Raw genomic sequence first — 57,671 nt, 5'->3', positions numbered from 1 at the left:
GGCGTCCGCCCGCTGGAAGGGCTGCTCCCGCCGGAGGAGATTCGGGCGCTGTGCGATCGCGTGCGTTCGCTCGGCGGACACGTGAGCGAGAAGTCCAATCCGGACGGTTCGACGAGTCCGTACGAGATGAACATCACGTATTTTTCCGCACTGGGCCCGACGGATGCGAGCGAGAAGCCGGGGCTGCATGTCAAACGGTTCCTGTGCTCGCAGACGATCGCGCTGGCGCTGCGGGGCGTTCCCGCGGCGTACATTCATTCGCTGACGGCGACGCAGAACGACTACGCCAACGTCGAGCAGCTCGGGTATCCGCGCGCGATCAATCGGCACAAGTGGGACCGCGCATCGCTGGAGGCGCGGCTGGCGGAAAAGTCGACGGCGACGCACGAGGTGTTCACAGAGTACCGCCGGCTTCTGAAGGTGCGGGCGAAGCAGGCGGCGCTGGGGCCGGATGTGCCGCAGCATGTGCTGGATCTGGGCCCGCGCGTGTTCGCCGTGCAGAGGACGACGCCGGACGGGGCGCAGTCGCTCTTGTCGATCAGCAACCTGACGGGCAAGCGGATGACGGTGGATCTCCCGGCCGACAGCCCGAAGTATGCAGATGACCTGCTCGACGATCGCAAGGGGCCCATCAAGCTCGATCCCGTGACGCTCGCGCCGTATCAGACGCGCTGGCTCACCACGTAACGCTCACTTCCCCGCTCGCCTGATCGTTACAGGCATCACAGACCGATCAGCTTCACGCGCCCGGCGAAAATCTTCGCCGGGCTTTTTGTTGGGGCGTCGGTTGAATCTTACGTTCGGTGTGTCGTTCGCGCGTCGCGGGCTCAGCCGGCGATGGCGCGGGAACACGAGAACAACCGGCGGCGGAACAGGATGGGTTCCATCGCCAGCGAGAGTGATTCATGTCCTTCAGCTATCGCGGATTTCTGTCGGCCGGCGGTCGCAAACGTTCCCGTCGGGCCCAGCGCGCCCGCAAGCGTGCGGCGACGCGCGCCAGAGGTCGCCTCAATCTCGAAACGCTCGAGCAGCGGCTCCTTTTGACCGTGCTCGTGCCGGGGCTGGAACTTGATCCGGTCGTTGACCCGGCCGTCGATCCGATCGTGATGGACGCGACGATCGATCCGTCGCAGGCGAATCCTGAGCTGGATGTGACGGAGATTCCGGACCTGACCATCGCGCTGGACGCAGCGACGATCGCCGAGCTCAATTCGTACACGCCGCTGGCCGCGCTGTCCGACACGTTCGCCCTGCACTCCAACGCCGGCGCGAGCAAGAAGGTCTACCTCGACTTCACCGGCTACGTCACCAGCGGCACCATCTGGAACTCGACGTTCACCGGCGGAGCGAACATCGTCACCGCGGCGTATGACATCGATGGCAACGCCAGCGCGTTCTCCGACACCGAGCTGTCGCGCATTCAGTACATCTGGCAGCGCGTCGCGGAGGACTACCTGCCGTTCGACGTGGACATCACCACCGAAGACCCCGGCGCCGCGGCGCTCACCAAGAGCGGCGGGTCCGACACCGATTGGGGCATTCGCGTCGTCATCGGCGGCTCGAGCACCGATTGGTACGGGTCGGCCGGTGGCGTGGCGTACGTGGGCTCGTTCAACTGGAACTCCGACACGCCGGCGTTCGTGTTCACCGCGCAGCTCGGCAACGGTCACGAAAAGTACACCGCCGAAGCGATCAGCCACGAAGTCGGCCACACGCTCGGGCTCAGTCACGACGGCAACGCCTCGACCGGCTACTACGCCGGCCAGGGCTCGGGCACGACCGGCTGGGCGCCGATCATGGGCGTCGGCTACTACCAGAACCTCACGCAATGGTCCAAGGGCGAATACGCCGGGGCCAACAATACGCAGGACGATCTGGCGATCATCAGCTCGCAGAACGGCTTCGGCTACCGCGCCGATGACTACGGCAACACGAATGCCGCCGCGGCGGCGCTGGCGACGCCTTCGTCAACCACCGTGGCGGGCGTCGGCATCATCGAACGCACCACCGATGTCGATGTTTTCAGCTTCACCACCGGCGCCGGCTCCGTCAGTCTGAACATCAATCCCGCCGACCGCGGCGCGAACCTGGACATCCTCGCCGAACTCTACGATTCGTCCGGCAATCTCATCACGTCGTCCAATCCTTCGACCTTGCTGTCCGCTTCGATCAACTCGACCCTCGCCGCCGGAACGTATTACCTGCACATCAGCGGCGTCGGCAACGGCGACCCCGCCACGACCGGCTATTCCGACTACGCGAGTCTGGGTCAGTATTCGATCAGCGGAACCATCGTCGCCCCCGATCAGCCCCCGACCCCCACCACGCCGTCGATCACGATCAGCGACGCCACCGTCAATGAAAACGCCGGCACCGCGAGCTTCACCGTCTCGCTCTCCGCCGCCTCCGCTCAGTCGATCAGCGTCGATCTCGCCACCGCTGACAACACCGCGACGGCGGGCTCCGACTACACCGCCAAGTCGCAGACGCTGACCTTCGCCGCTGGTGAAATCAGCAAGACGTTCACCGTCGCCATCACCAATGACTCCCTCGTCGAGCCGACCGAATCGTTCTTCGTGAACCTCACCAACGTCAGCGGTGCGACGATCGCCGACAATCAGGCCGTGGGCACGATCCTGGACAACGACATCGCGCTGTTGGGCGTCAACGACGTGACCGTCAACGAAGCCGACGGCACGGCGACGTTCACGCTCTCGCTCACCAACGCGTCGGCGACGGCGATCAGCGTCAACGTCGCCACCGCCAACGGCACCGCGCTCGCCGGCTCCGACTACACCGCCAAGTCGCAGACCGTCACCTTCGCCGCCGGTCAAACCACGCAGACCTTCACGGTCGCGATTCTCAACGACAGCACGGTCGAGTCGACCGAGACGTTCCTCGTCAATCTGTCGAGCGCGAGCGGGGCGACGATCGCGGACGGACAGGGCGTGGGCACGATCATTGATGACGATGTGATGCCCACGCCGGCGCTTTCGATCAGCGATGCGTCGGTCAACGAGAGCGCCGGCACCGCGACGTTCACGCTCTCGCTCTCCAACGCGTCGAGTTCCGCCGTCAGCGTCCTTGTCGCCACCGCTGACGACACCGCGCTCGCCGGCTCCGACTACACCGCCAAGTCGCAGACCATCACCTTCGCCGCCGGCGAAACCACCAAGACCTTCACGGTCGCCATCACCAATGACACGCTGGTCGAATCAACCGAGACGTTCTTTGTGAACCTCTCGAACGTGTCGGGCGCGACGCTGGCGGACGCTCAGGCCGTCGGCCGCATCGTCGACAATGACATCGCGCTGGTGAGCATCGGCGACGCCGTCGTCAACGAAGGCGACGGCACCGCGACGTTCACGCTCTCGCTCACCAATGCGTCGGCGACGGCGATCAGCGTCAACGTCGCCACCGCCAACGGCACCGCGCTGGCCGGTTCCGACTACACCGCCAAGTCGCAGACCGTCACCTTCGCCGCCGGTCAAACCACGCAGACGTTCACCGTCGCGATTCTCAACGACAGCACGGTCGAATCGACCGAGACGTTCCTCGTCAATCTGTCAGGCGCGAGCGGCGCGACAATCGCCGATGGACAAGGCGTAGGCACGATTCACGATGACGATGTGGCCCCGGTCATCACGCCCGCATTTTCCATCAACGACACCACCGTCAACGAAACCGACGGCACCGCGACGTTCACCGTCTCGCTTTCGCAGGCGATGGACCACACCGTCAGCGTCGTCGCCGGCCTGGCCAGCGGCACGGCCGTCGGACGCTACGACTTCAACGGCCGGGCCGCCACGCTGACCTTCGCCGCCGGGCAGACCACCGCGACCTACTCCGTGTCCATCATCAACGACAACCTCGTCGAATCCGACGAAGTCTTCTACGTCAACCTGTCGCGCGCGTCGGCGGGCGTGGACATCAGCGATGGGCAGGGCGTGTGCACGATCGTCAGCGAAGACGTGCCCCCGCCCGCCATCAGCATCAACGACATCTCCGTCAACGAAAGCGACGGCACCGCGACGTTCACCCTCTCGCTCGACAAGGCGTCCGATCAGACCGTGACGGTCGTCGCCGGCCTCGCCAACGGGACCGCCCGGGGTCGCTACGACTTCAACGGCCGGGGGGAGCGGATCACTTTCGAAGCCGGTCAGACCACCGCGACGTACACCGTGACGATCGTCGACGATTCGATCTACGAGGGCGACGAGACGTTCAGCGTCGTGCTCAGCCGCGCGACGAACGCCACGATCGCCGACAACCGCGGCGTGTGCACCATCGTCGACAACGAAACGCCCCCGCCCGCCATCAGCATCAACGACGTCTCCGTCAACGAAAACGACGGCACCGCGACGTTCACCCTCTCGCTTGACAAGGCGTCCGATCAGACCGTGACGGTCGTCGCCGGCCTCGCCAACGGCACGGCACGCGGGCGCTACGATTTCAACGGCCGCGCGGAGCGGATTACGTTTGAAGCCGGTCAGACCACCGCGACATACACCGTGTCGATCATCGACGACGCGATCTACGAAGGCGACGAGACGTTCAGCGTGATGCTCTCGCGTGCGACGAACGCCACGATCGCCAGCAATGTCGGTCACGGCACGATCGTCGAGAACGAAACCCCGCCGCCGATGATCAGCATCAACGATGTCTCCGTCAACGAAGACGCGGGCACGGCGACGTTCACGATCTCGCTCGACAAGGCGTCGGATCAGTCCGTGAGCGTCATCGCCGGCCTCGCCAACGGGACGGCCCGCGGGCGCTACGACTTTACCGGCGCGACGCAGCGGATCACCTTCGACCCCGGTCAGACGACCAGGACGTACACGGTGTCGATCGTCAACGATCACGTGCTCGAATCGGACGAGACGTTCCGCGTCGTGCTTTCGCGGGCGATCAACTCGGAGATCGCGCGTTCGCAGGGCATCGGCACGATCGTCGACGACGAGGTGCCCCCGCCACGCGTGAGCATCGCCGGGACGACGGTCAGCGAGTCGGACGGCACGGCGATGTTCGAGTTGACGCTCGACAAGCCGTCGGACGAAGTGGTGCAGGCGGTGGTGGGGCTGGCGAACGGGACCGCCCGCGGACGCTATGACTTTGCCGGCGCGACGCAGGTCATCACCTTCGAGCCGGGCGAGACGAGCAAGATGTTCAGCGTGTCGATCGTCGATGACAACACGGTGGAGAACACCGAGACGTTCCGCGCGGGGATTGCCCGGACAACCAATGCGATGCGCGGCGACGACTACGTCGCGCTGGGCACGATCATTGACGACGACGCCCCCGCCGGCGCAGACGCGTTCGGCATCGCGTCGGCGAAGGCGATGGCGCAGATGCGGATTCAGGCGGCCCTGATGCAGGCGGACGCTTTCGCCGCCGGCCCGGCAAGCAGTTGGCTCAATCCCGGCGACTTCACCGATTCGCACGACCCGATCGACGCCCTGCTCAAGTCCCCGGCGGCGTGAGGGCGTCGGGTTTGACCCGATGGCCGGTCGGGCTGGGGCGTGATACGCTTTGGGTATGATTTCGTTCATCGTTCCCGCGCACAATGAGGAAGCGCTTCTGGGCGAGACGCTGTCGCACATTCAGGCGGCGGCCTGCGCGCTGGGCGAGCTGTACGAGTTGATCGTCGTTGACGACGACTCGACGGACCGTACGGCTTCGATCGCGGCGGAACAGGGAGCGCGCGTCGTGTCGGTCAAGCTGCGTCACATCGCGGCGGTGCGGAACGCCGGGGCGAAGGAAGCGCGGGGCGAACTGCTGTTTTTCATCGACGCTGACACGCAGATATCGCCGCGGACGCTCGCGGCGGCGTGGCGCAGCACGCAGGCGGGTTCGACGGCGGGCGGGGCGCTGGTGGAGATGACGCCGCCGATTCCATTTTCGGGTCGGATCGCGCTGACGCTCTGGAACACGATTTCGAGGACGCTGCGTTTCGCCGCCGGTTGCTTCGTGTTCGTGAAGCGCGAGGCGTTCGAGGCGGTGGGCGGGTTCAACGCCGAGTTCTTCGCGGCCGAGGAAATCGCCTTGAGCGTCGCGCTGCACCGGTGCGGCCCGTTCACGATCCTGCCCCACCATGTCCGCACCAGCGCCCGCAAACTTCAGACGCACACCGCCGGCATGCATCTGCGCACGATGGCGCTTTCCATCCTGACGCTCGGCCGCTCACTTCGCAAGCGCGAAGGGCTCGATATCTGGTACGGCCAGCAGCGGGTCAACGAAACGAAGGTCGGCGACCCCGAATCGAAGTAACGGCGATCAGTGACGCAACTGACTTTTAAGCAGCGCCTCCAGGTCCGTGTGCTTGAACTGGAAGCCGAGGTTCATGAGCTTGCGCGGGACGGCCCGGGTGCTGGCGAGCAGGACTTCCTCGGCCATCTGCGAGCCGAAGATCATCTTCGCAACGAAACCCGGCAGCGGGAAAATCGTCGGGCGACCCAGAGCGGCGCCGAGCGCCTTGGTGAGCTGTTTGTTCGTCACGGGATCGGGCGCACAGACATTGATGGGCCCGGCGACGGCGCTGCTGTTGAGCGAAAGCTCGATGACGCGCACGGCGTCTTCGAGACTGACCCAGGGGATGTACTGCTTGCCGGACCCGACGGTGCCGCCGACGCCGAACTCGAAGGGCTTGAGCATTTTCTTGATGGCGCCGCCGTCGGGCGAGATCACCGCGCCGAAGCGCAGGTACACGACGCGCACGCCGCGCTGCACCGCCGGCAGCGTCGCCGCCTCCCACTGTTTGCACACATCGGCCAGAAAACCCTTGCCCGGCGGCGACTGCTCGGTCAGCTCCTCGTCCCCGCGATTGCCGTAGAACCCGACCGCGGAGGCGCACACGAGCACCTTCGGCGGATCGGGCGCCTGCGCGATGGCATCGCAGAGCGTCTTGGTGCCCATCACCCGGCTGAGCCGAATGCTGTCCATCTTCGCTTTCGTCCACCGCCCGCTGGCGATGTTGTCGCCGGCCAGATGCACGACCGCGTCGAGCCCGTTGAGCTTCTTGCCCTGGATCGTGCCCTCGGTCGGGAGCCAGTGAATGGTGAAGGTTTCGCTGGTGGCGCTGGTGGGTTTGCGGAGGAGGCGCAGGATCGTGTGATGTCCTTCGCCTTCGCGAAGACTCTGCACGAGCGCCGAGCCGAGCAGCCCGTTGGATCCGCTGATCGCGATCTTCATGAACAATCCCTCTGATCGAACCGGTCTATGTTAGTCGAATTTCACGGGGGATCACAATCGGGGCGTCCGCGGTTCAGTCCGCTTCGCGTTCGATCGTGACTTCGTCGCCGACGCTCACGCCGAGCATGGCGGCGGCGTCGCCGTGGTGGATGCTGATTTCGATTCGGCCGGTCGATCCGATGATCGCCAGCAGTTCGCCGTGCGGGACGGCGGCGTAGCTGGATTGAAGGCCGCGAATCGAATGGCGCGCGATGTGCAGGCGCGGCCGGCGGGGCACGTCCGCGGCTCTCAGGTTCGTGATGATGTTGCCGAAACGGTCGATGTGAATCACTTGACCCGTGCGCCGCCCATGCGGGCCGAGGCCCGGCTCAATGCGCGGCAGATGAATCCATTCATCCGTCGCCGGTCCCAGCGCCTCAAGCCGCAATCCCGCCGCGATCGACGCCGCACACGGCGCGAAGATGTCGCGCCCGTGAAATGTCTGACTGATCGGCTCGAGCATCAGCGTTTCGTTCTCCACGCTCACGACCCGCTTCACCTCGCCTTCGTCAAACACATTCGACAGAAGCCCGTTGTCGGGCGCGATGAAGAATTGATCGTCGACCTCGGCGGCGATGATCCGCCGGTCCGTGCCGACGCCGGGATCGACGACGGCGCAGTGCACCGTGCCGGCCGGATAGTAGCGCCACGCCGCGGCGAGCAGGTAGCCGGCCTGCGGGATGTTGCCCTGCGGCAGATCGTGAGTGAGATCGATGATCGTCGCGGCGGGGCAGCGCGTGAGGATGACGCCTTTCATGATGCCGACGTAGACGTCGGACAGGCCGAAGTCGGTGAGCAGGGTGATGATCGGTGCGGTGGTCATGCGGCGTTCAATACGCGTTGTGCTTGCGGACGCTGATCGTTTCGAGCGAGACGGCGGCGAGGAGTTTGGCGATGCGTTTCGACGCCCGGCCGTCGCCGTAGGGATGCTTGAGCTTGTCGAGGTCGAGCTTCATGGCCCGCTTGATCGCCCGGCGGACTTCCTTCTCGCCGTAGTCGCAGTCGATGACGTTCCGCGGGCGTTCGCGTCCGCCTTGGCGCGGGCCGATGTTGACGACGGGCGTTTTGAGGACGGCCGCCTCGATGAGACCGGCCGAGGAGTTGCCTGCGAGCACGCGCGCCCCGGCGAGCATCGACAACCAGCGGTCGCGCGCCATGTGATCGACGGCATTGGGCGGCAGGGCGGCGACGATGCCCGCGCTGCCGGGGTCGGTGTTGGGACCCATCACGAGGCGATGAAACCCCTCCGTCGCCGCGAGCGTCTGTCGCATCCAGCGGCGCTCTTTCGCATCGTCCGCGCCAATTGGGTGCTGAAGAACGATGATTTGCGGCGCATCCTTCGCCGGCTTGACGCGGTTGAGTCCGTCGGCGGCGGGCGAGCCGGTGAAGTACACATGCTGCTCGCCCATCTTCAAAAGCCGCTTGCGGCTGAGCGCCGACGCGGCGAAGTGCATATGCGCGAGCTTGCTGATCGCATGGCGCATCGCCTCGTCCGCTACGCCCTCCGCCCGATCGCCGCCGTGAATATGCGCTACGCGAAACCCGCCGACGCTCGCCGCGCTCGCCGCCGCGAACGGCTCGATGCGGTCGCCGAGCACGAGCACGAAGTCGGGCTTGAGCTTGTCGAACGCCCTGGCGAATCCCGCCACGCCGCGCGACAAGGCAAGCGCGTCAGCAAGTCGTCCCGTCTTGCCGCGCTGCTGCATCGGGATGCGCGCCGCGACCTTGAACTTCACATCGCGCTCCGTGCCCGTCACGAGATGCGCCCCGGCGACGAGGACGCGCAGCGAAAGATCGGAGCGATCGGCGATCGCGCGCATGACAGGCGCGAGCAGGCCGTATTCAGCCCGCGAACCCGTGACGACGGCGATGGTGCGGCGATTGCTCAAGCGACGTCCCGCTGGGTGATGTCACCATCATCGCAGCGGTTCTGGCTCGATTCAAGGTCGCTTTCGTGAAGCAGGGCGTTGGCGCGGACGGCCTTGAGCAGCGGGCGGCCGACGACGGCGCTGAGCTGCGCGGCGGGAATGCCCGTGCCGGGGCGCTTGACGGTCAGGTCGGCGCGCGTGAGCACATGACCGGCGGGCAGATCGCGGACGACGCAGACGCTCTGCCGGCTGACCTTACGAACTTCGCGCTCCGGCTCGCTGATGTGATACGGATCGCCGGCGAGCATCCGCTCCGCGGCGCGGATGCGCCGAATGTAATCGCGAAGCTGATCGGGATCGAAGCTCGCGGCATGATCGGGGCCCGCGGCGGCGGTGTCGTACGTCAGATGTTTTTCGATGACGGTCGCGCCCTGCGCGACGGCGAGCATGCCGGTGCTCGGGTCGTCGGTGTGATCGGAATAGCCGACGGGCCGGCCGAACGTCGCCGCCAGCGCGCCGATGCGGCGGAGATTGGCGTGCTCGGGCGGCGTCGGGTACGCGCTGACGCAGTGCAGCAGCGTCAGCGGATGCTTGGCGCACCGCAGCAGCGTCGGCGTCAGCTCGTCGAACCCGCACGTTCCCGTCGAAAGAATCAGCGGCTTGCGAAGCGTGAGCATCGCCTCGATGAGCGGCAGATTCACCGCGTCGGGCGAAGCGATCTTCACGGCATCGACGTCGAGCCGGCGCATCGCCGACAGCAGCTCGATGGAAAAGCACGTCACGATGAAACCAAGGCCCATGCGCCGACAGGCAGCCCGGACCTGAAGCATGTCATCGACACTAAGCTGAAGCCGGGCGAGCATCTCGTGCGGGTCGTGCGCGCTGGCGCGCTGATACGCCGCGAGCATCGCTTCGCTGCTCAAGAGCAGCTTGGCGTCGAACAGTTGCAGCTTGACGGCGTCGGCCCCGGCATTCTTGGCCGCGGCGGTGAGCTGAAGCGCCCGCTCGACGGAGCCGTCGTGATTGACGCCCAACTCGGCGATGACATAAGCGCGCTGACCGGCCCCGATGGCGCGCTCGGCGATGTGCATCGGCGGGAAGGTCCGCGGCGTGACCGCCTCGCCGCGCTGGGCGCTTTGGAGCGTCGCGCGCGCGATCGCCAGATCGCGCGGGGTGTCCACGTCGATCACCGCCGCTTCGTCCGTCACGATCGCGCGACGGTCCGTACCCAAAAAAGCATGCGGCTGACCGGGGATGACGTTCATCAGCGCGGCGCGCCGCACGGCGATGATCCCGCCGTTGAGCATGAACACCGGCGGAAGGTCCTGCCGACGGTAGATCTGATTTTCCTGATACGCGATCAGCTCATCGTGCTGCTCGCCGACAAGCTGGCGCATCCATAACGGATGCGTCTTGCCCACGCGATACACCGACTGCACGCTGTCGCAGCCGGTCTTTTGCAGCTTGTCGATTGACGCGTCAATGAGGTCAAGCGGGCGCACGGGGATGTTGGCGTAGAGAATGACGATCTGTTCGTAGCGCGCGTGCTCCGCTTCCTCGATCGTGGTCAGCGCGTGACGCGCGGCGTCGTCGATGGTCGCGGTATCGTGGGCGAGTTCAGCGGGCCGGCCGACGACGATGGCGCCCCGTCGATGGGCGATCTTCGCGGCGACGGCGTCGTCGGTGCTCACCACGATGCGATCGAGGCGGCGGGCGGCGAAGGCGTGGTCGAGCGTGTACTCGATCATCGGGCGACCGACGAGATCGATGACGTTCTTGGACGGCAGACCTTTAGACCCGGCCCGCGCGAGAATGATGCACAGTGTCTTGGTCATAGATGATGCGTCGCTCACGGCCGATGCCATTCGCGGCAGCCGGCGCACTGGGGCGTTTGCCGGTAGCAGCCGTCGGCGTGGGCCTGTCGCAGTTGCGTGTGCGCTTTCCATTGTTCGTCGAGCCGGCCGGGCGTCCCGCCGCGCCAGTCCTGATCGCACAGCGCCAGCGATCCGTCGCTGTGAATCGTCATGCGGCGCGCGAGCTGGCGGCAGGTCACGCGCTTCGGCGGCGACATGTCGAGCACCGCCAGGTCCGGCATCAGTCCCCCGCCGGTCGTCGGCGCTTCGATCACCGCATGCCCGCAGTAATACATCCACCGATCGAAAAAGCTCTCCAGTTCGTGCACATTCTCCGCCGTTTTGACAAGCCGGGGCACGATCCACGGCCGGCCCGCCTTGCGGTGATTGAGGAGCCATTCGACGTTCGTGAGCACGCGATTGAATGCATCGATGCCCATGAGCTTCTCGTACGTCGCCGGCGCGTCGGCGTTGATGCGGACGCTGATGACGTCCGCCTCCGATTCGATCAGCGCTTCCAGCGCCGCCTGATCGACGAGCAGGTCCGTTTCGACGTGCACCGCGCGAATGTTCGCCTCGCGCGCCGCGGCGATGATGTCGCGCCATTGCGGATGCAGGAGCGCATCGCCGAGCCCGCCCAGCGTCAGCGCGACGTCCGGCTCGACCGCCAGCGAGGCGATGACGCGCCTGGCGTCATCGACCGGGATGTTCGGCCGACTCACCGCCACGTGATGCTGCGGTACGATCGGCCCGGTGGCGAGGCGCGCGCTGGTGAGTTCGAGCGTCGCCTGCTGGGGCATCGGCAGACTGGCCTCGTCCAGGTGCGGCGCGAGCTTTTCGACGATCTGGCGGGCCGTCAGGTCCGCCCCTCCGAGTCGGTCCAAAAGCCGGCGCCAGCGCGGGGCGTCGACGCTGATGCGGCCCATGAAACCGCGCACCACGGGATCAATGAGCACGCACGGGTCCTTGCCGATGGGGTCGCCCTGCGGGAGGTGCGGCTGATACATGAGCAGAGAGCCGATCGTCGCCTGCTTCCGATCGAGTTCCGCCATCAGGTCGCGCTCGACGAGGCAGCCCGCCAGCCCCGGCGGCGCCTGCGTGAAGGCCAGTTTCATCTGCTCGCTCTGGCGCAGATGGCGCTCGATGACCGCGTCGCACAGCGCCGGGTCGACGGCGGGCCAGTCGGGGGAGACGATCAGCCCGGCGGTCGCCTCGAAGGCGTCGAGCGCGGACACCATGGCGCGGGCGGCGAGGACTTCGTCGTAGCAGCACGCGCCCCCCAGTCCGCCGCGCCATGCGGTGGGCGAAAACGCGCGGGCGATCTGACGCGAGGCGTGAACGGTGTCATCGACCGGGCCGTCGACGGTATGCACGCCGACGCGGCCGGATTTGGGCATCGCCGGCAGCGGGCGGTCGGCACTGTGAATCACGACGATGCGGTCCAGCAGTTTGCACCGGCTCAGCCGATCGAGCGTCGTCGAAAGATGCGTGCCCTTGACGTTCGATGTCATCGGCAGCAGGGCGATGATGCGTGCGGCGGGTCGGATCATGCGGCGCCTCGCTCAGCGGCGGCCTGTTGCTTCTGCGTTTTGAGTCGGCTGATCGACTCATGCAGAATCTCCAGCGTCTCCGTGCACGAATCGACGAGCCACTGCACATTGTCGATATCGCGATCGAGCTGGCGGGCCTGACGCAGGTAGGGGTCTTCGTGTTCGCCCGCCTCGATGGCCCGGTCGGCGCGGACGCGCTTGAACAGGCCGATCTGGTTGAGGTCGTTGACGAGCGTGAACGCTTCCTGAAGCTCGGCGACTTCGCGCTTGCGCTTTTCGAGCTGATCGAAAAGGCGGTCCATCTTCGCATGGTCCCGCTGATCTTCGATCATGTGTCGCAGCAGCGGCAGGGTTTGTTCGCTGGTGTTGCGGAATCGTTTGACCTGTTCGAGCCGGCGGCGCAGATGGTCGTCGACCAGCGCCAGCCGCTGGGCATCGAGCGAAGTGCTCGCCTGTGGCAGATGCGTCAGCGGCCGAAGCGCGTACAGATCGAGCGCCGCCCGGAGGGTCATCGCCGCGGCGTGCTGTTTGGGCAGGCCGCCTTCGGTGGCGTCAATGATCGTCTGCGACGCCTGGGCGAAGTCGCGCTCGAACTGGGCGAGGTAGGTGAGCATCTGTTCGTCGGAGTAGATGGGGCGGCCGTGCACATCGGTGCGTTTCTGAAGATGCGCCTTGTGCCGCGCGATGCGCTGCCATTCCATCATCTCGATCGTGTTGAACACGCCCAGCTCGGGGGCCCAGACATCGTGAATCGCCGTGCCGGGGCTGTAGTAGAGTCCGTCGGAAAAGCCCAGGTCCTGTCCGATGAAGATGATCGGATCACAACCGAGATGTTGAGCGAGATAGAACGACAGATGCGCCACCGTCGAGCCGGGCTTCATCGGCTTGATCGGCCGATGCAGCGGGCCCAGCAGGCGGTCGAGGAAGCTGTTTTGCAGAATGCGGATCGGACCGGGGTAGGCGTCGAGAATGGCGTGATGCGCCTTGGCCTCGGCGACGAGCGTCACGTCGGGCAATGGCGGCAGACCTTCGTAGAAGCGCGCCGAGATTTCGTGATAGTCCAGGGCCGTGACGAAATGCGGACGGATGCCGCGATCGAGCAGCGGCTTGAGCACGGTCTGCACGGCGATGATCACCACGCGCTCGCGCATGCCCGGCTCGGACAGGAGCGCGACATTCTTCGCCAGACTCGGCCCCGCCGACACGAGCACCGCCGGATACCCCGCCGCGGCGCCGGCCAGCTCGTTGACCGTCGCGCCCGCGGCGTAGTGCCCGATGTTGTGCGCGAGGTTGCGGCAGGTCAGCGCGGCGTTGACGAGCGTGGTCGCCATCGTCGTCCGCACGAAGGCGACGACTTTCGTGAACTTCTCGGTGAACGCGGTCAGGTCGGTTTCGTGAAGCCGGCGCGTCGGGGCGTGGGACAGGAACTCGACGCCCTGCGTGATCAAGCTCGCGTGCGGCTCGAAGCGCCGGGTCATCTCCGCTTCGTCCGGCGAGCCGAGCAAAAGCAGCACGCCCCGGGCGAACATCGTCGAGTAATCGATGCGTTCGAGCACCGAGCGCATCAGGCCGGCGTCGGGTTCATAGATGGCCAGCAGTCCCTTGCCGGCGACGCGGTCGGCGAGTTTGCTCACGTGATACCCGAGGCCGAACCCGAGCACGATGATCGTGCCGTGGTCATTGAGGTTGGCCTTGGCGGCGAACTGCTCGGCGTCGGTGAGCGGCTGATGGCGCGAGGCGAGGGTGATTCGGATGAGCCGGCCGTCGTCGGACTGCGCCGCCACGGAGGCCGACTCGGCCCCATCGCGCGCGGCGGTCCACTCCAGCCCGTCGATCGGGGCGGATTGTCGAATCTGCTCCGCCGCCACGGCGTTATGCCGCGACAGTGCGGCGAGATTGCGATCCAAAACCGTCGACATGCGATAAACGAAGCTCCACAAAGATATAATCACGCATCCCCGACTCCGCCGGGGCGCTTGTGTTCTTATCGGAACCCCCAAGCCGAGGGCTTGAAGTTTGCCGACCGACTGGCCCAACCCGCCGCTGCTGGAGCACATCCTTTTTGAGAATCCCTGGCCGCTGGTCATTTTCTTTCTGGCCATCGCGGCGGCGCTGTTCGTCGTCGGCGGACGACTCGAGAAGATCCGGATGCAGCGATCCGCCCTGTTTCCGCTCTTGGGCGCGATCGCCGTTCCGCTGATTGCGAACGCCGTTCACACGGATCGGGAGCAACTGGCGGAGCGGACGCAGGCGCTCGTCGACGCCGTGGCGCGCGAGCCGATCGACGCCGCGGCGATGAGCGGTTTGCTGGATGAAAACGTGACTTTCTTTCTGATGAACCGCGATCAGATCATCGCCATGGCCCAGCGCGCCAGCGCCAAGTACAACATTCAGGCCGGCTCGATCACCGCCCTCGAAGCCCGCGTCGATGCGCCCGATGCCGGTCAGATCTGGTTCGCCATCTATGTCCGCATCCGGTCCGACGGCGGCGAATTCCCCACAAAGAGCCAATGGCTGCTACACTGGAGAAAGTCCGCCGGCCTGTGGCGCGTGAGCGAAATTCAAATGATCAGCGTCAACGATCAACCGGCACGGAAGGCGTATCTGCCCTGATGTTGGCGGCGAGCGCTTGCCGATGGCTCGCGGCCAAACGAAAACGCGACCCGTATTGAAAGTGTGGTTCCCATGAAACATCGCCTGAATCGAATCGTGTTCATGTTGATCCTCGCCGCCGGCGCCGCCGCGCGGGCGGCCGACGGCGACGGCTACGACCTTCGCCCGATTTGGACCGAAGGCCAGGTCAGCCGCTACCGCATCACGCAGACGGAACTGACCGTGCAGCAGATTCAGGGCATGACCGAGCCGGCCGAGTCGGTGGTGGAGCTCGGCGGGGAAGTCACGTGGCAGATCATCAAGACGCCCGGCCCGGGTCAGTCCGGCGGGACGGCGCGCATGACGCTCGACAAGCTGACCATGAAGATCACCGACCCGAGCGGCACGAAGCTCGAAGTCGACGGCCGCGGGTCCGACCCGGCCACCGAAGGCCTCCGCACATGGATCAACGCCATCACCGGCGCGCCATTGGAAGTCTCGGTCGGCCCCGACGGCACGATCGGACACGTCAGCGGGTTCAAAGCGATTCAGGACAAGGCCGGCCCGGCGGGCGAGAAGCTCGACGAGTCGTATTTTCAGGAGATCGCCATGGATTTGGCCGTGCTCGTCGGCGGGCCGGCGGGCGCCAAGCCGGGCGCGAAATGGAGCGAGCAGCACGATGGATCGCACCGCATGGGGATCATCCATTTCGACTCGACGTACAACCTGACGGGCGTGGAGAAGATCGCGGGGATCGACGTGGCGATGATCAATCGCAATTCGAAGATGACTTTCGAGCCGGACATGTCGGACGTGCCCGCCAACGCGCCGCCGATCAAGGTGCGAACGGTCAAGGCCACGCAGAGCTCGCAGATCATGTTCGACACGACGCGCCACGAAGTCGTCGGCTCCAACGGGGACCAGACGCTCGAACTGGAAATCAGTCTCACCCTCGGCGGCCGCACGCTCGTGCGAACCAACAAGGAAGTCACCAGCACGCAGGTGCTCCGCATCAGTGAAGAGTGACGCGATCGCGTTGACGACGAAAAGCTGAGGGATGCCCATCCCGCAGCTTTCGCCTCGGCGACGCATCGACCGCACCGGCGATATCATGTATCGCGATGACCGATCCGCGCTTCATCAAGCTGGGGCTGATCGTCGGCGTGCTGGCGACGCTCTGGGTGCTCGAATCGATCATGCCGCAATACCTCGGCCGGCGCGACCGGCTGCGGCACGATGCCCGCAATCTCGCGCTGGGTTTCATCAACGCCGCGGTGGTCGCGCTGATTTTCGCGTCGGCGCTCGCGCTGGTCGCGCAGCAGCAATGGGGCCTCTTGCATCGGATCGTACTGCCGGCGTGGGCGAGGTGGATCGTCGCATTTGTGATGTTCGATGCATGGATGTACGCGTGGCACGTCGCCAATCACAAGCTGCCGTGGCTTTGGCGGTTTCATCGCGTGCATCACACGGAAACTGAAATGGACGCCAGCTCCGCGATGCGCTTTCACATCGTCGAGATCGCGCTCTCGTCGCTGGCCCGGCTCGCGGTCGTGCCGGTGCTGGGGCTGACGCTCGAGCAGTTATTGGTGTACGAATGCGTGCTTGAGCCGGTGATTCTGTTTCATCATTCCAACGTGCGCGTGCCGGATCGGGTGGACCGGCTGATGCGCTGGCTGATCGTCACGCCGTGGGTGCATTGGGTCCATCACAGCGATGTGCAGCCGGAGACCGACTCGAACTACGGCTCGGTGTTCTCGTTCTGGGACCGCCTCTTCGGCACGTTCCGCCGCCGGGACGACCCGACGACGATCCGTCAGGGCCTCGACGGCGCGGACCCCACCGAATCGCGATCGCTTCTGGCCATGCTCGCCGCACCGTTCCGAAGAAAGTAGCTGTCAGCGATCAGCGGTCAAGCATCAGCATTTTCCTGCTGACACCTGACCGCTGACGTCTGACGCCTTTTCATTTGAATCCCCCGCCGACGTAGAGCGTTTCGCCGGTGACCCAGCTCGCATCGGGCGAGGCGAGGAACATCACGGCCGGGGCGATGTCGCCGGGCGCGCCGATGCGGCCGAGCGGGGCCTGCTGTTCATACATCTTGTGGAAGTCGCCTTCGACCAGCCCCAGCGACGTCGTCCCCTCCGTCTCGACCAGCCCGGGGTTCACGGCGTTGACGCGAATCTTCTTCGGGCCAAGCTCCTTCGCCAGCACGCTGGTGATGGCGTTGACCGCCGCCTTCGTCGCGCTGTACACCGCTGAAGCCGGCGGCGTGTAGACCGCCACGATCGAACTGATGTTCACGATGCTCCCGCCATCGCTCATCAGCTTCGCCGCCTCCTGCGAGGCGAAGAGCAGGCCCAGCACGTTGAGGTTGAACTGGTTGTGGAAGCTATCGGCGGTGATATTCTCCAGGGGCTGCATGTCGTAGATGCCCGCGTTGTTGACGAGCACGTCGACCCGGCCGAACGCCTTCTTGGTTTCGGCGAAGAGCTTGCGGACGTCGGCTTCGACAGCGAGGTTCGCCTGCACCGCGACGGCCTTGCCGCCGGCGGCCTGAATGGCGTCCACCACCTTGTCCGCCCCGGCCTTGGACGAGCTGTAGTTCACGACCACGCTCGCCCCGGCCGCTCCGAACTGCCGGGCGATCTCCGCCCCGATCCCTTTGGACGCTCCCGTGACGACGACGACTTTGTTCTTGTAGTTGGCACTCATGGTAATGTTCCTTTCGTCATGGTCTGATGACGCTGAGGACGGTGCGTTACAGGCGTGGACCGAATTACCTGGAAATTCACCGCCGAGACGCCGAGGACGCGGGCCCGGCTGCCCCGCCGCCGTTGCTTCCGGGGGCTGGCTCGCTACGATGGTCGAACTATGTCTGACGCCCCTGAAAACCCGGCCCATGAGCATCCCGCCAACACCGTCGAAGCCGACCGGCGAGCCAAACTCGCCCGCCTGCGCGATGAGTTTCACATCGACCCCTACGGTCATCGCATCGACGGGCTCATCACCCTCGCCGCCGCCCGCGACCGCTACGACGCACAAGCCGATGAAGCCCACAAAGCCGACGCGGCCAGCGATCAGCGCCCCGTCGTGAAAATCGCCGGCCGGGTCATGCTGCGTCGCGAGATGGGCAACCTCATCTTCATGACCCTGCGCGACGCCACCGCCGACGTGCAGGTCGCCATCAGCAAAAAGTCCGTCGCCCCCGACGCCTTCAAGCTCGCCAAGCTCACCGACCTTTCCGATCAGATCGTCGTCGCCGGCCCCCTCGCCAAAACCAAGACCGGCGAAATCACCGTCTGGGCCAGCGGCGACGACGGGTTCGTCATCGCCGCCAAGTCGCTCGCCCCGCCGCCGGAGAAATGGCACGGGCTCACCGATCCCGAGCAGCGCTACCGCAAGCGGTATGTCGATCTGTACGTCAACCCCGACGTGATGGCGACGATGCAGAAGCGCATCGCCATCATCGAGGAGATGCGCCAGTTTTTGCGCAGCCGGGGGTTCCTCGAAGTCGAGACGCCGATGATGCAGCCCCTCGCCGGCGGCGCCGCCGCCCGGCCGTTCGTGACGCATCACAATGCCCTCGACATCCCGCTCTACCTGCGCATCGCGCCCGAACTGTACCTCAAGCGCCTCCTCGTCGGCGGATTTCCCAAGGTCTTTGAGATCAACCGCAACTTCCGCAACGAAGGCATCAGCCCCCGCCACAACCCCGAGTTCACCATGCTCGAGGCCTACGAAGCGTTCGGGTCATGGGAAACCATGGCCGACCTCGTCGAAGAGATGGTCACGACGGTTGCGCAGAAAGTGCTCGGCACGCTGATCATCGAGCACAAGGATGCGGATGGCAATGTCGCGAAGACGATCAATCTGACAAGACCGTGGCGGCGCGTGCGGATGGTCGATCTTGTCGAAGAGCGGACGGGATGGAAGTTTGACAAGCAGGCGCTCTCGGCCGAGCAGATCGATCAGCTTCGCGCATCCAACCCCGGCAAGGATTTGAAGCTCGACGGCACGCCGGCCGAGCAGCTTGTCGAAGTCTACGAAAAGGTCATCGAACACACGCTCATTGATCCGTGTTTCGTCACGCATGTGCCGAGTGTGGTGATTCCGCTGGCGAAGGAGAACAGGGATGATCCGTTCTTCGCGGATGTGTATGAGCTGGCGATCAACGGGCAGGAGATCAGCCCGGGGTATTCGGAGCTGAACGATCCGGATGTGCAGGAGCGGCACTTCCGCCATCAGGTCGGCGACAAGGACGAGCAGCAGAAGGTCGACGAGGATTTCCTCGAAGCCCTGCGCGTCGGCATGCCGCCGGCGGGAGGCATGGGCTTAGGGATCGACCGCCTCGTCATGATGCTCACCGGCGCGGCGAGCATCCGCGACGTGATCCTCTTCCCCCTGATGCGCCCGCAAGGGTGAAAGGCAAGAACATGAACCACCGAGACACCGAGAACACCGAGGAAGGCAGGGAGAGATCAGGATGTGCTTCTTTTGTCTTGCTCTCGGTGTCCTCGGTGTCTCGGTGGTTTAATCGGTATTTTCAGACTTGTCGGAGTGATGGGCGATGAGCCGGGAGCCCTTTGACGTGGATAAGGTTGCTGGGCCGGGTGAGCGTCGGCTTGATCATGATGCTCAGACGGAATCAGTCATCGGGGCAGCCATTGAAGTGCATCGCATTCTCGGGCCGGGCTTTTTAGAATCGGTCTATGAGATGGCGCTGGTGCATGAGTTAACCATCAGGCGGATCGCCTTTGCTCGTCAGGTCGATGTCGATATCGACTACAAGGGACAGACTGTTGGGGCTGGTCGATTGGATTTTCTTGTTGGCGGGAATCTCGTTGTTGAACTCAAGGCTGTCGATACGATATTGCCGATTCATACAGCACAGGTGTTGTCCTATCTGAAGGCAACACGGAAGAAGACCGCACTGCTCATCAACTTCAATGTCACGACACTCAAGGACGGCCTCCGCCGTATCTCGCTTTGATGCCAAGACGAGAATGACAAGCGCTTTCATCGTTCAATACGCGTCATGTACAAACTGCTCCTGACATTCCGCTACCTTCGCCGCAAGCTCATTCCGGTGTTTGCATTGGGGGCGGTGACGCTTTGCACGGCGATGGTGATCATCGTCATCAGCGTCATGGGGGGCTTTCTCGATCTGGTGCGCAATGCGGGGCACACCGTCATGGGCGATGTGTCGCTGTATGCGGGGCTGGGCGGGTTTCCGCAGTATGACCAGATCATGGCGGAGATCAACAAGCTGCCGGAGGCGAAGGCGTCGACGCCGATCATCATTGCCTACGGGCTTTTGAAGATCGGGGACCGGATCAAGGAAGTGCAGGTGTACGGGATCGACGGGGCGGGTTACGACGCGGTGACGAGCTATCGCAAGACGCTGTACTGGACGCCCAAGCGGTTTGAGACGCGCGATGAGTATGGCGAGCTGATTTACGACAGCGTCAAGCAGCTTTACAAGGATCGCGATCCGGTGGGGGCGGCGATTGCGATGAAGCCGGCGTGGGAGCCGGTGGCGGACAGGCCGGCGATGGTGACGGGGATCGAGGTCAGTCCGTACAACATCCGCATGCACGACGGGTCGTATCGGTTTTCGCCGGCGATCGTCGGAGCGCAGTTGACGCTGACGGTGCTGCCGGTGACGGAGAAGGGGGGCGTGATCGAGCCGGCGGTGGATCAGTTCGTGGTGATCAATGAATTCAACAGCGGGGTGTACGATGTGGACAGCCACCGGGTGTTCGTGCCGTTCGATGCGGCGCAGCGGATGATGGTGATGGACGCGGCGGATCGGGTCGATCCGGAGCATCCGACGAAGATCATCGGCAAAATTCCCGCCCGCTGCACGGAGATTCACGTCAAGGCGGCGGACGGGGTCAGCGCGAATCAGCTCTGCATCGCGGTGCAGGCGGCGTACAAGAAATTTTCGGAGACGCACAAGGAATCGCTCCCGTGGATGATGATGAGCATCAGCACGTGGGAGCAGCGGCAGGCGGCATTTTTGTCGGCGGTCGAGAACGAGAAGGGGCTCATGACCGTGCTGTTCGGGATCATCTCGATCGTGGCGGTGGTGATGATCGGCGTGATCTTCTACATGATCGTCCTGGAAAAGACGCGCGACATCGGCATCCTGCGGGCGATCGGCGCGTCGCGCTCGGGCGTGGCGTCGATCTTCCTGAGTTTCGGTCTGGCCATCGGAACGATCGGCGCGGCGATGGGCGCGGGGATCGCCTACCTGATCGTGACGTACATCAACGAGATTCACGCCTGGCTCGGGGCGACGTTCGGCATTGTCATCTGGGACCGGAGCGTGTACTTCTTCGATCGCATCCCCAGCCACATCAATCCGCGCGAGGCGATCGTGATCGTCCTTGTCGCGATCGTATCGTCGGTGATCGGCGCGGCCCTGCCGGCGATCAAGGCGGCGCGCGTCGATCCGGTGGAGTCGTTGCGATATGAATAGGACGATGATGTTGAACCGCCGAGACGCAGAGAACGCGGAGAAAGGCCGGGACGGTTTGTTCACCAGTTTTGGTGCTTTTCCGTCTTGCCTCGGCGCTCTCGGCGTCTCGGCGGTTCAACCCCCGGCTTCGGAGCCGCCGCATGAGTAAGAAATCCGACAACACGATTCTGCATGCGACGAATCTGCACAAGCGCTATCGCATGGGGCATGAGGAACTGCATGTCTTGCGCGGCGTGGACCTGAGCGTGAAGCGCGGGGAGTGGCTATGCATCCTCGGCGCCTCGGGGTCGGGCAAGAGCACGCTGCTGCATCTGCTCGGCGGGCTCGACACGCCGGACCAGGGCGATGTGCTTTTCGAGGGCGAGGACCTGTATGAGCTTTCCACATGGCGGCGGGACCGGTTCCGCAATCGGCATGTGGGTTTCGTGTTTCAGTTTTATCATCTGCTGCCGGAGCTGAATGTTCTGGAGAACACGCTCATCAGCACGATGGTGAGCATGGCCCTGCCGCGCTGGTTCGGGCACAGCCGAATGGAGAAGGAGAAGGCACGGTCGCTGCTCGCGAAGCTCGGTCTGACCGAGCGGCTCAAGCATCGGCCCAAGGAGTTGTCAGGCGGTGAGCGGCAGCGCGTGGCGATCGCGCGTGCGCTGATCAACGGGCCGCAGGTCTTGCTGGCCGACGAGCCGACGGGCAACCTTGACCGCGCGACGGGCACGCGGATCATGGAGCTTCTGACCGAGCTTCACGACGAGGGGCAGACGATCGTGATGGTCACGCACGACCAGAGCGTCGCGGACCGGGCGGATCGGGTGTTGAAGTTGGAGTTGGGGAAATTGGTTTGAAGTGCGGCGAGTGTGTTGCGCGAGCGGACGGGAATGACCAAGGACCAAATCCCAATGACCAAGGAAGGAACGGCCTGCGGCCCTTGATTTTGACATTGGGTTATTTGAACATTTCCTTGGTCATTGGTGCTTGGTCATTGGACATTTCCCGTTTGACACTCCCCGTCCACCTCCTAAAATGCGCGTCTCGAAACGGAGCCCTCTCATGGCCGATGGTTTTCAATGCAGTCTGGTGACGCCGGAGAAGTCGGTGTTTGATGCGGCGGTGACGTACGCGAATCTGCCGGCCCACGACGGGCAGATGGGGATTCAGACGGGTCACGCGCCGCTGCTGGTGCAGCTTGGCGAAGGGCGGTTGGACCTGACGCTGCCGGGCGGATCGCACAAGCGCTTCGACCTGTCGGGCGGGTTCGCCCAGATGAACGCCAACAAGCTGGTGCTTCTGAGCGAAAAGGCGGTCGATCTGGACGCGCCGGTCGAACAGTAATACGACGATTGATATGAATCAATGAATGACCGCGCGGCGAAGTGTCGCGCGGCTTTTTAATGCGCGGATTTGTTTAGCGGTCGGGCAACGCCCGACGCTTTGATCGTGCGCGGAAGGCGAAGCGCGGGGCGGCGCCCCGCCGCTAAACGGGGGTGGTTGTCTGGGCGGGTTTGTCGGGGGCGTCGTCGGCGAGGTCGGCGAGGGAGGGGACGTGGGCGAGGACGGTGGCGCCGCCGTAGACGTACTGGCCCTGCTGGACGCGGAGTTCGACGCGATCGGGGTGGGGGAGATAGAGTTCGGTGGTGGAGCCGAATTTGATGAGGCCGAAGCGCTGGCCGCGCTGGAGGATGTCGCCGACGGCGACGCCGGTGACGATGCGTCGGGCGATGGCGCCGGCGACTTGGCGGACGACGCAGACAGGCAGATCGTGCGCGGGATTGTTGAACACGAGCGTGACGGACTCGTTGAGTTCGGCGGACTCGGCTTTGAGGGCGTTGAGGTGCTGGCCGGGTTTGTGGGTGATGCTGACGACGCGACCGTGCATCGGGGAGCGGTTGACATGCACATCGAGGACGGACAGAAAAATGCGGATGCACACGGCCGGTCCGTTGAGCGGCTCGTAATGCTCGAGCTGATGAATCGAGCTGATGCGTCCGTCGGCGGGCGCGACGACCTGCCCGCGCATCGTCGGCACGGTGCGGTTGGGGTCACGGAAAAACGCCAGCAGCACGAGCGTCACGACAAACACGATCGCGGCGGTGATCCACCCGTGCGCGATCAATGCCGCGACGAAGGCGGCGAGACCGAGGGCGGCGATGATCGTGGTTTGCGGTTTGCCGTAGGGGCTGAGCATCGAGGGAGTGCGGAATAGGGAATGTGGAGCGCGGAGTGAAAATCACACACCTGCCGGCGCAATTATCCGGGATCGATGTCGACGCCGGCCGCCGCACTCAACCGCGGGCGCGGGCCTTGCCGAGGAACAGGCCGACGAGGGCGAAGATGATGCAGGCGACGGCCATTCCGCCGTAGTACATCAGTCCGGTGGTCATGTCCTTGTTGCCTTCGGCCAGTGCGTTGGTCAGGTCCACGATGAGTCCCTGCACGCCGGTCATGGCGACGATGGCGACGACGACGAGGACGCCGAAGACGCCCAGCAGCATGCCGCCGCCGAACCCATCGCCGACGGGATCGTCTTCCTCGACGACCCATCCGACCGCGCCGGCGTCGTAGGCCGGGGCGGTGTCCAGGTCAGCGAGGCCGGACGGGGCGCTTTCAGCGCCGCCGGCGCCTTCGAAGATGCCGGTGGACGAGCCGGGCAGGGTTTGCAGGCCCGACCCGCCGCCCATCTTGGCGTCGGAGTCCACGCCGCCGGGCACGATGTCTTCGAGCAGTTCGACGGCTCCGAGACTCGTGTCGTCGGATTCGCGCGTCAGATCGAGCAGGCCCGAGCCGGACCCGACCGATTCAAGGGACAACTCTTCATCATCGGTGACGAAACTGGAGGTGATCTGCGTTTGCGCCATCGGGTCGGCGGCTGAGACTTCGTCGGCGTCGAAGACGCTGATGCCCGTCGCGGTGGCGCTCTTGAGCGATTGCGTATCCTTGGGCTGCTCGACGCTCGTTTCGCTGATCAGGTCGATCGTGTCGGTTTCGCTCTTTTTGGGATCGTCGCCGGAGAGACGGATTTCGTCCTCGCCGCCGTCGATCTTGACGGTGCGCGACATGGCGAAAATCTCGTCGACCTGCTCGCGCTTGAACATGAGCTTGTCGCGATCGCGGAACTGCTGAAGCTTGCCTTCATCGGCCATCTTCTTGATGTGATCCGCGGGCACGCCCAGCTTGTCGGCGGCTTCCTCGAGCGTGTAGAACATTTTTGCCATGTGTGACCTCCCACAAAGCGATAACCTGCACCAGTATCATAGAATAGCCAAAGTCTTACGACGATACAAGCCCCCGGAAGTTCCCCGCAAGCCCGCCGGATGTAGTCGATGCACCCGCTCATTGAAGCTTTTTCGCTGTACCTGCCGGGCCTGCCCCCGGCCCTGGAGGGGTTCCGCATCCTTCAGATCACCGATCTGCACGCCCGGCGGGCGCGCGGACGACACGACCAGATCATCGCGGCGCTGGACGAGACGGAGACGGACCTGCTTGTGCTCACGGGCGATCTGATGGACAAGCCCGGGTCCGAGTCGGTGGCTTACGAACTGACCTGCCGGATGGTCGCGGCGGCGAAGACGACGCTTGGGGTCGTCGGCGTGTGGGGCAATCACGATTCCAAACTGCTGCGGCAGCGCGTGAGCCACCTGCCGGTGACCTGGCTGACAAATGAGGCATGGGTCGCTGCGCGACTCCCGCTAACGGTGTTGGGGGTCGAGTGCGCGTATGGGGAGCGGACGAGTCCGCGCGGGGATTTGCTGGCGACGCTCCTCAATGAGCCGGCTCATGCGGCGGGGTGTTTCCGACTCTTGCTCAGTCATCTGCCGACCTGGCTGCCCGCCGCGGGGGCGGCCGGGATCCCGCTCATGCTCAGCGGACACACGCACGGCGGACAGGTCCGCCCGCCCTCGGGCATCCCATTCTACAACGCCACGCCCGGCTGGCCGCTGGCGTACTCGACGGGCATCCTTCAGTCCGCCGACACGTTCTGCATCGTGAGCCGGGGGCTGGGCGAGTCGGCCTTCGACGGCCTGCGGCTGTTCTGTCGCCCGCACGCGCCGCTCATCACGCTGCACCGGGCCGACGCGGCCGTGGCGTCGGCGACGGGTGTGACGTGTGTGCAAAGGTGGTGAGGTGAAAGGGGGAGAGGGGAAGGGGGTTGGGGGAGGGGGAAGAGTCGGATTGCTAAGCCGCAAGCGGCGGTTTAACGGCGGGGCAACGCCCCGCGCGTGTGAGCAATGATGCGTTTGCCGTGCCCGCATTCAACCCATGGATCGCGCCCGAATAAAAAAAGTGCCCCCCGCACGCGAGGCAACGTGCGGAGGGCAGTAAAGGAGGCGTTGGATGACGCCTGGATGGGTAAGAGGAAGCCCCTTATTCGTGGGCCGCGAGGGCGGGCTGGAAGTCGGGGTAGCACTCGGCATTGTGCTCGCCCAGATCCAGACCTTCGATCTGCTCAGCGTCGGAGACGCGGAGGCCGATCGTGGCCTTGAGAGCCATGAACATGATCGTGGTTACGACGAAGGTGAAGGCGAAGACGGCGCCAACGCCGATGAGCTGCGTGCCAAGCTGAGCGAAACCACCACCCATGAACAGGCCGTCCTTGATGGCGGTATCGGGCGTCCAGTACAGCACGTCGATCTTGGCTTCGCCGAAGAGGCCGACGCAGAGGGTGCCGAAAGCGCCGCAGACGCCGTGGACGCTGATGGCGCCGACGGGATCGTCGATCTTGACGACGCGTTCGATGAACACGCAGGAGTAGTACACGAGGACGCCGGCGACGAGGCCGATGATCACGGCCGAGCCGGTGGACACCGAGGCGCACGGGGCAGTGATGGCGACCAGACCCGCGAGGGTGCCGTTGAGGGTCATGGACAGGTCGGGCTTGCCCTGAACGATCCAGGTGAGGATCAGGGTGGAGCAGGCGCCGGCCGCGGCGGCGAGAGTCGTCGTCACGGCGATGTGAGCCACGCCGTCGACGGCGAGGAGGGTCGAACCAGGGTTGAACCCGTACCAGCCGAACCAGAGGATGAACACGCCCAGCGCGGCCATGACCATGTTGTGGCCGGGGATCGCATTCGGGGTGCCGTCGGCGTTGTACTTGCCCAGACGGGGGCCGACGAGCCAGGCACCGGCGAGGGAAGCCCACGCACCGACGGAGTGCACGACGGTCGAGCCCGCAAAGTCACGCATGCCCATCGTCTGCAGCCAGCCGCCGCCCCAGATCCAGTGACCGGTGATGGGGTAGATGCAGGCGGAGATGATGATCGAGTAGCAGACGTAGGAGATGAGCTTGGTGCGTTCCGCCATGGCGCCCGAGACGATCGTCGCGGCAGTCGCGGCGAAGACGATCTGGAAGAGCCACATCGCGCTGGTCGCCGGCGCTTCACCGTTCGTCGCCGAACCCAGGAAGGCCAGCGACGAGTCCCAGCCGATGAAGCTGTTGCCGTGCGTGCCGAACATCAGGGCATAGCCCGTCGCCCAGAACAGCAGGGCGCCGAAGCAGAAGTCCATCAGGTTCTTGGTCATGATGTTGATGGCGTTCTTGGCGCGGGTCAGGCCGGATTCGACCAGCGCGAAACCCGCCTGCATGAAGAACACCAGGAACGCGGTCAGACACAGCCACATGATGTCGGCCGTGCTCTGGGGCAGCATCTTGACCGGCTCGGCCGCGGCCTCCGCGGCAGCCGGTGCGGCTGCAACCGCAGCGGCGGCAGCATCCGCAGCCGGGGCAACGGCATCTTCAGCCATCAGGTGATTGACACTGAACATCCCCACCACCAGAGCGGCGACGATGCCCAGCACGATGGTGCGCCATCGGGCGCGACGTGGGGGGCGGGTAAGCGATGGAAGCATGGAAGACTTGTCCATTACGGTTGGACCTCCTTTACGAGGGGTGCATCGGCCGACAACACATCGGCCCGTCTCAACGCTGTATCACAAGAGTCATGCCAACCGCGATTCCGCTAAAAAAACGAAGGTCCGCTCCAATTTTCAGCGCAAATATGCGTCACCGGGGACCCTTGTTGCTTAAAAAGCGCGCACGGCCGCTCCGTCATCGCCCTGAATAGACGGCCGTGGGCGGACGATGGGCCTGGCTGAACGCGATTCACCACAAATTCCTCCGCCCGCTGAAATAATGCGGTCCGCGGTCTTGTTAGACTTCTTGATTGGCCTTACGCTCTGGTTCGGGCGGTGGTGATTCGTTTTCCCCCTTCGGAGATTCGTCATGCAAAAGCGTTTTCTGAGTCTGATGGTGATGCTGCTGGTCGCCGGTGCCGCCTCCGCCGAGGTCAAGCTTCCGTCGATCTTCTCCTCGCACATGGTGCTTCAGCGGGAATTGCCCATCGCGGTCTGGGGCACCGCCGACGCGGGTGAAAAAGTCACCGTGACCCTCGGCAAGGATTCCAAGACGACCGCCGCCGACGCCAAAGGTCATTGGCGCGTCGATCTGCCCGCCCGCCCCGCCTCCGACACGCCGGCCGTGCTGAGCGTCGAAGGCGCCAACAAGGTGACGTTCGACGATGTGCTCGTCGGCGAGGTGTGGGTCTGCTCCGGTCAGTCGAACATGGAGTTCCGCGTCGCGCAGTCGACCGGCGGAGAGAAGGCGATCGCCGATTCGAATCATCCGATGCTGCGCATTTTCGATGTGCCCCGTCACATCACCGCTCTGGAGCCGCAGGCCGACGCGCCGGGGGCGTGGGCGGTGTCGAGCCCCGACGCCGTCAAGGGGTTCACGGCCGTGGGCTACTACTTCGGGCTGGACCTCATGGAGAAACTGCATGTGCCGATCGGGCTCATCGGCACCAACTGGGGCGGCACGCCCGCAGAGGCATGGACCCGCTACTCCGCGCTCGAGTCCGAGTCGTCGCTCAAGCCGCTGCTTGCGAACTGGAAGAAGCAGCAGGCCGGTTACGACCCCGCCAAGGCGAAAAAAGCATACGAAGACGCGATGGTCAAATGGAAGGAAGCGGCGGCGAAGGCCAAGGCGGCGGGCAAAGGCGCGCCGCGCCAGCCGGGCATGCAGGGCGAACCTTCGCTCAATTCCCACTACCCCGCCGCGATCTACAACGGCATGCTCGCCCCGATCATTCCCTACACCATCCGCGGCGCCATCTGGTACCAGGGTGAATCCAACTGCTCCCGTGCCTATCAGTACCGCACGATCTTTTCGACGATGATCAAAAGCTGGCGCGAAGACTGGAGCATCGATGGCAACAAGGATTTCCCGTTCTACTTCGTGCAGATCGCGCCCTACAGCTACGGCGCGCCCACCGCTGACAAACCGCAGTATCTGCCCGAGCTTTGGGACGCGCAGACCTATGCCTACACGCATCTGCCCAATGTCGGATTCGCCGTGACGACGGATGTGGCGACGACCAACAACATCCATCCGCCCAACAAGCAGCCGGTCGGCGAGCGCCTCGCCCGATGGGCCCTGGCCAAGACCTATGGCTGGACCGACCTCGTCTACACCGGGCCGATTCTCGACAAGGTCCAGTTCAAGGATGGCAAGGCGATCGTGCACTACCTGGCCGGCTCCGCCAAGGGGCTCAAGACCGCCGACGGCAAAGCCCCCGACAATTTCGTCATCGCCGGGGCGGACCAGAAATTCGTCCCCGCCGAGGCGAAGATCGCCGGCGACACCGTCATCGTCTGGTCCGATCAGGTCAAGGACCCCAAGGCCGTACGCTTCGCGCCGATGAACATCTCGACGCCCAACCTTTTCAATGCCGAGGGCCTGCCCGCTTCGCCCTTCCGCACCGATGACTGGCCGCAGATCACGCAAAACAGCAACTAAGCCCCCCGGCGGGCCGATGAAAACCGGCGGCTACAATGTTGCATTCCCCAAAGGAGCGCCCATGATCCGCCTGCGCCAATGCCTCGTGATGGGTTCGCTGCTCGCGCTGCCGCTGGCATCCGTCCGCGCCGACGAAAGCTCGGACAAGGCCCTGCTCCAACAGCTTCTCGCCCCCGCGCCCGCCGCCCCCGCCCCCGACAAGCCGCGGGCTGAGCGCAGCCAAGCCCCGGATGGTTCCGCCGCCCCCGCCCCCGACGCCCCCGCGGACGCCGCGCTCAACGCGGCGCAGGTCGCCCAGTACTGGAAGGCCTACTGGGGCAAAGTCGCCAGCGTCTACGCCGCCATCGATGACAAGCATTACATGTGCGCGACCTGGGACCCCAACTTCCCCAGCTCGATGCACGCCGATGCGCAGGCCTGGCAACAGAAGAACACCACCGAACGCCGCGTCGCCGCCGGCGGACTGATTCGCACCGTCAAGGATACGCCCCCGCGCGAGGAAGCCGTCGCCGTCACGCGCGCCATCCCCGACCTCGCCCCCAATCAATACGGGTTCATCCACTCCGCCAAGGTCGTCGAAGTGCATGGCCCGACCGAAATGCTCATCACCGATGTCGAGCTTGTCGACGCGACCCGCATCAACAGCGACATCCAGGCCGCCCAATCCGCCGGCGACGCCATCATCCGCCGCCAGCAGGAACAGGACCGCATCGAGCAGCAGCGACGCAACGAACGCCAGCGCAACGGCACCTCCAGCACCTACAACTCCAACAACGACTACAACCGCCGCGACACCAGCAACGACCTGACCTCCGCCGACATCAAGCAGCAGATCGACGAACACTACGGCCAGCGCCTCGCGCTCATCAAGCAGCAGACCAAGTTCAAGAGCGTCACCCTCCGCCTTGTCGGATTCCCCACCATCGGCGCCTCGCCCGGCAGCCGATGGACCGGCGTCGGCGGCGTCGAGCCGCAGATCGCCATCGTCGACGATGGCAAATCCAACGGCAAAAAGAGCCGCGGCCGCAATGTCGAACTGCTCGCCATCAACGCCGACCTGCTCAAAAAAGGCATCAGCGAAGATGAATTCAAATCCCTGCTTGCCGACTCGGGCCTCACGCCCGCGCAGTTCGTGGACATCGTGCGCGACAAACTCAAGAACACCACCGGCAAGGATATCGACGACCTGCGCCCGCTGATCGTCACCGACATCGAAACCGCCCGCGTCGCGCATGAGAAGGAAACCGGCGAAGCCGACGCCCCCGGCGCCGGGGGCGACAAGCCCGCCAAATCCGCCGACAAACCCAGCTTCTTCGATCAGAAGTACGGCGATAAAAAGGACGGCGACAAACCCGCCACCGAAGACAAGAAGCCCGACAAGCCCAGCTTCCTCGAACAGAAATACGGCGACAAGAAAAAGAGCGAAGCCGAATCATCGGATAAGAAAAAGTCCGACGGCCAGAGCTTTTTCGAAAAGAAGTACGGCGACAAGAACAAGTCCAAGGACGAAGCCAAGTCCGATGACAAATGATCATGTCGGACGTCGGCGATTGATCACGCATGAATGAACCGATCGGACTCATCGCCGGGCAGGGCCGCCTGCCCGTGCTCACCGCGACGGGGATGCGCTCGGCCGGGCGGCGCGTCGTCTGCGTGGGCCTGCGCGATCAGTTCGATGTCGCGCTGCCGCCGCTGTGCGATGATTTTTCCACGGCGGGGATCATTCAGATCGGCCGGTGGATCCGCCTGCTCAAACGGGCGCAGGTGCGCGAGGCGGTGATGGTGGGGCGCGTCAAGAAAGTCCGCATGTACGACCCGCTGCACATGTTTCGCCAGCTCCCCGACTGGCGCGCCGCCAAGCTCTGGTTCGGCAAGCTCCGACACGACAAGCGCAACGATGCTATCCTTTCGGCGGTGGCGGACGAGCTGGCCGCCGAGGGCATCGCGTTGATCGACTCCACGAAATTCATCCCGCAGGAACTCGCCGCCCCCGGCACCATGACCCGGCGCGAGCCCACCGCCGACCAGCGCGCCGACATCGACTTCGCCCTGCCGATCGTCGCCCGCATGGGCGATCTGGACATCGGCCAGTCCATCGCCGTGCGCGATCGGGAGATCATCGCCGTCGAAGCCATCGAAGGCACGGACCGCATGATCGAACGCGCCGGCCAGTTGTGCAAACGCGGCGGATGGACGCTCGTGAAAATCGCCAAGCCGCAACAGGACATGCGCTTTGACGTCCCCACCATCGGCCTCAACACGATCGCCAACCTCGCCAAAAACGGCGCGACCTGCCTCGCCGTCGAAGCGGGTAAGGTCATCCTCCTCGACAAGCCCCAGCTCCTCGAAGCCGCCGACAAAGCCGGTATCGCCATCCTCGGCGTCCGTGTCCCCGTTTAGCGGCGGCCCAACGGGCCGCGTTCCGCTATAATTTCCCGCAGCATGAAAGTGCGCGATCTGATTCGGGTGCTTGAAGACGATGGCTGGTCGCATCTCACCACGCGCGGCAGTCACCGACAGTACAAGCATCCGAAAAAGCCGGGTCGCGTGACCGTGCCGGGCAAGCCGAATGATGACCTTGCTCCCGGCAGCTCAACAGCATCCTCAAGCAGGCCGGTCTGAAACGGAGTTAGCCATGCGTATCCTCAAATACGCCGTCGTGATTGAAAAGGCACAGGGCAACCTCAGTGCATACGTCCCCGACCTGCCCGGCTGCGTCACGACCGGACGAACCATCGCGGAGATCGAAGCGGGCCTGCGCGAGGCCATCGAGCTGCACGTGCAGGGGCTTCGCGAAGACGGGCAGCCCGTCCCAGAGCCGACGACGCAATGCGAATACATCGAGGCGGAAGTCGCCTGATCGTTGTACCATCGGTTGCATGAAATCCCTCGCCCAATCCCATCCCGCTCGATGGGACATCCCCCTGATGATGCTCGTCGCGCTGGCGATGCTCGTCACCGGATGGTTCCTGCCCACCTTCAAGCTCGAGCGATTCATCCTCGGCTCCGATGAATACTCCATCTGGCAAACCGTCACCGGACTCTGGCAAGACAAAAGCTACATCCTCTCGGTCATCATCTTCTTCTTTTCGATGGTCTTCCCCGCCACGAAACTCGGCCTGATGGGCTGGCTATGGTTCTCACACACTCAAGAAGACGAACGCGACCGCGTGCTCCACTGGTTGGGCATCCTCGGCAAATGGTCCATGCTCGATGTCTTCGTCGTCGCGATTCTGATCGTGCTCGTCAAAGCCAGCTCGCTCATGGACGCCTCGGCGATGTACGGCATCTACATCTTCGCCGCCGCGATCGCGCTCTCCATGATCGTCACATCCCTGATCGAACGGCTCGCGAAGAAGGGATGAACCGGGCGCAACGACCGATTGAAAATTGAGAATTGAAAAATGAAAATTGCAAATTGACGCAGGGTGCTCCCATGCTTTCATTTTGCATTTTGCAATTCTCAATGGTCAATTTGCAATGTCTCATTTCCCCGGCAACGCGAACCAGTCATACGTCGGCAGCGTCGCGCCATTGTCGAGTTGCATCCCGTTCGCGTTCGACAACCCGCGCGGTTCGACGGACATCGCGTGCGTCGAAAGCGATTTGATCGGCAACTGATCGAGCGGCACGACTTCCCCCGCGTCGCTGATCCCGTCGGCGTTGGCGTCGAACCAGGCGGCAAGGCCGCGCAGTTCTTCGCCGCTGAGCTTCCCATCGCGATTGTCGTCGAGCAGGTCCATCGCCCGATACCCGTCCCCCGGCAGGAGCCACCACGTCACCGACCCGAAAAGCTGCCGGCCCGAAGTGATGCGGCCGGTGTGGTCCGGGTCCCATACGAGCAAAGCCGTGCCGGGTTTGATCCATGTCCACTTCCGCGGGCCCATCCCGTCAAGATCGAACATCACCGCGCGCTGATCATCGATCAAATCGCCCAGCCCGACCTGCGGCTCAAATGAAAACACCATCGGCGTGATCGCGCCAAAGGGCAGCGCAGCGAGCTTGGCCATGTGCTGATCCATCACGAGGGCCACCGCCCGATCCGTCTTCCCCGCCGCTTCGCTGACCCGCTTGTAGCCCTCGGCCGCTTCGAAACTCACGAGCCAATTGATCCCGTCGATGGGCCGATTCTTCAGGGCGGCGTCCTTGTCCTTGGTCAGATCGAACGCCTTGCGATATCCCGTCATCGCCGCGTCGCGCCATTGCGCGATCGCCTGCTCCGCATCGACCATGGGGGCGTCCGCGGTGAATCCGAGCTTCCGTTCCCCCGCGCGCGGCGCGTACTGCTCGCAGATCGACGCCAGGCCCAGATGGTAAAGCCCGTTGTCCGGGTCCTTCTCGATGGCAATGCGGAAATTCTTCACCGCCGCCTCGGCATGCACGTCAAGCTGTTCCACCGGCAGCGGGTCGGGGGTCCAATTCGACTTTTCAAGTTCCTGCTGAATGGCCTGCATCCGTTGGTAGAACTTCTGTCGTTGGTCGGCGGGGATGTTGTTGCCCTCGGCGAGGCCGAACTCTTTCATGGCGCGCTTCTGCGCTTCCTTGCTCAGCGCCATGCCCTGATACATGCTCAGTCCGAAATCGCCCACCACCGCCGGCTTGCCCGACTTGTCCGCCCCGCGGTAGATCGGCACCGCGCCGCTCTTGGTGGTCCACGCCAGGTAATGCGTGCGCCCCAATACGTAATACCCGCTGGCGTCATCGGGGTGTTCGGTTACATAAGCGGTCGCGTTCTTGACGATGCGGTCCACCGGCGCATCGGTCGGCGGGGCGAACATGGCGGAGGCGAGCGAAGCGAGCTGGGCGATGACGACCGCGGCGCGTATGATGGGCTTCATGGATAGTCCTTTCATCATGTCAGACGCATCAGTGCGGCTGGCGTTCGAATGATAGGGGGAGAATGCGGGGCGTTGCCCCGCCGCTAAACGGGTCAATGATGGATGAACGTCAATATGTGTCACGTGCGGGGGTCAAACTGGCGGCGGCGCTGGAGGCGTTTTCGCTGGATGTGACGGGGTTGGTCTGCGCCGATCTGGGCTGCAACGTCGGGGGGTTCACGGATGTGCTCCTTCAGCGCGGGGCGGCGAAGGTGTATGCGGTCGATACGGGGTACGGCACGCTGGCGTGGAAGCTGCGCAATGATCCGCGCGTCGTCGTGATGGAGCGGACGAACGCGCTGCACGTCGAACCCCCGGAAGCCGCAGGGTTCGTAGTGATTGACTTGGGTTGGACGAAGCAGGCCAAGGCGTTGCCCGCGGCGATGCGATGGGGGCCCAGGCGGATCATCACGCTCATCAAGCCGCATTACGAAGCGGGGGACGCGGCGATGAGCGAAGCGGACGCTGAGGCGACGACGCAGCGGGTGCTCGAAGCGATGCCGGTGCTCGGGTTCGAGGTCTTGGGTGCCATCAAGAGCCCGATCACCGGCTCCAAGGGCGGCAACATCGAGTACCTCGCGCTGCTTGAGCCGACCGCTTGACCAACTCGCAGCCGGGCGGCGAATCGGGTAAAATCGGGGTCTGACTGGAGGCTGTGTTTTACAGCTTGTGAGCGCATGACTGACGAACCCAATATCGATCCGAATCAGGACCCCAAGACGCCCGGCGAGCCCTTCAATGAGGGGAACATCGTCGATCTGGCCATCGACCGCGAGCTTCAGGATTCGTACCTGACGTATGCGATGTCGACGATCATGGACCGCGCGTTGCCGGATGTGCGCGACGGGCTCAAGCCCTCGCAGCGGCGCATCCTCGTGGCGATGAACGACCTGAACCTCGGGCCGCGGTCCAAGCATCGTAAGTGCGCCAAGATCTGCGGCGACACGTCGGGCAACTATCACCCGCACGGCGAATCGGTCGTGTATCCGACATTGGTCGGCATGGCGCAGCATTGGAAGATGCGCGCCACGCTCGTCGATCCGCAGGGCAACTTCGGGTCGATCGACGGCGACCCGCCCGCCGCGATGCGATACACCGAAGCACGCCTCGCCGCCCCGGCGATGGAGATGCTCGCGGACCTGAAGCTCGACACCGTCGACTTCCAGGAAAACTACGACGCAACGCGCGACGAACCCACCGTCCTGCCCGGCAAGTTCCCGAACCTGCTCGTCAACGGGGGCGTCGGCATCGCGGTGGGCATGGCCACCTCGCTGCCGCCGCACAATGTGGGCGAAATCTGCGACGCCATCGTGGCGACGATCGACAAGCCCGACATCGAGCTGGCGGACCTCATCCAGATCGTGCCCGGCCCGGACTTCCCGACGGGCGGGAGCATCTGCGGACGCCGCGGCATCATCGAGGGCTACTCCAGCGGGCGCGGCCGGCTCATCGTCCGCGCCAAGACGCACTTCGAAGAGCAGAAGTCCGGCAAGACGCTCATCGTCGTCGATGAAATCCCCTATCAGATTCTCAAGACGACGATCATCGATCAGATCGTCGCCGCGGTGAAGAACGAGAAGATCGACGATATCGCCGACGTGAACGATTACTCGGGCCGGGAGGGCATGCGGCTCGTCGTCGAGTGCAAGAAGGGGGCGGACGCCGACGTCGTACTCAATCAGCTTTACCGCTTCACCTCGCTTCAGTCGACGATCAGCATCATGAACATCGCGCTGGTCAATCGGCAGCCCCGCACGCTGGGACTGCGCGATCTGATTCAGCTATTCATCGATCACCGCCTCGAAGTCATCACCCGCCGCACGCGCCATCTGCTCCGCAAAGCCCAGCAGGAAGCGCATATCCGCGAGGGTCTGATCTACGCCGTCTGCGACATTGATGAAGTCATCAAGCTGATCCGCACGTCAAAGACGCGCGATGAGGCGATCGACAAGCTGATGGCGCGCGGGTTCCGCATTCCCGAGGATCATCCCGCCGCGCCGCGCATTCCGCAGCGACTTAAGGATCAAGCGGCTAAGACGGCGACGGGTCAGATCCGATTGTCCAAAGCCCAGGCCGAGGCGATTGGGCGGATGCAGCTCATCTCGCTCGTCGGGCTGGAAATCGAGAAGCTCGTCGGCGAGTACACCGAACTCATCAGCGAGATCGAAGGGTACGAGCTGATTCTCTCCGATGAGCGGCGTGTGCTGGACATCATCCGCGAAGACACGTTGGAGATGAAGGACAAGTACAACAGCCCCCGCCGGACTGTCATCGAAGAAGGCGAGGCGGAGGACCTTGAGATCGGCGACCTGATCCCGCAGGAGGATGTCGTCGTGACGATTTCGCACGAGGGGTACGTCAAGCGGCTTCCCGTCGATGCGTACCGGACGCAGGGCCGGGGCGGACAGGGCGTCATCGGGGCGGACACGCGCGATGAGGATTTCACCGAGCACGTCTTCGTGGGCTCGACGCACGCCGATCTTTTGTGCTTCACGAATACGGGCCGCGTATTCAAGATCAAGATTTACCAGATTCCGCAGGCCTCGCGCACGTCGCGCGGACGGAACATCATCAACCTGATCGATCTGCGCGAAGGCGAGCGCGTGTGCGCGTTCCTGCCGATCGTCGACTTCGAGCGGCACAGCGACTTCCTCGTGTTCGCGACGGAAGAGGGCTTGGTCAAGCGGACGAGTCTGAAGATGTATCAGAACGTCAATCGCTCGGGGCTCATCGCGGTGACACTCAAGGAAGGCGACCGGCTCATCGACGTGCGGCTCACGAGCGGGAACGATCATCTGTTGCTCTGCACGGCGGGGGGCATGGCGATCCGCTTTGATGAGAACGATGCCCGTGCGATGGGCCGCGGCGCGGCGGGCGTCAAGGGCATCTCGCTTTCCGAGGGCGATCGCGTGGTGAGCATGGTCAAAGCGGACGACAGCAAGCAATTGCTCACGATCTGTGCGAACGGGTACGGCAAGCGGACGCCGATGGTCGAGTACCTGGTGCAGCCGGAGCAGGGCGATCCGCATCCGCAGAAGCGCGGGGGCAAGGGCCGCAACGACATCAACACGACGGAGCGGAACGGACCGGCGGTCGTGGCGATGGCGGTCAGCGAGGACGATCAGATGATGCTCATCACGGAGCAGGGCATGATCGTGCGGACGACGGTGGCGGAGGTGCGTCAGACCGGCCGCGGCACGCAGGGCGTGCGCGTGATCAAGCTCAAGGAAGGCGATCAGCTCATGTCCGCCGCCCGCATCGCCGAGGAACCCGCCGAGCAATGACCATTGGATCGGGACGGACGCATGCCTATACAGATCTGGTCGGATGACATTCTGCTGGTTGACACCTCCGACGAGCCGGCGTTTTCAGAAGATCTGGCGGCCGTGATGCACCGGCTCGACGGCGGACCGCCGCGGCATGTCGTGGTCAACATGAGCGCGGTCGCGCACATCAATTCGTCGAATATTTCGCAAATGCTGCGCCTCCGCCAGAAGCTCGTCAAGCTCGAGCGGCGGATGCGCGTGTGCAGCGTGCCTAACCATATCTGGGGCGTGATGATGACGACGGGGCTCGACAAGGTGTTCGAGTTCTCGCCGGACGTGCCCAGCGCGCTGGCGGCGATGCAACTGGGCTCCAAGAAATGAAGCGACTCAAGCGATGGTTGCCGCGCATTGTCGGCATCGCCATCGGGTTGGCGCTGGGGTGGTATGTCGCGGGGCTGATCAAGTAGTGAAGTGGCGATTTGGTGAAGTGGAGAAGTTTCGTATTTGATATCACCACTTCGCCATATCACCACATCACCACTTCAGACGCTGACGCGTTCGCCGAGGAAGAGGCGAACGAGATTCGGCATGTCGGGCGTGTCGCGATCGCCGGCGCCGTAGCCGACGGCCCGGACGTTCATGGGGGGCATCGGGCCAAAGTCGCTCGCCAGCGCGGCGACGATCGCCGCGCCGGTGGGTGTGACGGTTTCGCCTTCGCGGTTGACGCCCAAGTGGGGGACGCCCTTGAGGATTTCGGCGGTGGCCGGGGCGGGCAGGGGCATCAGGCCGTGCGCGCATCGGACGAACCCGTGACCGATCGGCAGGGCGGCGCTCGAAACGGTGTCCACGCCAAGCAGCTCCAGAGCGACGGCCGACCCGAGCATGTCGACGATCGAGTCGACGGCCCCGACTTCGTGAAAATGCACTTCGTCCAGACTCATGCCGTGCACCGCCGCCTCCGCTTCGCCGAGCATCGTGACAATCCGCCGGGCGCGGTCGCGGGCGCGCTCGGCCGTGTCGAGCTGATCGATCATCTTCATGATCGCCGTGTAGGGCGAGTGAGCGGCGTGATCGTGATGATGATGTCCATGATCGTGCGAATGGGCATGATCATGATGATGATCGGCGGCCGCGCGGCGCTGACCTTCGCCAATGTGCACTTTCAGATCGAGGCCGCGGATCGCATGGCGATGCGTCTCGGCGACGGTGATCCGGTAGGGCAGTTCGATGGGCAATGGGCGCAGGGCGGCGTCAATGGCTTCGAGCGGAGCGCCAAGGTCGATGCACGCTCCGAGGAACATGTCGCCGGCGATGCCCGCGAAGGGGTCGATGTGGAGATGTTTGGACATGCGTGAAGAAGAAGCGCGGGGCGGTGCCCCGCCGCTAAACGGGGGATCAGGATTCGTTACGGAGTTTTTCGATCTCGCGCTCGAGCTTTTTGAGTCGGGCGGCGAGGTCGGGGAGGCGCATCGTGTGTAAATGAATGCGTTTGGCTTCGGTGAGCGGGACGGCGGGGGTGCCGCCGATCTGGGTTTTGTCGGGGATGTCGTTCATGACGCCGGAGGTCGCGGCGATCTGGACCTGATGGCCGATCTTCAAGTGACCAGCCACGCCGACTTGTCCGCCCATGACGACGTAGTCGCCGGTTTCGACGGAGCCGGCGAGTCCGACGAGGGCGACGAGCAGATTGTGTTTGCCGACCTTGGTGCCATGGCCGATGGCGATCAGGTCGGAGAACTTCGTGCCCTTGCCGATGACGGTCGAGCCGAGGGTCGCGCGGTCGATGGCGCACCCGGCGCCCATCTCGACATCGTCTTCGATGACGACGTTGCCGGACTGTGGGATTTTGTGGTGAGCGCCTTTGTGGGTGGCGTAGCCGAAGCCGTCTTGTCCGATGACGCAGCCGGCGTGAAGGGTCACGCGATGCCCGAGGACGCAGCGGTCGTAGATGACGACGTTGGGGTAGAGCTGGCAGTCATCGCCGATGATCGTGTCCGGGCCGATGAAGGTATGCGGATAGATGACGCCGCGGGCGCCGATGGCGACATTCTCGCTGATGACGGCAAAGGGATGCACCACGGTGCCCTCGCCGATTTTCGCGGTGGGGTGAATCACGGCGAGCTTGCTGATCGGGCCGTCGGCGGGGGCGGGATGCTGACGATAACCATGCAGTGCGACGACGGCGTTTCGGAAGGCGAAATAAGGATCGTCCGCGGTCAGCAGGGTCAGATGATCGGCCTTGACATCGGGGGCGACGATGACGGCGGCGGCTTTGGTGGCGGCGAGCTGATCGATGTATTTGGGATTGGCGAGGAAGGAGATATCGGACGCCCCGGCTTCCTCCAGCCCCACGCATCGCTCGACGGTCATGTTCGGGTCGGCGGCGCCCCGGATCGTCGCGCCGATGGTCCGGGCCAGTTGTTCAAGCGTCATTGACATCAGACCACCAGCGTAGTCGGCCCGCCAAAGTCGGTCAACGGGATCGCCCGCGTGTTCGAGTTTGGGGTTTTGAGTTTCGGGTTTGCCGTCGGTTCGGCTTGTTGAAGCGGGGCGGGGGCACTAAACTACCGCCTTCACACAGGGCTGGAGCGACACGTTGGGCTTTTGTCGAATCAGAAACTGGGCCGCCGCGGCGATGGTCATGTTGTGCCTCGGCGCCGCGGCGCTTGGACAAGGCGCGGACGTGACCGCGCGCCCGGTGCGCGAGGTCAAGGTGCAGGGCCTCAAGGAAGTCGATCAGCAACTGGTGCTCAACCAGATTCGCACCCACGCCGGCGACGCCTACGACGCCGCGAAGGTCGCCCAGGACATTCAGAACATCACGCGCCTGGGCCGCTTCGGCACCGTCCGCGCGCAGGTCGACCCCAACGCCGACGGCACGGTGACGCTGACCTACGTCGTCAGCGAGCAGCCGCTATTGGCGGATGTGCAGGTGGTGGGCAACAAGGCGTACAACGACGACGAGCTGATGGAGAAGGTGATGCTGCGTGCGGGCGATCCGCGCGATCCGTTCCTCATCGAGCGCGCCCGCGATGCGATCCGCAAACAGTACCAGGACGGCGGATACTTCCTGGCTGACGTGACCGTCGATCAGGACACGCTCAACGACACGGGCATTCTGATCCTCCGCGTGCGTGAAGGCCCGCGCGTGAAGGTGCGGCAGATCCGCTACGAAGGCAACGTCGCCTTCACCGCCAAGGAACTGCAGAGCCGCATCAAGACCAAGACGTACATGTTCATCTTCCGCAAGGGCATCCTTTCGCGCGAGCAGCTCGACACGGACGTGTCGCATCTGCGCGACTTTTACGCCGAGCGGGGGTATCTGGATGCGCGGGTCGGGCGTCGGGTGGAGCTTTCGGACGACCAGCTCGACGCGGGCGTGGTGTTCGTGATCGACGAGGGCCGGCAGTACACGGTGGCGAACATCGCCATCGAGGGCAACGAGCTTTACTCGAAGGACCAGATTCTCGAAGCGATGGCGATGAAGGTCGGCGACCTGTTCAGTCTGGAGCGCCTCAAGGCGGCCAGCGAATCGCTCGACGACCTGTACGGCAAGCTCGGGTTCATCGAGACGAAGGTCAACATCCAGCGCGTGTTCGATCCGACCGCGCCGACGGTGGACCTCAAGGTGTCGATCAAGGAAAGCAAGCAGGCGAAGGTCGGCTCGGTGATCATCGCCGACAACGCCCTGACGCAGGACAAGGTGATCCGCCGGCAGGTGCGCGGCATGGACCCCGGACGCCCGCTGGACAAGACCGGCATCGAAGTCACCGAGCAGCGCATCCGCAGCACCGGCATCATTCAGGACGCCACCGTCACCGTGCTGGGCCAGCCCGAGGATGAAACCCGCGATGTGCTCATCGAGGTCAAGGAAGCCAACACCGGCTCGCTGAGCTTCGGCGCCGCGGTCAGCTCCGACAGCGGCGTGTTCGGCGCGATCGATCTGACGCAGCGCAATTTCGACATCACCGATACGCCCGAATCGTGGGGCGAATTCTTCAGCGGGCGCGCCTTCCGCGGCGCCGGGCAGTTCTTTTCGATTTCGCTTCAGCCGGGCACCGAGTTTCAGCGCTACCAGGTCAGCTTCCGCGAGCCGTACATCTTCGACAGCGACTACTTCCTGGACACGAGTCTGTTCTACTTCACGCGTCAGCGCGAAAGCTGGGACGAAGCGCGGCTGGGCGGGACGCTGGGCGTGGGCAAGCGGTTCGGCGATGTGTGGTCGGCTTCGGTGCGCGGACGCATGGAGCAGATCAACATCGACAACATCGACCGCGGCGCCCCCGTCGACGTCTTCGCCGTGCAGGGCAAGAGTCTCGTCGACAGTCTGGGCTTCTTCCTGACGCGCAACACCGCGCAGGTGGACAAAGACCTGCTGCCCTACAAGGGCACGCGCACCAATGCGGGCATCGAGCGCGTCGGCGTGTTCGGCGGCGATTACGACTTTACCCGCGTGACCGCAAGCTGGGACGGATATCTGCTGCTCGACGAGGACTTCTTCGGCCGCAAAACCACGCTCAAGCTCAGTCTCGAAACCGGCTACATCCTCGAGTCCAACGAGTCGCCGATCTTCGAGCGGTTCTACGCCGGCGGCCACCGCAGCTTCCGCGGATTCCGGTTCCGCGGCGTGGGCCCGCGCGGCATCCGCAACGACACCAAGCGCCTCGGCGGCGACCCGGTCGGCGGCGACTTCATGTTCCTGGCCGGCCTCGAATACAACTACCCGATCTTCGAAGATGTGATCCGCGGCGTGTTCTTCACCGACACCGGCACGGTGCAGGATCGGTTCGGATTCGATGAGTACCGCGTGTCCGTGGGCGCGGGCATCCGGCTTAAACTGCCGTTTTTGGGACAGGCCCCCTTCGCGCTGGACTTCGCTTATCCGCTCATTTCGCAGGACGGCGACGAAAAGCGCCTCTTCAGCTTCGACCTGGCCCTGCCTTTCTGACAATCCCGCAGGCGAACCATCGGGGCGGACCTGCGTATGATGAGAACCTTCTGACGACGACTCGGAACAAAACTTCAAGGAGCTTCGCAATGACTTCTCGTGGATCGATGACGGCCGTGATTCTTCTGGCGGCGGCGTGCCTGATGGTCGGTGCGGCCAATCTCGTGGTGGCCCAGGGCAAGGGCTCCAAGCCCGCCGTGATCGCCGTCGTGGACGTGCAAAAGGTCTTCAACTCCCTCGATGAAAAGGGCTCGGTCGAAGCGGACATCACCGCCTCCACCGAAAAGCTTCAGAAGGAGGAGCAGGACCGCCAGACCGAGCTCAAGGCCCTTCAGGCCGACCTGAACATCCTCGCCCCCGGCACCCCGGCTTTCGCCGACACGCAGGAAAAGCTCGAGAAGAAGGCGATGGAGTTCCAGGTCTGGAAGCAGTTCAACCAGAACAAGCTGGAGCGCGACAAGGCGATCCGCCTCGAAGGCCTGTACATGAAGGTCGTCGGCGCCTGCGAAGCGATCGCCAAGGCCAGCGGGTATGACCTGGTCCTCTTCAAGGATTCGACCGATGCGCTCAAGGGTCAGAACCAGCAGCAGCTCGCCGCCCTGATCCAGGTCCGCAAGGTGCTCTACTCCGCGCCGGATATGGACATCACCGACTCGGTGACGCAGAAGATCAACAACGAATGGAACAACCGCAAGAAGTAATTGACGCGGTTCATGAGGATTCAAGACCCATGCCCCGATCGGGGCGTGGGTTTTTTCATTGGATCGCTTACAATCAGGGGCCCATGACCGACGCACCCGCCCAATCCCTGACCACCGCCCGCATCGCCGCGCTGACCGGCGGGGAACTCCTCGGCCCCGGCGACATCGCCATCGGCGCGATGGAAGCCACGCAACACGCCCGGACCGGGCAACTGACGTTCATCGGCTCCGCCAGGTACGCCGCCCAGTGGGCGACCTGCGCCGCTTCCGCCGCACTGATCGCTTCGGGCATCGACCTTGTGCCGGGCGAGGGCCGGGCGCTGATCCGCGTCAAGAACGTCGATCTGGCCGCCGCGACCGTGCTCGAAGCGCTCGCCCCCGCCCCCGTGCGACCCGCTTGCGGCGTGCATCCGTCCGCTCAAATTGACCCGACCGCGACGCTCGGCGACGATGTCCGCATCGGGCCTCATTGCATCGTCGGCCCGCGCGTTTCGCTCGCCGCCGGCGTCGAGCTGCATGGCAACGTGAGCGTGCTCGATGACAGCCGCATCGGCGAGGGCACGGTGATCTGGCCGGGCGTGGTGATCCGCGAGCGCTCGATCCTCGGCGCGCGGTGCATCCTGCACGCCAACGTCGTCATCGGAGCGGACGGCTTCGGCTACCGGCCCAGCGCCGATGGCAAGAGTCTTGTGAAGATTCCGCAGATCGGCTACGTCCAGATCGGCGACGACGTCGAAATCGGAGCTGGCTCGTGCATCGACCGCGGCAAGTTCTCCGCCACCGTCATCGGCTCGGGCACCAAGATCGACAACCTTGTGCAGATCGCGCACAACGTCCGCATCGGGCGATGCGTGGTCATCGCCGGCTTAAGCGGCATCAGCGGGTCCGTCACGATCGGCGACGGCGCGATGCTCGGCGGCGGCGTCGGCATCGCGGACCACGTCACGATCGGCCGCGGCGTGAAAATCGGGGCCAAGGCCGGCGTGATGGGCGATATTCCCGATGGCGAGACCTGGTACGGTATGCCCGCCCAGCCGGATAAGATTGCCGTGCGACAGTTCCTCACGCTCAAGCAACTGGCCCAAAGCAAACGCAAGGACCGGCGCGATCGCAAGCGCGATGACAAGACGACCTGAAGCCGCATGAACAGTGTGATTGAAAACCAGCGCACGATTGAACGCACCTCGACCGTCGAAGGGCCGGGGCTGTTCATGGGCGAGAAAGCCACCGTCCGCTTCAAGCCCGCGCCGGTCGATCACGGCATCGTGTTCATTCGCACCGATGTCTCCGACGGCGGGGAGCCGGTGCGGATCCCCGCGCTCGTGTCGAATGTCACCAAGCGCGCCCGCCGCACCGCCCTCCGCCGCGGCGCCGCCGCCATCGAAACCACCGAACATTGCCTCAGCGCCATCGCCGGTCTGGGCATCGACAATCTGATTGTCGAAGTGGTCGGCCCCGAGCTGCCGGGCCTCGACGGGTCCGCCGAACCGTACGTCAAGGCACTGAACGAAGCGGGCGTCATCGAGCAGACTTCCCTGCGCCGCGTGCTGACCATCACCGAGCCGATCGTCTGCGAAGACGGCGACTCCATGATCGCCGCGCTCCCCGCCGACAAACCCTCGCTTCAGGTCATCTATGACCTGGACTATGGCTCCAAGAACCCGATCGGCAAGCAGCTCTACGCCTTCAACTCCGACAATGGCGATTACGTCCACAACATCGCCCCCGCCCGGACGTTCGTTCTCGAAGCCGAAGCCAAGGCGCTTCAGCAGGCCGGGCTGGGCAAACATCTGACGCCCGACACGCTGCTCGTCATCGGCGCGAACGGCCCGATCGGCAACAACAAGTTCCGCTTCGACGATGAACCCGTGCGTCACAAGATCGTCGATGTCATCGGCGACCTGGCCCTGGTGGGCTGCCCGATTCGCGGGCGCATCGTGGCGTACAAATCCGGTCACGCGCTCAATCAGCAGCTCGCCCGCAAACTCCTCAAGCTCCGACAGGCCCAGCATCACAGCTCGCTGCTGACCGGCGAAGGGCTGATCGATGTGCGGCGCATTCAGCGGATTCTTCCGCATCGTTACCCGATGCTGCTGGTGGACCGCGTGCTGGAGATCGAGGGCGACCGCCGGGCGGTGGGCGTCAAGAACGTGTCGATCAACGAGGCGTTTTTTCAGGGGCATTATCCGGGCACGCCGATCATGCCGGGCGTGTTGATCGTCGAAGCGATGGCGCAGCTTTCGGGCGTGCTCCTTTCGCAGAAGCTCGAGCACACCGGCCGGCTCGCCGTGCTGCTTTCGATGGACAAGGTGAAGCTGCGTCGGCCGGTGACGCCGGGCGATCAGCTCGTCATCGAAGCCGAGACCGTCCGCGTCAAATCCCGCACGGGCCACACCCGCTGTCGTGCCTACGTCGGCCCCCACCTCGCCGCCGAGGCCCAGATCAAGTTCATGCTCGTCGACGCGGAGCAGGAATAGCCCGTCGATTCGTCGACCGATGGCCATTGTAAAGCCGCGACCGCCGGTCGCGCTCCCCAAAACTCCTGCTCCGACCGGCCCCGCCTGTCGTATTCCCCGCCACCATCGCGGATTACCGCAAGCGGGTTTCCCCAATTCCCGTCAATGAGAATCTGATGAGTTTGCCGATATAATACGGGCTTACCTTTCCTTTGCCGCCGGGTGGCGCTAGGGGCGACGCATCATGCCATTCATTCATCCCACCGCCGTGGTCGATCGCAACGCCCGACTCGCTGACGATGTGCAGGTCGGCCCGTACACCGTGATCGGACCCAAGGTCACCATCCACGCCGGCACGTCGCTCGGTTCGCACTGCGTCATCGAAGGACGCACGACGATCGGATCGCACAACCGCATCGGCCATCACGTCTGCCTCGGCAACAACCCGCAGGACCTCAAGTTCCGCGGCGAGGACGCCACGCTCGACATCGGCGATTGCAACGACATCCGCGAAAACGTCACCGCTCACACCGGCACGCGCAACGGCGGCAACCGCACCGCGATCGGCTCGCACAACTTCATCATGGTCGGCGCCCACATCGCCCATGACTGCATCATCGGCGACCACACGATTCTGTCCAACAACGTCATGCTCGCCGGCCACATCGTCGTGGAGGACCACGCCGTCATCGCCGGCGGCGCGGGCGTCAGTCATTACGTCACCATCGGCCGCTACGCCTTCATCGGCGGGCTCTCCGGCGTCGTCCGCGACTGCCCGCCGTTCATGTGCACCGACGGGCATCCCGCTGCGGTGCGCGGCGTGAACACGATCGGTCTGACGCGCCACAAGTTCGAACCCGACACGATCGATCACCTCAAGCGCTGCTTTCTCCTGCTCTGGGGACGCAAGGCGCGCGACAAGAACGGCAACATCGGCGCCGCGCTCGAAGAAGCCGAGGCGACGTTCGGCGCCGACGCGGCGGTGCAGGAACTGGTCCAGTTCACCCGTCATCTCGTCAGCGCCCCCAACGGGCGTCACGCCGAAACCCTCCGCGCCGACGACAAACGCCGCACCCCCACCCGCTGATTTCTCTGTTTCCGTTTCCCCGTTTAGCGACGCCGCTTGCCGCGTGCTTCTTCGCTGATCACGCGCCCTATTCCTCGCCGAGCACCGCGCTCATCGTCGCCAGTTCCTTATCAAGTATCGCCCGCAGATACACGCAAAGCAGCCGATTCGCCCGGCGAATGGACGGGTCGTCATACGCCTCGATCCCCCGCCCCCCGGCCTCATCGCGCAACAGATCCACCGTCTGCCGACGCACGCGCCACCGGTCCGCCGCCCCCGTGTCGGCGACGAGCCCGCCCGCCGAGGCGCTGAACGCCAGCGTCCCCGCCGCATCGTCGAACACCTCCCCCGTCTGCGCATCGTGATCAAGCACCGGCCGATACCCCATGTCGTCAATCACCGCCCATTGAAACTTCATCAAAGCCGCTTGCGGCTGAGCATTTTTCAACGCCTCCAAAAACCCCGCCAGCGCCGCATACGTCCCCGGGTGCGGGTCATGATCCTGCACCACATGATGGACCAGGTCCGCCGCGTACATCGCAAGCTGATAGCTCGCGTACGAGCGGCGCAGATGCCAGTGCGCCTCGACGAGGTTCCACTCGATCAGATTCGCCAGGTCCGACTGCGGCTTGACGATGAGCACCGCCTCGCCGGTGGTGAGCAACTCGACCCCGCCGCTGAATTTGGCGAGCGTCGACGCGTTCGTCCGCTTGGCGCCCTTGGCCACCGCGGAAATCTTCCCGTGGCTCTCGGTCATGAGCACGACGATCTGGCTCGTCTCGGACCAGTCCATCAGCCGCAGGCACACCGCATTGTCCTTGATCGTGGGCATGAAGCCACAGTGTAGTGCCTCGCCGCCAAACTTCCCGCGCCGCCCCGCGGTCGATCACGCGCCGGCCGGCGGCGGAACGTAGAAGAACTCCTCGCGGACGATCTTGTCGTCTTGGACCGTGTAAAGCCCGATCTCCTCCGCCTGCATGCGCTGGCCCGTCGGCTTCATGGTCACGTCCATGCCGAACAGCACCATGAATCGGTCGCCATGCACGAACGGCCCCTTGGCCGTGCCGCCGTGCGTGATCGTGTTCGATTCCCACCAGTCATGCTTGCCGCGCACGCCGTCCTTGCCGCGCGTCTCCGCGGGCATGTCCGGCCCGGCGCAGGCCTCGACGCTGACGATGTTGTCGGCGTAAAGCTCCTCCATCGCCTCCCGATGCTTCCCCGCCGCGCATAGCTCGACGAGCCGCCGCCCCACCGCCGTCACCTTCGGGTCGATCTGTTTCGCTGACATATTGCACGCTCCCATCAAGAATGCCGCCGCGCCGCACCAGCCCATGGCGCACGCCGCGCGTCCGGCCACCATAAGTTAGCATTTTGTTTGGGATTGTCAAGCGGGCGGTCCAATGGACGCACGCGCCGGGGGTCAGGATGATTTCTCGATTTTCCGTTGGCGCTCCGATCGGCATGGGTTATAGTCGGTTTTCTGATGACATGAGGCGGCGGATTTCGGTCCGCGTGGGACGAGTTTGCTGACACATCGCAGGTTTACGGAGAAGCACAAATGAATGGGAATCATCAACGTATGGGACGTTTTGTCATCGCCGCGGCTTTGATCGGCGCGATGGCGGGTTTGTTCGCCCGCCCGGCTTCCGCAGCCCTGCTTGCCTATGACGGATTCATCGCCGGCGGAGCCACGCCCAACACCGCCGCCGGCCAGTATCAGACCGGCACCGGTTTCTCCGGCGACTCCATTCAAGGCCAGAGCCCCACCACGACCGGCTTCGCCGCCGCGGCCTGGAACAGCACCTCCGCCTTCGCCGCCAACATCTACTACCGCAACGAAAGCACCCAGCTCACCTACATCGACTCCACCGGCATGCACCAGCTTGTCACCTCGACCGGCCAGCTCGATCTGTTCCGATCCAGCGGGTCCAGTGCCGACGACAAGGACATGGCCCGCTCGCTGGCGATCGGCAACTCCCTCCCCGACACCCTCTTCATCAGCATGATCGCCAAGGTCGCCAGCGGCGCCAGTCTGACCGTCCGCTCCGCAAGCACCGACGGTTCGTCCGAACGCCGCTTCAACTTCGGCATCGACGCCAGTGGTCACCCCTTCGTGACCGGCACGGGCACCGGCAGCGGCATGAACACCAACACCTCCATCACCGTCGATCCAACGAAGACCAACTTCCTCGTCGCCAAGCTCATCAACGACGGCACCAGCTCCGACGAAATCGATCTCTACCTCGACCCCAAACTCACCAGCGAAGGACTCAACACGCCCGTCGCCGTGATCGACGGCGGAAACTTCTACGTCGGGTCCAATGCGTCATGGACCCTCGAAGACATCTTCTTCCGCAACCGCGTCACCGCGGCCGGTCAGTCCATCATCATGGACGAACTTCGCATCGCCTCGACCTGGGCCGAAGCGACGCCCAACATCCTCGTCCCCGAGCCGACCAGCGCCGCGATCGTTCTGCTGGGCGTCACCGGCCTGATGCGCCGCCGACGCCGCGCCTGATCGAAACGGCACGCGCCGCGAAGGTTCACTTGCTCATCGCCATCGCCGCCTGCGCCAATCGCCGGCCCAGTTCGATCACGCTCGGCGAGTCGAAGTGCGTTCCGCCGTCGGCGGTTTTCAATCCTTCGACCGTGACCAGCGCGGCGTGCTTGTCGGCTTCCGTGAACGCCTTCTGTCCGGCCCGGACGCCGTCGCGCTTCTGATTGTCGTACACCGCACCGATGATGATCGGCAGGTCGGGCATCTTCAATCCCTCGCGCACGCGGGTCATGAAGTTCGTGAGCCGGTCCTGGTATTCCTGCGCGGTGTCATGCGCATCGGACTCGCCCTGATGCCAGCACAGGGCGTGGACCGTGTACGTGTCGCCGCGTTTGTCGAGGGCGTCGAGCGCTTCGCGCACGGTTTTGAGCAGCAGCGGGTACAGCGGGCCGGTCTGCGGGTTCCAGTCCTTGGCGATGCTCGTGCCGCCCTTGGAGCACTTGATGATGACGATGTGTTTGCCCGGCAATTTCTCCGCCATCGCCTGACCGAACCCCAGCTCCGGCCCGAAGCGATCCGAAGGCACTTTGCCCTTGTATCCCGGCGCGATCGCGAAGCCCGTCGCCAGCGGCTCGAACCCGTTGCTGCGGGCCTGCGGGTTCACATACCAGATCTCCACATCCTTGACCGGCCCCTTCGCCGCCGCGTCCAGATCCTTGGCGTGCCCCCGCCCGTCCATGTTCGACTGCCCCGCCAGAATGAACACCTCGACCTGCTCCGCCCGCGCCGCCGGCGATACAAGCCAACCCGCCGACACGCACGCGACGACGACAAACATCATTCGCATCGAGAATCTCCGGTAAAAGTGCATGAATTGAGCCACACAACCCCAACGCATGCTATCACGGATTGCTTGCATGAGTTTGTGTCATGAGCCGCTGGAACGCTTGGGTTCGGGCGGCGTTGGTTCGCCGAAGGTCTCATCCGGGTAACCGTCGATGCGCCAGCGGATCATGGAGCAGCCCATCGCATCGAGATGCGCGTTGACGAATCGCGCGACCGTCCATACCTCCATCGAATGATCCGACGCACGCTTGCCGAACAGACGACTGAATAGTCCCGGTGGGTTGGCATCGGCGATCTGCACACCCCACCGATTGATTTCGCCGGTCCCCGCCACGACCAGAAGTAAGTCAGCGTCATTCCATTTGAATTCGATTGACCACCCGGCGTCACGCCAGTTTTCAACGGGTGAAACTGGTTGGCAGATCGACTCAAGTGTCCCGAGCGAGTTGGCCAGGTGTGAGGCGAGCTTCTGCCCCGGCGGCTCATACGGATCGTCATCAAACGGCGGACTGATGAAGGTTGCATTTTGCGAGGCGGTTCGCATCGGCGGCCTTATCGAAAGATGCTCACGAACGACCCGACATGCCGGACGCCAATATACCTTATGCGGGCGGGTGACAGGTGAACCCCCTTTTATTGGACGGACGATACATTCCGCGGGATTTCCATCGGATCACCGGCGGGTCTTCCTCAACCTGTTAATCGTTACAACCGATAGGGACGGTATCACACAGGAGGCGACACATGGGTCGCACGCGGTGGTGGCAGAGAATTTTTGGAGCCGGTCGCACGGAGGCGGCCGGTGATTCGCCGCGCGGGCGTGAGCAGGCGCGGCGGTATCTTTGCGCGACGGAAGCGGCGTCGGCGGCCCAGCGGGCCATCGAGGCCGGGGACGTCGCCGGGGCGGAGCGGGCGATTGACAGCGGATTGGCGCACGATGTGGAGCATGGGCGGCTGTGGGAGCTGGCGGCTCACGTGAAGCTGGCGCAGGGACAGGCGCCGGAGGCCATCCGCATTCTTGAACTTTCACCGGGCGACAAGGAGCGTCGGCGTCTGCTGACGGCGCTGGCGATGTGCCAGTCGGGTCAGGTCGACGCGGCCCGGTTGGATCTGCGTCAATGGTCGCGCTGCAAGCAGTGCCCGTCGGAGGGGCGGGCACTGCTGGCGTGGCTGGAGCTGCGCGACGGGGACGTCGAAGCGGCGCGGCGGGCGCTTCATCGCAACCTCAAGGACGGGGCGGACGCGCTGACGTGTCAGATGCTCGTCGTCATTGATGTGGCGGAGGACCTGCCGCAGGCGACGCGTCGGGCGGCGGGGTATCTGGCGCATGTGTTCGCGCGGGATGAGGAAGTGGGGCGGTGGCTGAACATGATGGAGATGGGTCCGCGGCTGGCGCGGACGGAAGCGCCGCAGGAGATGATCGAGCAGTTGGCGCATGAGCTTTTGCGCAAGCCGCAGGTGATCGGCTCGCTGGCGGCGGCGCAGAAGATCGAGCCGGCGGCGGGGCGGATGGAGCTATTGCGAAGGGCGCTGGTGCGTGTCGTGGACGATTTGCCGGAGCCGATGGTCGGGATCGAGGCGCTGGCGATGTTGTCGGAAGCGGCGGGGGATTTTGATGATGCGCGCCGCTGGGCGCGCCGGGGGCTGCGCGAGGAGCCGTACTCGGCGACATTGGCGCTGTTGATCGATCGGCTGGAGGATGTTTGCGAGGACGATGCGCAGGGCCCGCGGGCGCTGGCGGCGTTGCGGAATGCGGCGACGGCCAGGCCGGAGTACGCGGATGTGCGTTACGCATTGATCCGTCGTTACGGGCGTCTGGGCATGAAGGAGCAGGCCCGGCGGCTGGCCAGGCAATGGCACGAACGGGAGCCGGACAATCAGTTGGCGCAGCGTGCGGAAAGCGAGCTGGCGGCATGAGCATCGAACGGCGCGAACGATGTGCGAAGGTGACCGATGCGGCGCGGCGTCTGCTCGAAGCGGGCGATGCGGCGGGAGCGGCCAAGCGCGCGGCGGCGGCGGTGCAGATCGACCCGGGCGATGCATGGGCGCGCACGGTGCATGCGGAGGCGCTGTTGGCGACGGGCGAATCGGGCGCGGCTTTGGCGGCGCTCAACGCGGCGGACTGGTACGACGCGGCGGACACGAAACGCAACACACCCGATGCCCTGCTCGCCGAGCGCCTGACGCTGCGCGCGACGGCGTGGCTGCGGCAGGGCAACGCGGTGGCGGCCCGGCGCTGGCTCCTGGAAGCGACGAAGCTCAACGCATCCGATCGACACATCGCCCGCAAACTCGCCGCGCTTCAGATCGAAGCCGACGACGCCAGCCGCGCCGCCGCTCAGTTGCGCGAGCTGATGGCCCGGCACGGCGAGGACGCGGCGACGTGGCGGCTTGTCGCCGAGGCGCACGAAGCGGCGGGCGAACCGGCGGCGGCGATCGAGGCGTACGACAAGATCGCGGCGTTCGCCGAGGCGATGCACTTCGACACGCTCACACACACGCTGCGCCTCGCCCGGCTCCACCGCCGCGCAGGCCGTTTCGCCGACGCCATGGCGCTTTACCGCAAGCTGCTCGCCGAGTCGCACGACGCCGCGGGCATCGCGCGAGAAGCGGGCGAGCTGGCCGTCGAAATCGGCGACGATGCGGCGGCGAAATCGTATTTCCAGCAGGCGATCGACGCCGAGCCCGACGAGCCGAGCGCGCCCTTCGAGCTCGCGCAGCAGCACACGCGCTGCGGGCGCCTCGAGAAGGCCGTCCCGCTCTGGCGCCGCCTGCTTGAGCGCGACGAGTCGGGCGAACGCGCCCGCGCCGCGGCGGGGTTGATCATGAGCGCCGCCGGCGTCGGACGTCATCGCTTCGCCGATCGGATGCTCGAGCGGCTCCGCGCCTGGACGAAACCGGGCGAACGCGTGCGGCTGCTGGCGGAGGCATGGCGCGAGTCCGTGCCCGGCCGACTGCTGCGCGACATGCGTGACAATCACGACACGAGCGAGCGGCTCGACGCCTTGGAGGCGCTCCTCCGCGACGCTTCCGATACGCTCCAGCGCGCCGCCGCCGATCGACCCGATCACGCCGACCTGCATTACCACTTTGCCGTCTGCCAGTCCGCCCTCGGCCAGGAAGGCGTCGCCGACGCCAGTCTCGATCGCGCCCTGCGGCTCAACGCCGGTTACCTCGCCGCGGCGCGCCGGCGACTGCGCGGGCTCATCGAGCGCCGCCATCTCGCCGCCGCGCACGCCCTGCTCGATGTGGTCCTGGCCCGCAAGCCCGACACGCGCGATCTGCTCGATGTGCAGATCGCCCTCGATCTGACCGCCGGCCGGTTCGATCAGGCGGTGCGCCGGCTCGGCGCCTCGCCGCTGGATCGGCCGGCGATGACGCGCATCGCCGCATCCGTCGACGCCATGCTCCAAGCCATGAGCAGCGTGCATCGGCCCAAATGGCGCCGCGTCTGTCAGCGCCGATGGGGCCTGTCCTTCGATGAACCCTGGGCCAAAGCCGCCTGATCAGCTTCGCTTGAAATGCTTTTCCAGATCCCGCAGCGTCAGCCGCACCGTCGTCGGCCGACCGTGCGGACAACTCGCCGACCGCTCGATCTGCGAGCGACGATCCAAAAGCGCACTCAATTCCTCCGGCCCAAGCGCGTCCCCCGCCTTCACCGCCGCCTTGCAACTCATCATGTCCAATACCTCATGCAACGCCGCCTCGTCGCTCGGCGCGAACCGCTCCTCCTCCGCGCGATCGAGCAGCATCGTCATGAACTCCACCGGATCGACATTGCGGTCAAACAGCAGCGATGCGAAGGCGTGAATTCCGATCGTGCCCGGCCCGAGCGGCGACGCCTCGATGCCGATCTTCTCAAGCAGCGGACCAAGACGTTCGAGCGTGTCCATCCGCGAGGGCGTCGCACTGAGCACGACCGGCGTGATCAACCGCTGGCTTTCCAGCGCCCCGTGCTTGCAGATCCGCTCGTACAGCGATTCGAACATCATCCGTTCGTGCAGCGCGTGCTGATCGATGATGACGATCCCGTGCTCGTCCTGCGTGACGATGTACGCATTGTGAACCTGCAAGATCGACTGCGAAGCCGGCTTGATCGGCTCGGTGAGTCGCGGGGCCTCATCATCGACCGACGCCGGCGACGACTCGGCCATCTCCGCCCGAACCTGCTGATAGACGAAGCCCTTCTGCCGCGGGTCCATGCGGCGGAAGTAGTCCACGAAATCGTCGGTGGTGTTGATCGCTTCGCTCGCCGGCGGCGGGGCGGCGGGGTCGTCCGCGCCCGGCATCCCGCCGAAGGTCATCCCCCGCGTGGCGATCGCAAGCGGCGGGCGACGATTGAAATGATTCACGCTCGGCGTCAAATCCGTCGCCAGCAATCGCTGCCGCAGCGTCGCGAGCACCTGCCCGTGCACCGCATTGGCGTCAGCGAAGCGCACCTCCGACTTCGTCGGGTGCACGTTCACATCGACCGCCGTCGGATCGAGCGTGATGAACAGCGCCGCGGTCGGTTGAAGCGACGGCTCGATGAGCCCGCGGTACGCTTCCTTGAGGGCGTGCATCACGTTGCGGTCGCGGATCGGCCGCGCATTGACGTAGACATATTGAAACTTCGCCGTCGCCCGCGCCAGTGAAGGCAGACCGGCCAGGCCCCAGAGTTTCACGCCCCGCTCGTTGGAGGAGAACTCGAGCAGCGCCTCCGCCACATCCTCACCCAGCAGCGCGATGCACCGCTGCGCCGGCGTCTGACCCGGCGGCAGATCGAGCGATGTGCGGTCGTTGTGCCAAAGCGTGAAGCCCACGGCCGGGTGCGCCATGGCGACGCGCCGCAGCGTGTCGCCGATGTGCGTGAACTCCGTCGAACCGGCCCGCATGAACTTCCGCCGGGCCGGCGTATTGAAAAACAGATTGCGCACTTCGATCACCGTCCCGGGGGCGCATCCGACGGGCTTCACCGCCGACCGCTCATCCCCGCTCGCCTCGATCATCGCGCCCGCCTCCGCATCGCGCGATCGGCTCGTCAACCTCAGCCGGCTGATCGACTGGATCGACGCCAGCGCTTCGCCGCGGAAGCCCTTGGTCCTGATCGCCGCCAGATCGTCCGCGCTGGCGATCTTGCTCGTGGCATGGGGCTCCAGCGCCAGCTCAAGCTGATCCGCCCCGATGCCGCACCCGTCATCCGCGATGCGGATCAGTTCCCGCCCGCCGTCTTCGACGGCGACGTCGATGCGCATCGCCCCCGCGTCGATGCTGTTCTCGACGAGTTCCTTGACCACCGATGCGGGCCGCTCAATGACTTCCCCCGCCGCGATCTGATTGACGAGCAACGGACTGAGACGCACGATGGGCATGAGCGCATTGTAGAGGGAATCGGTGATCTGGCGAAGCGCAGAGGACGCACGCCGCCCGTTCGGTGGGCTCACGGTAAAAACGGCGTCGCGAAACGGCTTTCAACGCCGCATTCCGCACTCCCCGTTCCGCACTCAAAAAAACAGCCCCGCCCGGGGAGGCAATCCGGTGCGGGGCCAGATCCAGGGCAAGGTCAGGTCGCCGGGCGACGCGAGGGTCGCCGACGTTTGGGTGATGGGCGGCAGGTGGAAAAGGGCGGCTCGCCGACCCGAAACCCTGGATCAACACAACAAGGTCTGTTTCGCTTTTGCTTTTTTGCCTCCGTGACTCGGTATCGTCGTGACACTGCAACTATGCAATTCAAATCCCGCCGAGGCAAAACAATTTGTCGCATCTGAAAAACGCAATGACCAAGACACCAAGAACGTGTGTGAGAAGGCGAAGCTTAACGAGCCGCGACCGTCAGGGAGCGGTCAAGGCGCCGCTCATTGTTGCCTGCTTCGACCGCTCTCTGACGGTCGCGGCTCGTCGATCAATTGTCTTCTCGCACACGTTCCAAGGTCACCCAGGAACGCGATGTTGAATAAAAAGCCCTGTATTCCCCTTGGCGCCCTTGGTGTCTTGGTGGTTATCTGAATTTTCCGCATGTCGCATCGCCGGGCGCGATCCGCCGATCGTGACGCCTGTCGCGCGCCCCGCTACAATGGGCCCCATGCAACGATCGCAACGCAAAATCGCCCTCTTTCCCGGCACTTTCGACCCCGTCACCAACGGGCATCTGGACATCATCCGCCGGGCGCAGGGCCTCTTTGACGAACTGGTCGTCGCCATCGGCACCAACCCCGCCAAGGCCGACCTGTTCTCCCCCGAAGACCGACGCGCGATCATTGCCGAGATCGCCGACGACGAAAAGCTCGACGTGTCCGTCGAAGTCTACACCGGCCTGACCGTCGACTTCGCCAAAAAACGCGGCGCCAACGTCATGCTCCGCGGACTCCGCAACGCCACCGACCTGGCCTTCGAATTCCAACTCGCCACCGCCAACCGCGCCATCGCCGACATCGAAACCGTCTTCATCATGTCCGGCGAGGCCTTCGGATTCACCAGCTCCAGTCTCATCAAACAGATCGCCGCCGGAGGCGACATCGACCGACTCAACCGGCTCCTCCCCGCCCCCGTCATCCGCGAAATGAAAAAACGCCTCGACCGCCTCCGCCAACTCGCCCGCTCCTCCGATGCGCTTCAGCAATGATTGCCGGCATCAGAGATTCAACCACCAAGGCACCAAGGTCACCAAAAAAATTATTGATCAAAAACACGAATCGAATCCCCTTGGTGTCCTTGGTGCCTTGGTGGTTCATCAACGAGTGATCAGTTCATGGACTACCGCATCATCAGCATCGGCGCCCTCTCGTCTCATCCCCTCTGGAACGAACCGCCCGGCCTGCGCACCGCGCATGCGACGACGACGCTCGTCCGCTCCGGCGATCAGATCATCCTCGTCGACCCCGCCCTCCCCGCCGAGGTGCTCGATGCCCGACTGCATGAACGCAGCGGACTGAAACTGGCGCAGGTCACCGATGTGTTCCTGACGAATTTCCGACCCGCCCATCGCCGGGCGCTGCCGGGCCTGATGCATGCCAACTGGTTCATCGCCGAGCAGGAGCGCGAAGCCGTCGGCGCCAAGCTCGTCGAACAATTCGAGCGCGACGCCGACCCCGCCATGCACGAACGATTGAAACAGGAAATCGCGCTATTGAAGCGCTGCAAGCCCGCCCCCGATTCGATCGCCCCGCACGTCGACCTCTTCCCCCTCCCCGGCTACACCCCCGGCAACTGCGGGCTCCTCCTGGCCTTCCCCACCGCCACCGTCGTCTTCGCCTCCGACGCGATCCCGACCATCGAACACCTCGAGCAGGGCAAGATTCTTCCGGGCGCCTACGACCTCGAACAAGCCAACGAAAGCTTCAAGGACGTCATCGAAATCGCCGACTGGATCGTCCCCGGCCACGACAACGTGACGGCGAACATGACCCGCCGCGGGATGTGAGGTCGTCGCAGTTTTACAAATCAAATCGCGTTCCCCACGAGCCGCGACCGTGAGGGAGCGGTCAAGGAATCATATTGGACGCGGGCTCGACCGCTTGCTGACGCGCGCGGCTCGTAGGGCGCGACGATGTGTTGATTGAAACCGCTCCAGTTTCAAAGGCCCCGGGCCGAGGGCGGCCCGGCTCGGATTTGCTGCGCAAGGCGGAAGATGAACTATTTGCGCAGGGAGTCGGAGCCGGCGTGCCCTCACGCCGGGGTT

General features: G+C 64.5%; 47 protein-coding genes and 1 pseudogene (1 of these 48 running past the window's edge). 31 read left to right on the top strand and 17 right to left on the bottom strand.

All coding sequences use genetic code 11. From position 1 onward, the window contains the following. The 3 genes from GC162_20160 to GC162_20150 all read left to right on the top strand — a co-directional run. Nucleotides 1–687, top strand: partial view of an alpha-amylase gene (locus GC162_20160; GenBank protein MBI1370954.1) — the final stretch only. 1,038 nt of this gene lie to the left of the window's left edge; 687 of the gene's 1,725 nt are visible here — the last part of the coding sequence; the start codon falls outside the window, past its left edge; it ends in the stop codon at nt 685–687. 218 nt (nt 688–905) lie between these two features. Then, nucleotides 906–5,480: a hypothetical protein gene (locus GC162_20155; protein MBI1370953.1), complete on the top strand. Its 4,575-nt coding sequence runs from the start codon at nt 906–908 to the stop codon at nt 5,478–5,480. Between the two features lie 55 nt (nt 5,481–5,535). Beyond that, nucleotides 5,536–6,267 carry a glycosyltransferase gene (locus GC162_20150; protein ID MBI1370952.1) on the top strand — a complete coding sequence of 244 codons (732 nt, stop codon included), beginning with the start codon at nt 5,536–5,538 and terminating at the stop codon, nt 6,265–6,267. A 6-nt stretch (nt 6,268–6,273) separates the two neighbouring features. Here GC162_20150 and GC162_20145 read toward each other — a convergent pair whose 3' ends face one another. The 5 genes from GC162_20145 to GC162_20125 all read right to left on the bottom strand — a co-directional run bounded on the left by GC162_20145 (nt 6,274) and on the right by GC162_20125 (nt 14,600). Next, complete coding sequence (locus GC162_20145; GenBank protein ID MBI1370951.1) at nt 6,274–7,188, bottom strand: TIGR01777 family protein; 915 nt, start codon at nt 7,186–7,188, stop codon at nt 6,274–6,276. A gap of 73 nt (nt 7,189–7,261) precedes the next feature. Then, nucleotides 7,262–8,050 carry a hypothetical protein gene (locus GC162_20140; protein MBI1370950.1) on the bottom strand — a complete coding sequence of 263 codons (789 nt, stop codon included), beginning with the start codon at nt 8,048–8,050 and terminating at the stop codon, nt 7,262–7,264. A 7-nt stretch (nt 8,051–8,057) separates the two neighbouring features. Further along, complete coding sequence (neuC, locus tag GC162_20135; GenBank protein MBI1370949.1) at nt 8,058–9,116, bottom strand: UDP-N-acetylglucosamine 2-epimerase (hydrolyzing); 1,059 nt, start codon at nt 9,114–9,116, stop codon at nt 8,058–8,060. Next, complete coding sequence (locus GC162_20130) at nt 9,113–11,554, bottom strand: NTP transferase domain-containing protein (protein ID MBI1370948.1); 2,442 nt, start codon at nt 11,552–11,554, stop codon at nt 9,113–9,115. The genes neuC and GC162_20130 overlap by 4 nt, the downstream gene beginning before the upstream one ends. 940 nt (nt 11,555–12,494) lie before the next feature. After that, entirely contained in the window at nt 12,495–14,600 is a 2,106-nt protein-coding gene (locus GC162_20125) for a DUF115 domain-containing protein (GenBank protein MBI1370947.1), read from the bottom strand. 46 nt (nt 14,601–14,646) lie between these two features. On the opposite strand from GC162_20125, the gene GC162_20120 reads away from it, so the two are divergent. From GC162_20120 to GC162_20110, 3 genes are all read left to right on the top strand, one after another. Further along, complete coding sequence (locus tag GC162_20120) at nt 14,647–15,111, top strand: hypothetical protein (protein MBI1370946.1); 465 nt, start codon at nt 14,647–14,649, stop codon at nt 15,109–15,111. Nucleotides 15,112–15,183: 72 nt separating this feature from the next. After that, complete coding sequence (locus tag GC162_20115; protein ID MBI1370945.1) at nt 15,184–16,116, top strand: hypothetical protein; 933 nt, start codon at nt 15,184–15,186, stop codon at nt 16,114–16,116. A gap of 95 nt (nt 16,117–16,211) precedes the next feature. Further along, on the top strand, nt 16,212–16,982 hold the full coding sequence (locus tag GC162_20110; GenBank protein MBI1370944.1) for a sterol desaturase family protein: 771 nt from the start codon (nt 16,212–16,214) through the stop codon (nt 16,980–16,982). 70 nt (nt 16,983–17,052) lie between these two features. Here the strand turns inward: GC162_20110 and GC162_20105 are convergent, their stop codons facing one another. Beyond that, entirely contained in the window at nt 17,053–17,802 is a 750-nt protein-coding gene (locus GC162_20105; GenBank protein ID MBI1370943.1) for a glucose 1-dehydrogenase, read from the bottom strand. Between the two features lie 159 nt (nt 17,803–17,961). On the opposite strand from GC162_20105, the gene lysS reads away from it, so the two are divergent. From lysS to GC162_20080, 5 genes are all read left to right on the top strand, one after another. Beyond that, nucleotides 17,962–19,512, top strand: a complete 1,551-nt coding sequence (gene lysS / locus GC162_20100; protein MBI1370942.1) for a lysine--tRNA ligase — start codon at nt 17,962–17,964, stop codon at nt 19,510–19,512. Nucleotides 19,513–19,657: 145 nt separating this feature from the next. Beyond that, a complete protein-coding gene (locus GC162_20095; protein MBI1370941.1) occupies nt 19,658–20,080 on the top strand; it encodes a GxxExxY protein in 423 nt (140 codons plus the stop codon). Between the two features lie 45 nt (nt 20,081–20,125). After that, nucleotides 20,126–21,571 (top strand): FtsX-like permease family protein, encoded by a 1,446-nt coding sequence (locus GC162_20090; GenBank protein MBI1370940.1) that lies wholly within the window; start codon nt 20,126–20,128, stop codon nt 21,569–21,571. Nucleotides 21,572–21,711: 140 nt separating this feature from the next. Continuing rightward, entirely contained in the window at nt 21,712–22,413 is a 702-nt protein-coding gene (locus GC162_20085; protein ID MBI1370939.1) for an ATP-binding cassette domain-containing protein, read from the top strand. A 178-nt stretch (nt 22,414–22,591) separates the two neighbouring features. After that, nucleotides 22,592–22,900, top strand: a complete 309-nt coding sequence (locus GC162_20080) for a hypothetical protein (GenBank protein MBI1370938.1) — start codon at nt 22,592–22,594, stop codon at nt 22,898–22,900. Nucleotides 22,901–23,042: 142 nt separating this feature from the next. On the opposite strand, the gene GC162_20075 is transcribed toward GC162_20080, so the two are convergent. Beyond that, the gene (locus tag GC162_20075; protein ID MBI1370937.1) at nt 23,043–23,753 is read right to left on the bottom strand and encodes a phosphatidylserine decarboxylase family protein; all 711 of its coding nucleotides are present in this window, start codon (nt 23,751–23,753) and stop codon (nt 23,043–23,045) included. A gap of 97 nt (nt 23,754–23,850) precedes the next feature. Continuing rightward, on the bottom strand, nt 23,851–24,780 hold the full coding sequence (locus GC162_20070; GenBank protein ID MBI1370936.1) for a helix-turn-helix domain-containing protein: 930 nt from the start codon (nt 24,778–24,780) through the stop codon (nt 23,851–23,853). A 108-nt stretch (nt 24,781–24,888) separates the two neighbouring features. On the opposite strand from GC162_20070, the gene GC162_20065 reads away from it, so the two are divergent. Beyond that, nucleotides 24,889–25,689 (top strand): hypothetical protein, encoded by an 801-nt coding sequence (locus tag GC162_20065; GenBank protein MBI1370935.1) that lies wholly within the window; start codon nt 24,889–24,891, stop codon nt 25,687–25,689. A gap of 241 nt (nt 25,690–25,930) precedes the next feature. On the opposite strand, the gene amt is transcribed toward GC162_20065, so the two are convergent. Beyond that, a complete protein-coding gene (gene amt, locus GC162_20060) occupies nt 25,931–27,307 on the bottom strand; it encodes an ammonium transporter (GenBank protein ID MBI1370934.1) in 1,377 nt (458 codons plus the stop codon). A gap of 478 nt (nt 27,308–27,785) precedes the next feature. Here amt and GC162_20055 point away from each other — a divergent pair, with 478 nt between their 5' ends. From GC162_20055 to GC162_20030, 6 genes and pseudogenes are all read left to right on the top strand, one after another. Beyond that, nucleotides 27,786–29,357 carry a sialate O-acetylesterase gene (locus GC162_20055; protein MBI1370933.1) on the top strand — a complete coding sequence of 524 codons (1,572 nt, stop codon included), beginning with the start codon at nt 27,786–27,788 and terminating at the stop codon, nt 29,355–29,357. Nucleotides 29,358–29,418: 61 nt separating this feature from the next. Beyond that, nucleotides 29,419–30,888 (top strand): hypothetical protein, encoded by a 1,470-nt coding sequence (locus GC162_20050; GenBank protein ID MBI1370932.1) that lies wholly within the window; start codon nt 29,419–29,421, stop codon nt 30,886–30,888. 29 nt (nt 30,889–30,917) lie between these two features. Next, the gene (locus GC162_20045) at nt 30,918–31,757 is read left to right on the top strand and encodes a DUF1009 domain-containing protein (protein MBI1370931.1); all 840 of its coding nucleotides are present in this window, start codon (nt 30,918–30,920) and stop codon (nt 31,755–31,757) included. 42 nt (nt 31,758–31,799) lie between these two features. Next, nucleotides 31,800–31,990 (top strand): annotated as a pseudogene (locus GC162_20040) (addiction module toxin, HicA family). 2 nt (nt 31,991–31,992) lie between these two features. Further along, the gene (locus GC162_20035) at nt 31,993–32,217 is read left to right on the top strand and encodes a type II toxin-antitoxin system HicB family antitoxin (GenBank protein MBI1370930.1); all 225 of its coding nucleotides are present in this window, start codon (nt 31,993–31,995) and stop codon (nt 32,215–32,217) included. Nucleotides 32,218–32,236: 19 nt separating this feature from the next. Beyond that, the gene (locus GC162_20030) at nt 32,237–32,722 is read left to right on the top strand and encodes a hypothetical protein (protein ID MBI1370929.1); all 486 of its coding nucleotides are present in this window, start codon (nt 32,237–32,239) and stop codon (nt 32,720–32,722) included. Between the two features lie 120 nt (nt 32,723–32,842). Here the strand turns inward: GC162_20030 and GC162_20025 are convergent, their stop codons facing one another. Continuing rightward, nucleotides 32,843–34,195: a hypothetical protein gene (locus GC162_20025; GenBank protein MBI1370928.1), complete on the bottom strand. Its 1,353-nt coding sequence runs from the start codon at nt 34,193–34,195 to the stop codon at nt 32,843–32,845. A gap of 62 nt (nt 34,196–34,257) precedes the next feature. Between GC162_20025 and GC162_20020 the strand changes: the two genes are divergently transcribed. From GC162_20020 to GC162_20010, 3 genes are all read left to right on the top strand, one after another. Next, the gene (locus GC162_20020) at nt 34,258–34,836 is read left to right on the top strand and encodes a hypothetical protein (protein MBI1370927.1); all 579 of its coding nucleotides are present in this window, start codon (nt 34,258–34,260) and stop codon (nt 34,834–34,836) included. Nucleotides 34,837–34,911: 75 nt separating this feature from the next. Continuing rightward, entirely contained in the window at nt 34,912–37,518 is a 2,607-nt protein-coding gene (gene gyrA / locus GC162_20015; GenBank protein ID MBI1370926.1) for a DNA gyrase subunit A, read from the top strand. A gap of 21 nt (nt 37,519–37,539) precedes the next feature. Then, complete coding sequence (locus GC162_20010) at nt 37,540–37,881, top strand: STAS domain-containing protein (GenBank protein ID MBI1370925.1); 342 nt, start codon at nt 37,540–37,542, stop codon at nt 37,879–37,881. A gap of 161 nt (nt 37,882–38,042) precedes the next feature. On the opposite strand, the gene GC162_20005 is transcribed toward GC162_20010, so the two are convergent. Then, nucleotides 38,043–38,849, bottom strand: a complete 807-nt coding sequence (locus GC162_20005; protein MBI1370924.1) for a DUF111 family protein — start codon at nt 38,847–38,849, stop codon at nt 38,043–38,045. 46 nt (nt 38,850–38,895) lie between these two features. Then, entirely contained in the window at nt 38,896–39,939 is a 1,044-nt protein-coding gene (lpxD, locus tag GC162_20000) for a UDP-3-O-(3-hydroxymyristoyl)glucosamine N-acyltransferase (GenBank protein MBI1370923.1), read from the bottom strand. A 157-nt stretch (nt 39,940–40,096) separates the two neighbouring features. Between lpxD (GC162_20000) and bamA the strand changes: the two genes are divergently transcribed. The 5 genes from bamA (at nt 40,097) to lpxA (ending at nt 46,692) form a co-directional block, all read left to right on the top strand. Continuing rightward, on the top strand, nt 40,097–42,448 hold the full coding sequence (gene bamA / locus GC162_19995; GenBank protein ID MBI1370922.1) for an outer membrane protein assembly factor BamA: 2,352 nt from the start codon (nt 40,097–40,099) through the stop codon (nt 42,446–42,448). Between the two features lie 89 nt (nt 42,449–42,537). After that, nucleotides 42,538–43,149, top strand: a complete 612-nt coding sequence (locus tag GC162_19990; GenBank protein ID MBI1370921.1) for a hypothetical protein — start codon at nt 42,538–42,540, stop codon at nt 43,147–43,149. An 83-nt stretch (nt 43,150–43,232) separates the two neighbouring features. Next, a complete protein-coding gene (gene lpxD, locus GC162_19985; GenBank protein MBI1370920.1) occupies nt 43,233–44,285 on the top strand; it encodes a UDP-3-O-(3-hydroxymyristoyl)glucosamine N-acyltransferase in 1,053 nt (350 codons plus the stop codon). 6 nt (nt 44,286–44,291) lie between these two features. After that, entirely contained in the window at nt 44,292–45,626 is a 1,335-nt protein-coding gene (lpxC, locus tag GC162_19980) for a UDP-3-O-[3-hydroxymyristoyl] N-acetylglucosamine deacetylase (GenBank protein MBI1370919.1), read from the top strand. Between the two features lie 223 nt (nt 45,627–45,849). After that, the gene (gene lpxA / locus GC162_19975; GenBank protein ID MBI1370918.1) at nt 45,850–46,692 is read left to right on the top strand and encodes an acyl-ACP--UDP-N-acetylglucosamine O-acyltransferase; all 843 of its coding nucleotides are present in this window, start codon (nt 45,850–45,852) and stop codon (nt 46,690–46,692) included. 67 nt (nt 46,693–46,759) lie between these two features. Here the strand turns inward: lpxA and recO are convergent, their stop codons facing one another. Together recO and GC162_19965 are read right to left on the bottom strand one after the other, a co-directional pair. Continuing rightward, nucleotides 46,760–47,503, bottom strand: coding sequence for a DNA repair protein RecO (recO, locus tag GC162_19970; GenBank protein ID MBI1370917.1), 744 nt, complete (start codon nt 47,501–47,503; stop codon nt 46,760–46,762). A 54-nt stretch (nt 47,504–47,557) separates the two neighbouring features. Then, nucleotides 47,558–47,959: a nuclear transport factor 2 family protein gene (locus GC162_19965; GenBank protein ID MBI1370916.1), complete on the bottom strand. Its 402-nt coding sequence runs from the start codon at nt 47,957–47,959 to the stop codon at nt 47,558–47,560. 270 nt (nt 47,960–48,229) lie between these two features. Here GC162_19965 and GC162_19960 point away from each other — a divergent pair, with 270 nt between their 5' ends. Further along, on the top strand, nt 48,230–49,189 hold the full coding sequence (locus GC162_19960; GenBank protein MBI1370915.1) for a PEP-CTERM sorting domain-containing protein: 960 nt from the start codon (nt 48,230–48,232) through the stop codon (nt 49,187–49,189). A 25-nt stretch (nt 49,190–49,214) separates the two neighbouring features. Here the strand turns inward: GC162_19960 and GC162_19955 are convergent, their stop codons facing one another. Together GC162_19955 and GC162_19950 are read right to left on the bottom strand one after the other, a co-directional pair. Further along, a complete protein-coding gene (locus GC162_19955; protein ID MBI1370914.1) occupies nt 49,215–50,087 on the bottom strand; it encodes a hypothetical protein in 873 nt (290 codons plus the stop codon). A 9-nt stretch (nt 50,088–50,096) separates the two neighbouring features. Continuing rightward, the gene (locus GC162_19950; protein ID MBI1370913.1) at nt 50,097–50,558 is read right to left on the bottom strand and encodes a hypothetical protein; all 462 of its coding nucleotides are present in this window, start codon (nt 50,556–50,558) and stop codon (nt 50,097–50,099) included. Nucleotides 50,559–50,758: 200 nt separating this feature from the next. Between GC162_19950 and GC162_19945 the strand changes: the two genes are divergently transcribed. Together GC162_19945 and GC162_19940 are read left to right on the top strand one after the other, a co-directional pair. After that, the gene (locus tag GC162_19945; protein ID MBI1370912.1) at nt 50,759–51,931 is read left to right on the top strand and encodes a hypothetical protein; all 1,173 of its coding nucleotides are present in this window, start codon (nt 50,759–50,761) and stop codon (nt 51,929–51,931) included. Further along, nucleotides 51,868–53,520, top strand: a complete 1,653-nt coding sequence (locus GC162_19940) for a tetratricopeptide repeat protein (GenBank protein ID MBI1370911.1) — start codon at nt 51,868–51,870, stop codon at nt 53,518–53,520. Before GC162_19945 ends, GC162_19940 begins: the two co-directional genes overlap by 64 nt. On the opposite strand, the gene mutL is transcribed toward GC162_19940, so the two are convergent. Further along, a complete protein-coding gene (gene mutL, locus GC162_19935; GenBank protein MBI1370910.1) occupies nt 53,521–55,365 on the bottom strand; it encodes a DNA mismatch repair endonuclease MutL in 1,845 nt (614 codons plus the stop codon). It lies immediately after the preceding gene. A 710-nt stretch (nt 55,366–56,075) separates the two neighbouring features. Between mutL and coaD the strand changes: the two genes are divergently transcribed. Continuing rightward, nucleotides 56,076–56,615 carry a pantetheine-phosphate adenylyltransferase gene (gene coaD, locus GC162_19930; protein ID MBI1370909.1) on the top strand — a complete coding sequence of 180 codons (540 nt, stop codon included), beginning with the start codon at nt 56,076–56,078 and terminating at the stop codon, nt 56,613–56,615. Nucleotides 56,616–56,741: 126 nt separating this feature from the next. Beyond that, a complete protein-coding gene (locus GC162_19925; GenBank protein ID MBI1370908.1) occupies nt 56,742–57,413 on the top strand; it encodes an MBL fold metallo-hydrolase in 672 nt (223 codons plus the stop codon). The last annotated feature ends 258 nt before the right edge of the window (nt 57,414–57,671 follow it).

This window comes from Planctomycetota bacterium (assembly GCA_016125255.1).
GTDB lineage: Bacteria > Planctomycetota > Phycisphaerae > Phycisphaerales > Zrk34 > RI-421.
The sequence above is the reverse complement of the archived record's forward strand: the minus strand, read 5'-3'. Positions and strand labels throughout refer to the sequence as shown.

Bases quoted from the DNA above. Each gene is read 5' to 3' on its own strand.
- GC162_20150 (MBI1370952.1), top strand. From the start codon at position 5,536: ATGATTTCGTTCATCGTTCCCGCGCACAATGAGGAAGCGCTTCTGGGC.
- GC162_20125 (MBI1370947.1), bottom strand. From the start codon at position 14,600: ATGGCCAGAAAGAAAATGACCAGCGGCCAGGGATTCTCAAAAAGGATG.
- GC162_20050 (MBI1370932.1), top strand. From the start codon at position 29,419: ATGATCCGCCTGCGCCAATGCCTCGTGATGGGTTCGCTGCTCGCGCTG.
- mutL (MBI1370910.1), bottom strand. From the start codon at position 55,365: ATGCCCATCGTGCGTCTCAGTCCGTTGCTCGTCAATCAGATCGCGGCG.
- recO (MBI1370917.1), bottom strand. From the start codon at position 47,503: ATGCCCACGATCAAGGACAATGCGGTGTGCCTGCGGCTGATGGACTGG.
- GC162_20030 (MBI1370929.1), top strand. From the start codon at position 32,237: ATGAAATCCCTCGCCCAATCCCATCCCGCTCGATGGGACATCCCCCTG.
- GC162_20005 (MBI1370924.1), bottom strand. From the start codon at position 38,849: ATGTCCAAACATCTCCACATCGACCCCTTCGCGGGCATCGCCGGCGAC.
- lpxC (MBI1370919.1), top strand. From the start codon at position 44,292: ATGAACAGTGTGATTGAAAACCAGCGCACGATTGAACGCACCTCGACC.
- GC162_20055 (MBI1370933.1), top strand. From the start codon at position 27,786: ATGCAAAAGCGTTTTCTGAGTCTGATGGTGATGCTGCTGGTCGCCGGT.
- GC162_19960 (MBI1370915.1), top strand. From the start codon at position 48,230: ATGAATGGGAATCATCAACGTATGGGACGTTTTGTCATCGCCGCGGCT.
- lpxD (MBI1370923.1), bottom strand. From the start codon at position 39,939: ATGTCAATGACGCTTGAACAACTGGCCCGGACCATCGGCGCGACGATC.
- GC162_20105 (MBI1370943.1), bottom strand. From the start codon at position 17,802: ATGAGTGCCAACTACAAGAACAAAGTCGTCGTCGTCACGGGAGCGTCC.
- coaD (MBI1370909.1), top strand. From the start codon at position 56,076: ATGCAACGATCGCAACGCAAAATCGCCCTCTTTCCCGGCACTTTCGAC.
- GC162_19940 (MBI1370911.1), top strand. From the start codon at position 51,868: ATGGCACGAACGGGAGCCGGACAATCAGTTGGCGCAGCGTGCGGAAAG.
- GC162_19945 (MBI1370912.1), top strand. From the start codon at position 50,759: ATGGGTCGCACGCGGTGGTGGCAGAGAATTTTTGGAGCCGGTCGCACG.
- GC162_19990 (MBI1370921.1), top strand. From the start codon at position 42,538: ATGACTTCTCGTGGATCGATGACGGCCGTGATTCTTCTGGCGGCGGCG.
- GC162_20095 (MBI1370941.1), top strand. From the start codon at position 19,658: ATGAGCCGGGAGCCCTTTGACGTGGATAAGGTTGCTGGGCCGGGTGAG.
- GC162_19955 (MBI1370914.1), bottom strand. From the start codon at position 50,087: ATGCAAGCAATCCGTGATAGCATGCGTTGGGGTTGTGTGGCTCAATTC.
- GC162_20035 (MBI1370930.1), top strand. From the start codon at position 31,993: ATGCGTATCCTCAAATACGCCGTCGTGATTGAAAAGGCACAGGGCAAC.
- GC162_19950 (MBI1370913.1), bottom strand. From the start codon at position 50,558: ATGCGAACCGCCTCGCAAAATGCAACCTTCATCAGTCCGCCGTTTGAT.
- GC162_19965 (MBI1370916.1), bottom strand. From the start codon at position 47,959: ATGTCAGCGAAACAGATCGACCCGAAGGTGACGGCGGTGGGGCGGCGG.
- GC162_20010 (MBI1370925.1), top strand. From the start codon at position 37,540: ATGCCTATACAGATCTGGTCGGATGACATTCTGCTGGTTGACACCTCC.
- lysS (MBI1370942.1), top strand. From the start codon at position 17,962: ATGTCTGACGCCCCTGAAAACCCGGCCCATGAGCATCCCGCCAACACC.
- lpxD (MBI1370920.1), top strand. From the start codon at position 43,233: ATGACCGACGCACCCGCCCAATCCCTGACCACCGCCCGCATCGCCGCG.
- GC162_20110 (MBI1370944.1), top strand. From the start codon at position 16,212: ATGACCGATCCGCGCTTCATCAAGCTGGGGCTGATCGTCGGCGTGCTG.
- GC162_20045 (MBI1370931.1), top strand. From the start codon at position 30,918: ATGAATGAACCGATCGGACTCATCGCCGGGCAGGGCCGCCTGCCCGTG.
- GC162_19925 (MBI1370908.1), top strand. From the start codon at position 56,742: ATGGACTACCGCATCATCAGCATCGGCGCCCTCTCGTCTCATCCCCTC.
- gyrA (MBI1370926.1), top strand. From the start codon at position 34,912: ATGACTGACGAACCCAATATCGATCCGAATCAGGACCCCAAGACGCCC.
- GC162_20120 (MBI1370946.1), top strand. From the start codon at position 14,647: ATGCAGCGATCCGCCCTGTTTCCGCTCTTGGGCGCGATCGCCGTTCCG.
- GC162_20025 (MBI1370928.1), bottom strand. From the start codon at position 34,195: ATGAAGCCCATCATACGCGCCGCGGTCGTCATCGCCCAGCTCGCTTCG.
- GC162_20140 (MBI1370950.1), bottom strand. From the start codon at position 8,050: ATGACCACCGCACCGATCATCACCCTGCTCACCGACTTCGGCCTGTCC.
- GC162_20090 (MBI1370940.1), top strand. From the start codon at position 20,126: ATGTACAAACTGCTCCTGACATTCCGCTACCTTCGCCGCAAGCTCATT.
- GC162_20070 (MBI1370936.1), bottom strand. From the start codon at position 24,780: ATGGCAAAAATGTTCTACACGCTCGAGGAAGCCGCCGACAAGCTGGGC.
- GC162_20080 (MBI1370938.1), top strand. From the start codon at position 22,592: ATGCGCGTCTCGAAACGGAGCCCTCTCATGGCCGATGGTTTTCAATGC.
- GC162_20130 (MBI1370948.1), bottom strand. From the start codon at position 11,554: ATGGCGCGACATCATCGCCGCGGCGCGCGAGGCGAACATTCGCGCGGT.
- GC162_20065 (MBI1370935.1), top strand. From the start codon at position 24,889: ATGCACCCGCTCATTGAAGCTTTTTCGCTGTACCTGCCGGGCCTGCCC.
- GC162_20085 (MBI1370939.1), top strand. From the start codon at position 21,712: ATGAGTAAGAAATCCGACAACACGATTCTGCATGCGACGAATCTGCAC.
- GC162_20145 (MBI1370951.1), bottom strand. From the start codon at position 7,188: ATGAAGATCGCGATCAGCGGATCCAACGGGCTGCTCGGCTCGGCGCTC.
- GC162_20115 (MBI1370945.1), top strand. From the start codon at position 15,184: ATGAAACATCGCCTGAATCGAATCGTGTTCATGTTGATCCTCGCCGCC.
- GC162_20155 (MBI1370953.1), top strand. From the start codon at position 906: ATGTCCTTCAGCTATCGCGGATTTCTGTCGGCCGGCGGTCGCAAACGT.
- GC162_20020 (MBI1370927.1), top strand. From the start codon at position 34,258: ATGCGGGGCGTTGCCCCGCCGCTAAACGGGTCAATGATGGATGAACGT.
- amt (MBI1370934.1), bottom strand. From the start codon at position 27,307: ATGGCTGAAGATGCCGTTGCCCCGGCTGCGGATGCTGCCGCCGCTGCG.
- lpxA (MBI1370918.1), top strand. From the start codon at position 45,850: ATGCCATTCATTCATCCCACCGCCGTGGTCGATCGCAACGCCCGACTC.
- GC162_20075 (MBI1370937.1), bottom strand. From the start codon at position 23,753: ATGCTCAGCCCCTACGGCAAACCGCAAACCACGATCATCGCCGCCCTC.